55 protein-coding genes (2 of these 55 only partly in view) are annotated in these 55279 nt (G+C 64.9%); 25 read left to right on the plus strand and 30 right to left on the minus strand.

The window, feature by feature from the left end; translation table 11 throughout:
* Positions 1-526, minus strand: the 5' portion of a protein-coding gene (locus AB4Y40_RS35095; protein ID WP_368691755.1) for an indolepyruvate ferredoxin oxidoreductase family protein. The gene continues 3053 nt to the left of window position 1, outside the view; the window shows 526 of its 3579 coding nt (coding positions 1-526); its start codon is at positions 524-526; its stop codon lies beyond the left edge, outside the window.
* Between the two features lie 345 nt (positions 527-871).
* Here AB4Y40_RS35095 and AB4Y40_RS35100 point away from each other — a divergent pair, with 345 nt between their 5' ends.
* From AB4Y40_RS35100 to AB4Y40_RS35115, 4 genes are all read left to right on the plus strand, one after another.
* Entirely contained in the window at positions 872-1390 is a 519-nt protein-coding gene (locus tag AB4Y40_RS35100) for a hypothetical protein (RefSeq protein ID WP_368691756.1), read from the plus strand.
* 277 nt (positions 1391-1667) lie between these two features.
* Positions 1668-2825 (plus strand): HPP family protein, encoded by a 1158-nt coding sequence (locus AB4Y40_RS35105; protein WP_368691757.1) that lies wholly within the window; start codon positions 1668-1670, stop codon positions 2823-2825.
* Positions 2826-2934: 109 nt separating this feature from the next.
* Positions 2935-3348: a MarR family transcriptional regulator gene (locus AB4Y40_RS35110; RefSeq protein WP_324157888.1), complete on the plus strand. Its 414-nt coding sequence runs from the start codon at positions 2935-2937 to the stop codon at positions 3346-3348.
* A 3-nt stretch (positions 3349-3351) separates the two neighbouring features.
* Positions 3352-5154, plus strand: a complete 1803-nt coding sequence (locus AB4Y40_RS35115) for a chloride channel protein (RefSeq protein WP_368691758.1) — start codon at positions 3352-3354, stop codon at positions 5152-5154.
* A gap of 16 nt (positions 5155-5170) precedes the next feature.
* Here AB4Y40_RS35115 and AB4Y40_RS35120 read toward each other — a convergent pair whose 3' ends face one another.
* From AB4Y40_RS35120 to AB4Y40_RS35135, 4 genes are all read right to left on the minus strand, one after another.
* Positions 5171-5578, minus strand: a complete 408-nt coding sequence (locus tag AB4Y40_RS35120; RefSeq protein WP_028202441.1) for a DUF2000 domain-containing protein — start codon at positions 5576-5578, stop codon at positions 5171-5173.
* A gap of 108 nt (positions 5579-5686) precedes the next feature.
* On the minus strand, positions 5687-6544 hold the full coding sequence (locus AB4Y40_RS35125) for a sigma-70 family RNA polymerase sigma factor (protein ID WP_368691759.1): 858 nt from the start codon (positions 6542-6544) through the stop codon (positions 5687-5689).
* A complete protein-coding gene (locus tag AB4Y40_RS35130) occupies positions 6541-7017 on the minus strand; it encodes a carboxymuconolactone decarboxylase family protein (protein ID WP_368691760.1) in 477 nt (158 codons plus the stop codon). Before AB4Y40_RS35130 ends, AB4Y40_RS35125 begins: the two co-directional genes overlap by 4 nt.
* Positions 7018-7159: 142 nt before the next feature.
* Positions 7160-7930 carry an alpha/beta hydrolase gene (locus tag AB4Y40_RS35135; RefSeq protein ID WP_368691761.1) on the minus strand — a complete coding sequence of 257 codons (771 nt, stop codon included), beginning with the start codon at positions 7928-7930 and terminating at the stop codon, positions 7160-7162.
* A gap of 181 nt (positions 7931-8111) precedes the next feature.
* On the opposite strand from AB4Y40_RS35135, the gene AB4Y40_RS35140 reads away from it, so the two are divergent.
* Positions 8112-8732, plus strand: coding sequence for a TetR/AcrR family transcriptional regulator (locus AB4Y40_RS35140; protein ID WP_368691762.1), 621 nt, complete (start codon positions 8112-8114; stop codon positions 8730-8732).
* On the opposite strand, the gene AB4Y40_RS35145 is transcribed toward AB4Y40_RS35140, so the two are convergent.
* Entirely contained in the window at positions 8717-9493 is a 777-nt protein-coding gene (locus tag AB4Y40_RS35145; RefSeq protein ID WP_368691763.1) for an SDR family NAD(P)-dependent oxidoreductase, read from the minus strand. The two genes, AB4Y40_RS35140 and AB4Y40_RS35145, sit on opposite strands and share 16 nt — an antisense overlap.
* 189 nt (positions 9494-9682) lie before the next feature.
* On the opposite strand from AB4Y40_RS35145, the gene AB4Y40_RS35150 reads away from it, so the two are divergent.
* Positions 9683-10582 carry a LysR family transcriptional regulator gene (locus AB4Y40_RS35150; RefSeq protein ID WP_368691764.1) on the plus strand — a complete coding sequence of 300 codons (900 nt, stop codon included), beginning with the start codon at positions 9683-9685 and terminating at the stop codon, positions 10580-10582.
* A gap of 68 nt (positions 10583-10650) precedes the next feature.
* Here the strand turns inward: AB4Y40_RS35150 and AB4Y40_RS35155 are convergent, their stop codons facing one another.
* The 4 genes from AB4Y40_RS35155 to AB4Y40_RS35170 form a co-directional block, all read right to left on the minus strand.
* On the minus strand, positions 10651-11283 hold the full coding sequence (locus tag AB4Y40_RS35155) for a LysE family translocator (protein ID WP_368691765.1): 633 nt from the start codon (positions 11281-11283) through the stop codon (positions 10651-10653).
* A 28-nt stretch (positions 11284-11311) separates the two neighbouring features.
* Positions 11312-12280, minus strand: coding sequence for an MBL fold metallo-hydrolase (locus AB4Y40_RS35160; RefSeq protein ID WP_368691766.1), 969 nt, complete (start codon positions 12278-12280; stop codon positions 11312-11314).
* Between the two features lie 21 nt (positions 12281-12301).
* Complete coding sequence (gstA, locus tag AB4Y40_RS35165; protein WP_368691767.1) at positions 12302-12913, minus strand: glutathione transferase GstA; 612 nt, start codon at positions 12911-12913, stop codon at positions 12302-12304.
* Between the two features lie 67 nt (positions 12914-12980).
* Positions 12981-13382 (minus strand): hypothetical protein, encoded by a 402-nt coding sequence (locus AB4Y40_RS35170; RefSeq protein WP_368691768.1) that lies wholly within the window; start codon positions 13380-13382, stop codon positions 12981-12983.
* A 108-nt stretch (positions 13383-13490) separates the two neighbouring features.
* On the opposite strand from AB4Y40_RS35170, the gene AB4Y40_RS35175 reads away from it, so the two are divergent.
* Together AB4Y40_RS35175 and AB4Y40_RS35180 are read left to right on the plus strand one after the other, a co-directional pair.
* Positions 13491-14438 carry a LysR family transcriptional regulator gene (locus tag AB4Y40_RS35175; RefSeq protein WP_368691769.1) on the plus strand — a complete coding sequence of 316 codons (948 nt, stop codon included), beginning with the start codon at positions 13491-13493 and terminating at the stop codon, positions 14436-14438.
* A gap of 117 nt (positions 14439-14555) precedes the next feature.
* Positions 14556-15575 carry an alcohol dehydrogenase gene (locus AB4Y40_RS35180; protein WP_368691770.1) on the plus strand — a complete coding sequence of 340 codons (1020 nt, stop codon included), beginning with the start codon at positions 14556-14558 and terminating at the stop codon, positions 15573-15575.
* A gap of 59 nt (positions 15576-15634) precedes the next feature.
* Here the strand turns inward: AB4Y40_RS35180 and AB4Y40_RS35185 are convergent, their stop codons facing one another.
* Positions 15635-17401 carry a SulP family inorganic anion transporter gene (locus tag AB4Y40_RS35185; protein WP_368691771.1) on the minus strand — a complete coding sequence of 589 codons (1767 nt, stop codon included), beginning with the start codon at positions 17399-17401 and terminating at the stop codon, positions 15635-15637.
* Between the two features lie 412 nt (positions 17402-17813).
* Here AB4Y40_RS35185 and AB4Y40_RS35190 point away from each other — a divergent pair, with 412 nt between their 5' ends.
* The gene (locus AB4Y40_RS35190; RefSeq protein WP_368691772.1) at positions 17814-18398 is read left to right on the plus strand and encodes an ANTAR domain-containing response regulator; all 585 of its coding nucleotides are present in this window, start codon (positions 17814-17816) and stop codon (positions 18396-18398) included.
* Between the two features lie 20 nt (positions 18399-18418).
* Positions 18419-19540 carry a CmpA/NrtA family ABC transporter substrate-binding protein gene (locus tag AB4Y40_RS35195; RefSeq protein ID WP_368691773.1) on the plus strand — a complete coding sequence of 374 codons (1122 nt, stop codon included), beginning with the start codon at positions 18419-18421 and terminating at the stop codon, positions 19538-19540.
* Between the two features lie 24 nt (positions 19541-19564).
* On the opposite strand, the gene AB4Y40_RS35200 is transcribed toward AB4Y40_RS35195, so the two are convergent.
* The 5 genes from AB4Y40_RS35200 to AB4Y40_RS35220 all read right to left on the minus strand — a co-directional run bounded on the left by AB4Y40_RS35200 (position 19565) and on the right by AB4Y40_RS35220 (position 23700).
* Positions 19565-19858: an antibiotic biosynthesis monooxygenase gene (locus AB4Y40_RS35200; RefSeq protein WP_368691774.1), complete on the minus strand. Its 294-nt coding sequence runs from the start codon at positions 19856-19858 to the stop codon at positions 19565-19567.
* 50 nt (positions 19859-19908) lie between these two features.
* Positions 19909-21024, minus strand: coding sequence for an NAD(P)/FAD-dependent oxidoreductase (locus AB4Y40_RS35205; RefSeq protein WP_368691775.1), 1116 nt, complete (start codon positions 21022-21024; stop codon positions 19909-19911).
* Positions 21025-21188: 164 nt separating this feature from the next.
* A complete protein-coding gene (locus tag AB4Y40_RS35210; RefSeq protein ID WP_368691817.1) occupies positions 21189-22277 on the minus strand; it encodes a porin in 1089 nt (362 codons plus the stop codon).
* 221 nt (positions 22278-22498) lie between these two features.
* Positions 22499-22858, minus strand: coding sequence for a protocatechuate 3,4-dioxygenase (locus tag AB4Y40_RS35215; protein ID WP_324157852.1), 360 nt, complete (start codon positions 22856-22858; stop codon positions 22499-22501).
* Complete coding sequence (locus AB4Y40_RS35220; RefSeq protein ID WP_368691776.1) at positions 22855-23700, minus strand: gallate dioxygenase; 846 nt, start codon at positions 23698-23700, stop codon at positions 22855-22857. The genes AB4Y40_RS35215 and AB4Y40_RS35220 overlap by 4 nt, the downstream gene beginning before the upstream one ends.
* Positions 23701-24072: 372 nt before the next feature.
* Here AB4Y40_RS35220 and AB4Y40_RS35225 point away from each other — a divergent pair, with 372 nt between their 5' ends.
* Together AB4Y40_RS35225 and AB4Y40_RS35230 are read left to right on the plus strand one after the other, a co-directional pair.
* The gene (locus AB4Y40_RS35225; RefSeq protein WP_368691777.1) at positions 24073-24810 is read left to right on the plus strand and encodes a GntR family transcriptional regulator; all 738 of its coding nucleotides are present in this window, start codon (positions 24073-24075) and stop codon (positions 24808-24810) included.
* A gap of 40 nt (positions 24811-24850) precedes the next feature.
* On the plus strand, positions 24851-26110 hold the full coding sequence (locus AB4Y40_RS35230) for a LysR family transcriptional regulator (protein ID WP_324157845.1): 1260 nt from the start codon (positions 24851-24853) through the stop codon (positions 26108-26110).
* A gap of 68 nt (positions 26111-26178) precedes the next feature.
* Here the strand turns inward: AB4Y40_RS35230 and AB4Y40_RS35235 are convergent, their stop codons facing one another.
* From AB4Y40_RS35235 to AB4Y40_RS35245, 3 genes are all read right to left on the minus strand, one after another.
* The gene (locus tag AB4Y40_RS35235; protein ID WP_368691778.1) at positions 26179-27063 is read right to left on the minus strand and encodes a GNAT family N-acetyltransferase; all 885 of its coding nucleotides are present in this window, start codon (positions 27061-27063) and stop codon (positions 26179-26181) included.
* A 319-nt stretch (positions 27064-27382) separates the two neighbouring features.
* Positions 27383-28000, minus strand: a complete 618-nt coding sequence (locus AB4Y40_RS35240) for a LysE family transporter (protein WP_342923049.1) — start codon at positions 27998-28000, stop codon at positions 27383-27385.
* Positions 28001-28253: 253 nt separating this feature from the next.
* Positions 28254-28889, minus strand: coding sequence for a glutathione S-transferase family protein (locus AB4Y40_RS35245; RefSeq protein ID WP_368691779.1), 636 nt, complete (start codon positions 28887-28889; stop codon positions 28254-28256).
* A 396-nt stretch (positions 28890-29285) separates the two neighbouring features.
* Here AB4Y40_RS35245 and AB4Y40_RS35250 point away from each other — a divergent pair, with 396 nt between their 5' ends.
* Both AB4Y40_RS35250 and AB4Y40_RS35255 read left to right on the plus strand, forming a co-directional pair.
* The gene (locus AB4Y40_RS35250) at positions 29286-29591 is read left to right on the plus strand and encodes a glutathione binding-like protein (RefSeq protein ID WP_368691780.1); all 306 of its coding nucleotides are present in this window, start codon (positions 29286-29288) and stop codon (positions 29589-29591) included.
* A 105-nt stretch (positions 29592-29696) separates the two neighbouring features.
* Complete coding sequence (locus AB4Y40_RS35255; RefSeq protein WP_368691781.1) at positions 29697-30245, plus strand: hypothetical protein; 549 nt, start codon at positions 29697-29699, stop codon at positions 30243-30245.
* A gap of 103 nt (positions 30246-30348) precedes the next feature.
* Here AB4Y40_RS35255 and AB4Y40_RS35260 read toward each other — a convergent pair whose 3' ends face one another.
* Both AB4Y40_RS35260 and AB4Y40_RS35265 read right to left on the minus strand, forming a co-directional pair.
* A complete protein-coding gene (locus AB4Y40_RS35260) occupies positions 30349-30942 on the minus strand; it encodes an NADPH-dependent F420 reductase (protein ID WP_368691782.1) in 594 nt (197 codons plus the stop codon).
* A 65-nt stretch (positions 30943-31007) separates the two neighbouring features.
* Complete coding sequence (locus tag AB4Y40_RS35265; protein WP_368691818.1) at positions 31008-31748, minus strand: SDR family NAD(P)-dependent oxidoreductase; 741 nt, start codon at positions 31746-31748, stop codon at positions 31008-31010.
* Between the two features lie 122 nt (positions 31749-31870).
* Between AB4Y40_RS35265 and AB4Y40_RS35270 the strand changes: the two genes are divergently transcribed.
* Positions 31871-32761: a LysR family transcriptional regulator gene (locus AB4Y40_RS35270; RefSeq protein ID WP_368691783.1), complete on the plus strand. Its 891-nt coding sequence runs from the start codon at positions 31871-31873 to the stop codon at positions 32759-32761.
* Positions 32762-32788: 27 nt separating this feature from the next.
* On the opposite strand, the gene AB4Y40_RS35275 is transcribed toward AB4Y40_RS35270, so the two are convergent.
* On the minus strand, positions 32789-33679 hold the full coding sequence (locus AB4Y40_RS35275) for a LysR substrate-binding domain-containing protein (RefSeq protein WP_368691784.1): 891 nt from the start codon (positions 33677-33679) through the stop codon (positions 32789-32791).
* 101 nt (positions 33680-33780) lie between these two features.
* Between AB4Y40_RS35275 and AB4Y40_RS35280 the strand changes: the two genes are divergently transcribed.
* Both AB4Y40_RS35280 and AB4Y40_RS35285 read left to right on the plus strand, forming a co-directional pair.
* The gene (locus AB4Y40_RS35280; protein ID WP_368691785.1) at positions 33781-34371 is read left to right on the plus strand and encodes a LysE family translocator; all 591 of its coding nucleotides are present in this window, start codon (positions 33781-33783) and stop codon (positions 34369-34371) included.
* Positions 34372-34373: 2 nt separating this feature from the next.
* Positions 34374-34766, plus strand: coding sequence for a cupin domain-containing protein (locus AB4Y40_RS35285; protein WP_368691786.1), 393 nt, complete (start codon positions 34374-34376; stop codon positions 34764-34766).
* 34 nt (positions 34767-34800) lie between these two features.
* Here AB4Y40_RS35285 and AB4Y40_RS35290 read toward each other — a convergent pair whose 3' ends face one another.
* Entirely contained in the window at positions 34801-35889 is a 1089-nt protein-coding gene (locus AB4Y40_RS35290; RefSeq protein WP_368691819.1) for an NADH:flavin oxidoreductase/NADH oxidase, read from the minus strand.
* Between the two features lie 236 nt (positions 35890-36125).
* Here AB4Y40_RS35290 and AB4Y40_RS35295 point away from each other — a divergent pair, with 236 nt between their 5' ends.
* Positions 36126-36548 (plus strand): hypothetical protein, encoded by a 423-nt coding sequence (locus AB4Y40_RS35295; protein WP_368691787.1) that lies wholly within the window; start codon positions 36126-36128, stop codon positions 36546-36548.
* 20 nt (positions 36549-36568) lie between these two features.
* On the opposite strand, the gene AB4Y40_RS35300 is transcribed toward AB4Y40_RS35295, so the two are convergent.
* The 4 genes from AB4Y40_RS35300 to AB4Y40_RS35315 all read right to left on the minus strand — a co-directional run bounded on the left by AB4Y40_RS35300 (position 36569) and on the right by AB4Y40_RS35315 (position 41764).
* Positions 36569-37639 carry a porin gene (locus AB4Y40_RS35300; protein ID WP_368691788.1) on the minus strand — a complete coding sequence of 357 codons (1071 nt, stop codon included), beginning with the start codon at positions 37637-37639 and terminating at the stop codon, positions 36569-36571.
* Positions 37640-37735: 96 nt separating this feature from the next.
* Positions 37736-38803, minus strand: coding sequence for an ABC transporter ATP-binding protein (locus AB4Y40_RS35305; protein ID WP_368691789.1), 1068 nt, complete (start codon positions 38801-38803; stop codon positions 37736-37738).
* A complete protein-coding gene (locus AB4Y40_RS35310; protein WP_368691820.1) occupies positions 38796-40532 on the minus strand; it encodes an ABC transporter permease in 1737 nt (578 codons plus the stop codon). Before AB4Y40_RS35310 ends, AB4Y40_RS35305 begins: the two co-directional genes overlap by 8 nt.
* 137 nt (positions 40533-40669) lie before the next feature.
* The gene (locus tag AB4Y40_RS35315) at positions 40670-41764 is read right to left on the minus strand and encodes an ABC transporter substrate-binding protein (RefSeq protein WP_368691790.1); all 1095 of its coding nucleotides are present in this window, start codon (positions 41762-41764) and stop codon (positions 40670-40672) included.
* Positions 41765-41903: 139 nt separating this feature from the next.
* On the opposite strand from AB4Y40_RS35315, the gene AB4Y40_RS35320 reads away from it, so the two are divergent.
* The 3 genes from AB4Y40_RS35320 (at position 41904) to AB4Y40_RS35330 (ending at position 45324) form a co-directional block, all read left to right on the plus strand.
* Positions 41904-42587 (plus strand): response regulator, encoded by a 684-nt coding sequence (locus AB4Y40_RS35320; RefSeq protein ID WP_368691791.1) that lies wholly within the window; start codon positions 41904-41906, stop codon positions 42585-42587.
* Positions 42584-44083, plus strand: coding sequence for a sensor histidine kinase N-terminal domain-containing protein (locus tag AB4Y40_RS35325; RefSeq protein WP_368691821.1), 1500 nt, complete (start codon positions 42584-42586; stop codon positions 44081-44083). Before AB4Y40_RS35320 ends, AB4Y40_RS35325 begins: the two co-directional genes overlap by 4 nt.
* A 113-nt stretch (positions 44084-44196) precedes the next feature.
* A complete protein-coding gene (locus AB4Y40_RS35330; RefSeq protein WP_368691792.1) occupies positions 44197-45324 on the plus strand; it encodes an aminotransferase class V-fold PLP-dependent enzyme in 1128 nt (375 codons plus the stop codon).
* 127 nt (positions 45325-45451) lie between these two features.
* On the opposite strand, the gene AB4Y40_RS35335 is transcribed toward AB4Y40_RS35330, so the two are convergent.
* Together AB4Y40_RS35335 and AB4Y40_RS35340 are read right to left on the minus strand one after the other, a co-directional pair.
* A complete protein-coding gene (locus AB4Y40_RS35335; protein WP_368691793.1) occupies positions 45452-46147 on the minus strand; it encodes a 4-carboxy-4-hydroxy-2-oxoadipate aldolase/oxaloacetate decarboxylase in 696 nt (231 codons plus the stop codon).
* Positions 46144-46875: a PIG-L deacetylase family protein gene (locus AB4Y40_RS35340; protein WP_342923025.1), complete on the minus strand. Its 732-nt coding sequence runs from the start codon at positions 46873-46875 to the stop codon at positions 46144-46146. Before AB4Y40_RS35340 ends, AB4Y40_RS35335 begins: the two co-directional genes overlap by 4 nt.
* Before the next feature lie 511 nt (positions 46876-47386).
* Here AB4Y40_RS35340 and AB4Y40_RS35345 point away from each other — a divergent pair.
* A complete protein-coding gene (locus AB4Y40_RS35345) occupies positions 47387-49618 on the plus strand; it encodes a TonB-dependent receptor (RefSeq protein WP_368691794.1) in 2232 nt (743 codons plus the stop codon).
* Positions 49619-49725: 107 nt separating this feature from the next.
* Here AB4Y40_RS35345 and AB4Y40_RS35350 read toward each other — a convergent pair whose 3' ends face one another.
* Positions 49726-50394, minus strand: a complete 669-nt coding sequence (locus AB4Y40_RS35350; protein WP_368691795.1) for an O-methyltransferase — start codon at positions 50392-50394, stop codon at positions 49726-49728.
* Positions 50395-50863: 469 nt separating this feature from the next.
* Between AB4Y40_RS35350 and bcsB the strand changes: the two genes are divergently transcribed.
* The 3 genes from bcsB to AB4Y40_RS35365 all read left to right on the plus strand — a co-directional run.
* Complete coding sequence (bcsB, locus tag AB4Y40_RS35355; protein ID WP_368691796.1) at positions 50864-53281, plus strand: cellulose biosynthesis cyclic di-GMP-binding regulatory protein BcsB; 2418 nt, start codon at positions 50864-50866, stop codon at positions 53279-53281.
* 2 nt (positions 53282-53283) lie between these two features.
* Positions 53284-54615, plus strand: a complete 1332-nt coding sequence (bcsZ, locus tag AB4Y40_RS35360; RefSeq protein ID WP_368691797.1) for a cellulose synthase complex periplasmic endoglucanase BcsZ — start codon at positions 53284-53286, stop codon at positions 54613-54615.
* Between the two features lie 101 nt (positions 54616-54716).
* Positions 54717-55279, plus strand: the start of a protein-coding gene (locus AB4Y40_RS35365; RefSeq protein WP_368691798.1) for a cellulose synthase subunit BcsC-related outer membrane protein. Its footprint extends 3451 nt past the window's final position; only the first 563 of its 4014 coding nucleotides appear in the window; its start codon is at positions 54717-54719; its stop codon lies beyond the right edge, outside the window.

The raw sequence follows: 55279 nt of genomic DNA on the forward strand, positions 1-55279 counted from the left end.
TGAGCGCGTGCTCGGACTGGTGCGCGACCGACGACGACTTCGCCGCGTGGTCGTCGCCCGCGAGCACGAGCACGCCGCCGCGCGCGTCGCTGCCCGCGGAGTTGGCGTGCTTGAACACGTCGCCGGTGCGGTCGACGCCGGGGCCCTTGCCGTACCACATGCCGAACACGCCGTCGCGCTGCGCGCCCGGCCAGAGATTGATCTGCTGCGTGCCCCACACCGCGGTGGCGGCGAGGTCTTCGTTCACGCCGGGCTGGAACACGACGTCGTGGGCCTGGAGATGTTTTTTCGCCTTCCAGAGCGACTGGTCGAGCGCGCCGAGCGGCGAGCCGCGATAGCCGGAGACGAAGCCCGCGGTATTCAGGCCGGCCTTGCGGTCGCGCGCCTTTTGCAGCATGGGCAGGCGCACCAGCGCCTGGGTGCCGCTGATGTACACGCGGCCCTTCTCCAGCGTGTATTTGTCGTCGAGCGAAACGGATGCGGCTAGCGATGCGGCGTCTACGGCGGCACGGTCTGGGGCGTTCATGGCGGGGCTGTCTCCGGAATCGGTACTTCATCGGTACGTTTTCCGGGCGAGTATAGGAAGCCGATATGCCATCGTAAAATCACAAATTGGGAACACTGGTATGCGAAAAACGGATGGCTATGCGCGTAGAAAACCGTGGATTGGGGGGCGCTTGCTCAAGCGCTTCGGGCATTTGCCGTTAACACACGGGACCAGCAACCACTCATTCCGGAGTCCCGCTTGCACGCGAAACCACGCGCTCTGCCATCTGCATCTGTCCTGTTCGGAACCCTGGCCGCAACCCTGCTGATCAGCGGCTGCGTCTCCAGCCCCCGCGTCGCCACGGCACCCGCGCGCCCCACGACAGTGGTTGTCGCTGCCCCGCCGCCGCCCCCGCCTGTCGTCGTCGCGCAGCCCGTTTATGTGCCGCAGCCGTACGACGCCTATGTTTCGGTCGTGCTCGACCGCGACGTGGTCTACGCCGGCGGCAGCACCTATATCTGGATCGTGGGGCCGGACGGCCACCGCCAGCGCCGCTACTACGGCCGCGGCGACCTGCGCGGCGAAGTCCTGCACCGCCGCGCGGAACTGCGCGTGGTGATGGCGCACAACGAAGGCCATCTGCCGATGCAACGTGCGCGCATGCCCGAGCCCCAGCGCGTGCGCGTGACGATGCAGCCGCACGGGACGCCGCCGCATGGCTACCGGCCGCAGCCGGGTGGGCACTCGCCGGCGCACACCGCCCAGCATCGCCCGCCGCCTGCGCCGAACCGCAACGCGAACGCCAGCGCGAATGCCAATGCCGGCCATCACCGCCACCCCGATGGCCATCCCAACGCCGCGCCTGCGCCGCGTTTCGCGGGTCAGCCGCCGCATGCCGGTTAATGCCAACTAAGGCCTGAAGTTCGAACCGTCCGCCAGCGTTCGCTGGCCGGCCTCGAAGGCGTCGCCGCCCGCCTGCGGCGGCGCTTCCTCCCTTGCCTCACCTGCCGCCACTCGCTGCGCGGCTACGGTTGCGTCCCCAAAATTCCCGCCTGAAGCCCGTCCTCGGTCCAACACCGCCGCGACTAAGTGTCGCGATATATATCACATCGCGATATAATCCCTTTTCTTTGGGCGGCGCCGAGCCGTCTGCGCTCCTCACCCGTTTCCGTTCCGAATCGTGTCACGCTTCAAGGTCCTTCGCTGGCTCACCCGCTTCAGCCCCTCCAGGGTCACCATCACATGGCGCGAGCGCCTGCGCTCGGGCGGCGGCGCGCTGGTCGGCATCGCGCTGACGGGCGCGCTCGCGCACCGGCTGCTCGGCGGCGATCCCAGCATCCCGTACCTGATCGCCCCGATGGGCGCCTCCGCCGTGCTGCTGTTCGGCGTGCCCGCCAGCCCGCTCGCGCAGCCCTGGTCGATCATCGGCGGCAACCTCGTGTCCGCCACCGTGGGCGTGACCGCGGCGATCTGGATCCATGACCCCGTACCGGCCGCCGCCGTGGCCATCGCCGTGGCCATCGTCGCGATGTTTACGCTGCGCTGCGTGCATCCGCCTTCGGGCGCGGTCGCGCTGACCGCGGTGCTGGGCGGCCCGGCCGTGCATGCGCTCGGCTATGAATTCGTGTTCGTGCCCGTCGCGCTGCAGTCGTTCCTGCTGCTCGGCGGCGCGCTCGTCTATCACGCCGCCACGGGGCATCGCTACCCGCACGCCGCGCGACGCCCGCGGGTGGCCGGCCCCGTCCCCGCGCAAGCCGGTTTCACGCGCGCCGACCTCGAAGCGGTGCTGCGCGAGCGCGACGAGATGCTCGACATCGACACCGACGACCTCGAAGCCGTGCTGCAGGACGCCGAGATCCGCGCCTACGCGCGCAGCTTCGGCGAACTGACCTGCGCCGATGTCATGTCGGCCAATGTGGTGAGCATCACGCCCGCGACGACCGTGGGCGAAGCGCGCTCGCTGCTCAAGCGCCACGACGTGAAGGCGCTGCCCGTGGTGGACGCGCATCGCCAGGTGAAGGGCATCGTCACGCGCGCGGACCTCGCCGACGACGGGCGCGAGCGGCATCCGCTGCGCCTCATGCTCTATGCGATCGCGCGCCTGTTCCGGCCGCACGCCGAGGCCGGCCAGAACGTCGGTACGCTGATGACCACGCATGTGCTGACCGTCGCGAACACGACGCCGATCGTCGAACTCGTGCGTATTTTTGCGGGCCGCGGGCACCATCATGTGCCGGTGGTCGATCACGAACACCGGCTCGCGGGCATCATCACGCAGGCCGACTTGATCTCGGGGCTCTATCACCAGGCGAAGACGCCGCAGCAGGCGCCGGCCTGAGCCGGTTCGCGGTCATACACCTGGCCGCGATGCTAATGTGACGGGCGTTTTCGGGACGAAATATCACATCGTGATATATTAGGAGACTACACCGTTCCAGGGACTCCCGATGAAGAAAAACGCGCGCGACCTCGACAAGGTCGACTTTGAGCAGCTGTCCGAATTTCGCTACCAGATGCGCCGCTTCGAGCGCTTCTCGGAGCAGGCCGCGCAGGCCGAGGGCATCACGCCGCTGCAATACCTGCTGCTGCTGCATGTGAAAGGCTACCCGGGCCGCACGTGGGCGACCATCGGCGAGCTGGCCGAGCGTTTGCAGGCGCAGCATCACGGCGTGGTGGCGCTCGTCTCGCGCTGCGAGGCGATCGAGCTCGTCGAGCGCCGCGTGAGCGAGCGCGACCGCCGCCAGGTGGAAGTGCATCTGCTCGCCGCCGGCGAAAAGCTGCTCGCGCGCCTGGCCGAACTGCATCGCGCCGAGTTGAGATCGCTCGACGGCGCATTCACCATACCGCATATCGATCTTTAAACCATGCATTCCGACGATTCCCACAAGCGCGACTTTTCGGCGAACGCACGCCTGCCCGGCATCAGCGTGCTGGCCGCCGTGATCGGCGTACTGGCCACGCTCGCGGCGTTCGTGCTGCTGAGCCTGATCCACTGGTTCACGAACCTGTTTTTCTTCGGCCAGTTCTCGTTCGCCGACCGCTCGCCCGCGCTCAACACGCTGGGGCCGTGGGTCATCGTCGTGCCTGTGATTGGCGGCCTGATCGTCGGGATGATGGCGCGCTTCGGCTCCGAGAAAATTCGCGGCCACGGCATTCCCGAAGCCATCGAAGCCATTCTGTTCGGCAAGAGCAAGATGTCGCCGAAGGTGGCCGTGCTCAAGCCGCTTTCGTCGGGCATCGTGATCGGCAGCGGCGGCCCGTTCGGCGCGGAAGGCCCGATCATCATGACGGGCGGCGCGCTCGGCTCGCTGCTCGCGCAGTGCGTGCGGGTCACTTCCGCCGAGCGCAAGACGCTGCTCGTGGCGGGCGCGGCCGCGGGCATGACCGCCGTGTTCGGCACGCCGGTCGCGGCCGTGCTGCTCGCCGTCGAATTGCTGCTGTTCGAATGGCGCCCGCGCAGTTTCCTGCCCGTGGCGCTCGCGTGCGCGGTGGCCGGCTTCGCGCGCTCCGTGTTCTTCGGCACGGCGCCGCTGTTCCCCATGCAGACCCTGCCGCCGCACGCCGTGGCGCTCTTCTCGTGCATCATCGCCGGGCTGCTGGCTGGCGCGCTCGCGTCGGGGCTGTCGGCGGCGCTCTACAAGGTCGAGGACCTGTTCGGCCATCTGCCGCTGCACTGGTCGTGGTGGCCGGCCATCGGCGGGCTCGTGGTGGGCATCGGCGGCTTCATCGAGCCGCGCGCGCTCGGCGTGGGCTACGACGTGATCGGCGATCTGCTGCATCAGCACATCGTTCTTCAGGTCGCCATCGCGGTTCTGGTGGTGAAAGCCGTGATCTGGGTCGTGGCGCTCGGCTCCGGCACCTCGGGTGGCGTGCTCGCCCCGCTGCTCATGCTCGGCGCGGGGCTCGGCTCGGTACTGAGCCACGTGCTGCCCGGCAGCGACCCGGCGCTGTGGCCGCTCGTGTGCATGGCGGCGACGCTCGGCGCCACGCTCGGCGCGCCGCTCACGGCCATCGTGTTCGCGTTCGGCCTCACGCACGACACCAATGCGCTGCTGCCGCTGCTCACGGCCACGCTGGTGGCGCACGGCTTCGCGACGGTCGTCATGAAGCGCTCGATCATGACCGAAAAGATCGCGCGCCGCGGCTATCACATCTATCGCGAGTACGGCGTCGATCCGCTCGAACGCCATTACGTCGATGAAGTGATGACGCGCACCGTCGATACGATCGACGCGAACGTCACCGTGCGCGAAGCCCTCGATCGCTATTTCGGATCGACCCAGCAGCGCCGCGCCTTCCCGGTGCTGCGCGACGGCGCGGTGCTCGGCGTGGTGGATCGCGCGATGCTCGACGCCGTGCGCGCGAGCGCCGCGACCGAAGCCCTCGATACGCCGCTCGGCTCGTTGCTCGCGCAACGTTCCCCCGACATGGCGCTGCCCGCGGAGACCTGCCGGCAGGTTGCCACGCGCCTCGCGATTCACGGGCTCGAGCGCCTGCCCGTGGTGGCCGACCGCGAATCGCGGCAGCTCGTGGGCATCGTCTCGCGCAGCGACCTCGTCAAGCTCTCGCTCTCGCACTTCGAGGAAGAGCACAAGAAGGAGCGCTTCCGCCGCATTTCCGTGGGCAACAGCAAGCGGCGCTTTCCGCCGGTGCGCAAGGCCGGGTGATGAAAATGGCGCGCGACTACTGATGCAGCGCCAACCCCTTCACGGCCTTGTCGACCGCGTTTTTCGGGCCGTATAGCGCGATTCCCACCAGATCGGGATTCTCCGGGTCCTCGGCGCGAAAGACCTCGCGGTTCGCCGCGTCGTGGCCCGTCGAAAACATCGCGTGCACATACGGCACGATCGTGAGTTCGCGCGACACGCCGCGCCGCAGCGCCGCCTGCAGACCTTCGACATCGGCGCCATAGATCATCATCGGCTGGCCCAGCATCCTGCCGTAGCGTTGCCCGCGCGCGTCTTCGTAGGGCTCGCCAAGCGCTTCGGGCACCGCCGCCGCAATGCCCGTGGCGAGAAACGCGGTCACATTGAGCTTTTGCCAGACCGCGAGGTTTTCCCGCACGACCAGCGCGACTTTCGTATCGAACATGCTGCCTCCTTTTTCGAGGCAGTCATGATCCGCGAGACGCGGCTGCAAGTCTGGAACGTTTGTGCACGGCAGCTTGGGGCAGCCTGGGTCGCCCGGAAGCCGCGCATCTCAGTGCAGATGCCGCAGCTTGTCCGGATTGCGCACCACATAAATGGCCGTGACCTTGCCGCCTTCGATCTCGAGCGCGGTGGTCTGCAACTCGCCATCGGCCTCGCGCGTGACGAAGCCGGGCAGGCCGTTGATGAAACCTGCGCGCACGAGCGTCGAGCCATTCTTGCGGAACAGGCCGGCTAGCTTCGCGTGGAACGTCATCACACTCTCGAAGCCGAACACCGGGTGGCCGAGCGCCGGGCGCTTGCCGCCGCCGTCCGCGTGCAGGCTCACGTCGTCGGCGAGCATGGCGCCCAGCGCGCTCATGTCGCCGCTGCGCGACGCCGCGAAGAACGCCTGCGCCAGTTCGAGGCCGCGCCCTTTCTCCACATGAAAACGCGGGCGCGCTTCTCTCACGTGAGCGCGGGCGCGCGCCGCGAGCTGGCGGCAGGCGGCGCCCTCGCGCCCGATCGTGGCCGCGACTTCGTCGAACTCGAGACCGAACACGTCGTGCAGCAGGAACGCCGCGCGCTCCAGTGGCGAAAGACGTTCGAGCGCGAGCATGAGCGGCAGCGTGACGTCCTCCTGCTCGTCCTCTTCGACGACCGGGTCCGGCAGCCACGGACCGATATAGGTTTCGCGCTGATGCCGCGCCGACTTGAGCTGGTCGAGGCACATGCGCATCACCATGCGGCGCAGGAAGGCCTCGGGCACGCGCACGTCGTCGCGCTCCACGTCCGCCCAGCGGATGAACGCGTCCTGCACGATGTCCTCGGCGTCGGCGACCGAACCGAGCATGCGGTACGCCACGCGGATCAGCTTGCGCCGCAGCGGGTCGAAACTCGCTGCGGCGTCCCTCAGGCCCGGGTCCGTCATGCGGCGACCATCTGTTTGGCCATGGCCTTCGCCGCCGCCGGATCGACCCACAAGCCGAAGCCGACCGCAAGGCGGTTCCAGCCGTTGATCACATTGATCATCAGCGTGAGCTTCACCTGCTCCTCCTCGGTAAAGTGGCCGGCGAGCGCCGCGCGCGCTTCTTCCAGCGCATGACCTTCGCACAGGCGCGTGAGGGCCTCGGTCCAGCCGAGCGCCGCGCGTTCGCGGTCGGTGTAGCAAGGCGCTTCTTTCCACGCGGAAAGCAGGTAGAGACGCTGTTCGGTCTCGCCTTCCTCGCGTGCGTGGGCGGTATGCATGTTAAGACAATTCGCGCAGCCGTTGATTTGCGACGCGCGCACCTCCACCAGCGCAATGAGGCTCGGCTCGAGGCTCCCGGACACGGCGAGCGAAGTGCCCATCCAGGACTTCATCAGGGTCGGGGCGGCGGCGAACAGGTCGAGCTTGACAGTCATGGTTACATCTCCTTTCGGTTGGGTTGCCATGACATGACGAGACAGCCTGGGCCGCGTGTGACATTGGGGCAAAAAAAGTTTGGCGGCGACAACTGAGCCGCCTCGGCCGGTAGCGCAGCCGGAGGCGGTTCGTCACGCAGCATCACTCTTTGCCCGACTGCGCTGCGGCTTGCTCGATGACCTTCGCCACTTCCGCCGGATGCGACATGTAGACCACGTGGCTCGAATTGATCTCGACCGTCTTGCTCCCTGCACGCTGGGTCATGAAGCGTTCCAGATCGGGATTGATCGCGCGGTCCGCCGTCGCCACGACGGCCCAGCTCGGCTTCGTTCTCCAGGCGGCGTGCGTGATCGGAACGCCGAACGATTGCGCGGCGGGCGTCACCTGCGAGATGGCCATGAAACGGGCCTCGGCGGCGGGCAGGTCGGCGGCGAAATCCTCGTGGAAATTGGCCGGGTCGATATAGAGGTGGCCGTCGGCGGTGGCCTTGATCGCCTGGGTGGCCGGCGGCGTCTTCTTCGTCAGTTCGAGCGGCGATTCTCCCGTGTCCAGCTGGAACGCGGCCACATAGACGAGACCCGCGACCTTGTCGTCGTTGCCGGCCTCGGTCACGACCGCGCCGCCGTAGCTATGGCCGACGAGGATGCTCGGGCCGTCCTGGGCATCGACGACACGGGTCGTCGCCTTCACGTCGTCGTCGAACGACGTTTCCGGCTCCTGCACCACGGACACCTTGTAGCCATCGCGCGTGAGGATCTTCGACACGGCCTGCCAGCCCGAACCGTCGGCGAAGTAGCCGTGCACGAGCACGATGTTCTTGACCGGCGCGGCCGTGGCGGCCTGCGAGCCGAGCGCGGCGGCGGAAAGGGCAACGGCGGCGGCGATGCGGGTTACGTATGAGGAAATCTTCATTTTCATGCTCCAGGGCGTGAGGTGATTTGAGAAATCGACAGGACATCGCCTGTTCGATGAAGCCATCCTACTAGTAGGATGGCTGAGAAGCAAGAAAAATTTTGGAGGTGGCTCGGGGGTGGAAATTGGTCCCCGCTCCGCGTAAGCTATCGGTAATTCAACCGACTAGATGGTAGGCAAAATGACAGTAAGCGGCGAACTGACGGCCGACAGGATCATGGCGGCGGGACGGCAGCTCATCATGCGGCGCGGCTACAACGGGTTCAGCTATGCCGACATCGCGGATGCAATCGAGATTCGCAAGGCGAGCATTCACCACCACTTCCCCGCCAAGACCGATCTCGTCGTTGCCGTGCTCAACGCGTGGCAGGAAGCGCTCGACGCCGATGTGGCGGCGCTGGAGGCGAGCGGCGCGGACGCCATCGCACAGTTGCGCGCCTACATCGGCCATTGGGAGCGCTGCATTGCCGACGACACGGCGCCGTTCTGTGTCGCAGGCATGCTGGGCGCCGAGCTCCCTTCGCTGCCTGAAGAAGTGGCTCAAGGGGTGAAGACGTTCTTCGATCATCTGACTGCGTGGCTTGAACGGGTGCTCGAAGCCGGCGTGAAGGGCGATCTCCTCAAACTGGATTCGTCGGTTCACGCCGAAGCGGCCACGCTCGTCTCGCTGGTCTACGGCGCCATGCTCGCTGCGCGCGCGTATGCGAACGTCGAGCTGTTCAAGCAGGTGACCGGGGGTGCGGTCGAAAGACTGGTGAAGCCGCGCAAACGCGCACGCTCCACCGGTCAGGCGACCGAGTAGCCGCCGTCGGCCACCAGAGCGTGGCCCGATACGTAGCTCGAGTCGTCGGAGGCGAGGAACGCCACGATCGTCGCCATCTCCTGGGCGGTGCCCCAGCGGCCGGCGGGCGTGCCGGCGGCGAACTGCTGCTGCACTTCGGCCGATGGCCAGATGCCGCGATGATGGAACGGCGTCTCGATCAACCCCGGGCACAGTGCGTTCACGCGTATGCCTTGGCGGAACCATTCGATCGACGCCGATTTGGTCATGCCGACTACCGCGTGCTTGCTGGCGATATACACCGACGCGTTCGCGAAGCCGATCAGGCCGCCCATCGAGGCGTTGTTGATGATGCTGCCCGAGCCTTGCCCGAGCATGACTTCCGCTTCGTATTTCATCGAGTTCAACACGCCGCGCACGTTCAGCTCGAAGACCATGTCGAATCTTTCGGAATCCTGTTCGATGAGCGGCGCGAAGACGCCCTCGGTTCCCGCGTTGTTGAAGGCGATGTCGAGCCGCCCATAGGTCTGCACCGTGTAGTCGACGAGTCGCTTGATGTCGGCTTCTTTCGAAACGTCCGCCACGAAGGCCGACGCTTCGCCACCCTCGGCCGAAATTTGCTGCACGAGCTGGTCGAGTTCGTCCTTGCGGCGGGCCGCCACGACGACCTTTGCGCCGCGGCGGGCGAGTTCGACGGCCGAAGCGCGGCCGATGCCGGAGCTGGCGCCGGTCACGAGTGCAATCTTGCCTTCGAGCTGCCGTTGTGTGCTGATCGTGTTCATGATGTCGTCCTTTGTTCCAGTGGATATTGCGCAGAGTCTGGCGCGCTTTTCACGGCTACCTTGCCTCACGCCTGGAACGAAGTATGGATATCGAGCGCTCGAAGGTGAATGGAATAATTGCGCATTCACAATTCCTGCTTTGGGAATTTTCCACGACAATGACGCATCGTTCCCAGCGCAGGAATCATCATGCTCAATCGCCTTGATCTCCTGAGGATCTTCCTCGCCGCCTCATCGTGTACGAGCTTTCGCGAAGCCGCCGCGCGACTCGGCGTTTCGCCGCAAGTCGTCACGCGCGCGGTGCGTGAACTCGAGGAGCAACTGAGGGAAACCCTGTTCCACCGGAATACGCGGCGCGTGCAGATCACGACGTTCGGCCAGTCGTTCGTCGCACGCGCTCAGGCTGCGTTAGACGGCGTCGACGGTCTGTTCGGCGAGGCAAGCATGAGCGACGACGCCATGGGCATAGTGCGCATTACTGCGCCGTCGGCCCTGGGTCGCTACTACGTACAGCCGATCCTGATGGAATTGATGGCCCGCCATCCCGGTCTGATTGCCGACCTCAGACTTGCGGACGCCCCCTCGGCCGTCGTGGACGAGCAGATCGACGTAGGCGTGCGCGTGGGCGCCATTGGCGACAACCGGTTTGTCGCGCGCGCGATCGGTCCGCTACCGGTATGGACCGTCGCCTCACCTGCATTGATCGAACGGGTGGGAGAACCGAAAAACCTGAAGGACCTCGAAGCACTACCAGTGACGTGCCTGATCGACCCCGCAAGCGGTCGACCGTGGCCATGGATGTTCCGCGGAGAACGTCACTTCCAGCCCGCTGCGCCCGCATTCGTAACCAACGACACTTCCGTGGAGATCGAAGCGGCTTGCGCGGGCATTGGCTTCAGCCAATGCACCGAATACCTGATTCGGCCTTATGTTCAGCGAGGTCAACTCGTCCGGCTTCTACCCCGCCTCGATCCCGAACCCTGGAAGCTATACGTCTACCGTCCCCAACGCGGCCCGGTATCGAGGCGAGTGCGTGTCGTATTCGACGAGCTGGTCGCCAGACTTCCGCTGGCGACGTTGCGTGGGTAGGGAGCGCGCGCCGCGAAGAACGCACGTCGGTTCAACGCGAAAGCGAATGGCCCGAGCGACACTGGAAGCTAGATCCGCGTCGAGAGAAGCTTGATTCCGGCGATCCCGAATACCACGGCCAGGCATCCTTCCAGCGCGCGACGGGTCCGCACGTACAGCCTGCGAGCCGAAGCCGTCGAAAACAGGACGGCATAACCGCCGAACACCAGGCATCCGATGGCCGCACAACCTGCGATGACCGCACTATGGGCAGACCCCGTGCCGTTCGACGACAGCGCGACAATGGAAACCCACACGAGGATCGCTTTGGGATTGGTGAGATGGAGCGTCACGCCGCGGAGGTAGACGCTCGTCAGTGTCGGTGCGCGTTCCACCTCCACTGCCGAGGTGGCGGCGCTCGAAAGCGCATTGCGTCCGGATTTGAAGGCGAGCCACAGGAGATAGAGACCACCGAAGATCTTGATTGCAACGATGAATTGAGACCAGGCAATCAAGACAGCCGACACGCCCAGCGCGGCCACCGTCGCCCAGAACATCGATCCCGAGATGACACCGAGCGCGAACGTCATCGCCGCTTTACGGCCGTGACTGGCCGCGATGGACAAGATTGCAAGGTTGCTCGGCCCGGGACTCGCCGTGCCGACGAAATACGCGGTGTAGGCAAGCAGCAGGTTGGTCGAGATGAAGGCGTGTCCAGTCATGAGTGGAAGAGGAAGAATAGATCGTTAGTCAAAGAACGAAGCGCTTGCCTACCGCCGACGGGACGACCCGATCCTTGAACCGTGTTGCCAGTGCGCCGATTGCCCGCCAGCCAGTGCAATGCGCGGGGGCGATCAAAGCAGGATTGAACGGTTCCAGCGCTTCGACAGTGTCCGGAATGATGCTTTCCGTTGCGCCTGACAAATGGAAGCCGCCCAGCACCCCGTAGATCGGCACATCAGGAAAGCGATTGCCCGCGTGAGTCAAAACGTTGATGAGACCTGCGTGTGAACAGGCTGTAAACACGAACAAACCCTTGTTAGCGATATGCACGGCAACATATCGTTCATCCATGAGCACTTCGTCCAGTTCCCATGCACCGTCGGGGCCACGCCTGTGCTGGCCGGGCATGCCGCGCTCGAAGCTCGTCACTCGCGGGATTTCTCCGCTGACGTAGAACGACTTCGACAGAACCGCCTGTTCGACTCTCGTGATCACGAGTTCCGCCCCGTTACCGGCAAGCACCTGCTGGTCTGGAATATCCTCCATTGGCATCATGCGGCCTTGCGCATTCCTGACCGCTCGCGACGCGAACATCTCCGGGTGCAGGTAGGTCGGGACAGGCTTTCCACCGTTGGCCAGCGTGATCATCTGCAATGCCCGTGGCATTGCCGCGGCGTGATCCCAATGTCCATGTGAAAGCACCATCGCGCCGACCGTGCCGAGGTCGAGGCCGAGCCTGCCGACGTTACGTTCGAATACCCACTCGTCCGGCCCCGTGTCGAACAGCACTGAGCGCGACGTGTGGCCCGTTCGGGCAGTAATCAGACAGGACAAGCCGTGAGCGGCGCAACAGAGACATCCTCCACCCAGCGATTTCATCCCGCGCCGCCAGGCTCCGGCAAGCTCTGTTTCCACGTACGCCGGATTCGATGAAAGGATGTCGGTCACGTTATCGACGATGACCGTAATCTCCAGGCTGTCGATTGGCTCAATCATCTCTACGCTCCCTGGTATCGATCAGTCCCGCAGCAAACCTTCCGCCAGCAGCGCTGCCCTGACCTGCGGGCGACCCGCCGCGCGTTGCTGAAATGCGCTGATCGCGGGCAGCCGCGATAAATCCATGCCAACGTGCCTTGCCCAGTTTGTGACGGTGAAAAGATAGGCGTCGGCAACCGAGAATTGCTCTCCCAGCAACCATGGCTGGTGCGTCAGGGATCGCTCTACCACCGCATAATATTTGAAGAGCGCTTCGCGCTTTTCGCTGCGGATCCGGCCGGGCATCGCGGGATTGAAGAGCGGCGCGTAGCTCGTGTGCAAATCGGAATTAATGAAGCCAAGCCATTCCTGCAGACGGTACCGCGCCATCGTCCCGTTAAGGGGAACGAGATCGCGTTCCGGCTTCAGGTCCGCGAGAAACTGCATGATGGCGGGACCTTCCGTAAGCCATGCTCCGTCGTCCAGCTCGAGCACCGGCACGTTTCCCTTTGGATTGATGGTGAGAAAGTCGATTCCGCCTTGCGTGCGCTTCGACGCCATGTCCACCTTCTCGAGTTCAATTGCGATCCCCGCTTCGCGTGCGACGATATGCGACGCAAGCGAGCATGCTCCCGGCGAGTAATAAAGCTTCATGTTCGATCCCGACAACGAGTTCAATCATTAACCAACGGCGCTGCAGCCCCGCACGCTCCAGCGCTTGCTACTGGGGCGAAGGCGGATTCAAGAGCTTGCTCAACGGCTTGAGCGGGCCAATCGGAAAGAGCGAGAACGTCATCAAATGCGCTTTCCCCAAGGGCAGTGCCTCGAGCATGTCATGCGCTTGATCGACGTCCGTTACGTTCAGGATGAACGCCACCCCGGCCCGGTCTTGCAGTGAATACCACTGGTCAATCTTGCCCTCGAGGTAGAGCTGCGCCGTCTCGCGCACTTCGGTCGGAAGCGTGTGCTGGACAAGTTGCATGTCCGTGCCCGGCGGAAAAGTGCCAATCGCCAGAATCTTCGTGGTTGGCGTGGCGGGCATAGGCGTAGTTTGCGACATGGAAACTCCAGCAGAAGCGACCAGCACAGAGGCTATGGTCAAATTGAGAAGAAGGCGTTTCATTCAGCGTCCAGTGACTGTGGTGTGAGCCGCTGATGCTCCGGCCCAACGGCTGGTGCCAAGGTATCATCGCTATTCGCAAGCGCCTATTCATCACATTGTTGACGGGCCATGAAGCAGAACTTCACAGTCAGGCAGGGCGCGCTGGACGGCGTGGAGGTGTTCCTGCGCGTTGCCGAGCATCGCAGTTTTCGCAAGGCAGCCGCGGAACTCGGTGTGACGCCCTCGGCGATCAGCCAGACGGTGCGTGTCCTCGAAGCGCGCATTGGCGCAGCGCTCTTCATCCGCAACTCGCGCAGTGTCGGCTTGACCGAAGCCGGCGAACAGTTTTTCGCGCGCGCCAAGCCCGCCTTCGAGGAACTGGTCGCCGCCAGTGAGGCGGCGCGTGGACTCGGCCAGCGACCGGCCGGATTGCTGCGTCTCTCCGCGCCGCGCGCGGTGATCCCCACGCTGCTTGAGTTGGTCACATCGTTCTGCAAGGCTTATCCCGAGATCGAGGTGGAGCTTGCTGCGAGCAAGGAGGTGACCGACCTGGCCGCCGAAGGCTTCGACGCCGCTATCCGGCAAGGGCATCTCGTTGCTCCCGATATGGTCGCGGTGCCGATGACGCCGCCATTCCGTCTCATCGTCGTCGGCAGCCCTGCCTACCTCGCCGGGTCAAGCCCACCCGCTCACCCGAACGACCTGCGCCAGCATGCCTGCTTGCGATGGCGGCGCTCCAACGGCGCGCTCGCCCTATGGTCGTTCAACGACGCAGACCAGCCGATCGAGATTGCCGTATCCGGCCCCCTCATCGCCAGTGACTTTCCCACCGTGCTGGGCGCTGCGTTAGAAGGACTGGGCCTCGCCCAGGTACCCGAGCCGCTGGCCGCTGTCGGGTTGAGAGCGGGTGAACTGATCGAGGTGCTGGAGGCCTACGCGCCGGTGAGGCCCGGGGTGTTTCTCTGCTATTCGGGCCGCCGACAGGTCATGCCGAAACTGCGCGCGTTCATCGAACATATGAAGAGCCGCACGGCGGGCGATGGAAAAGTCCGCGTAAAAGCGGGCGCCAAACGCTAACAAACATCCACCACGCCGCGCAGCGCGAAGCGCCCGCACCATCGTCCTACAATGTCGCAGTAGCCACACGTCGCCACGACATCATCGGCGGAAACCTCACTTTCCCAGGAGCAGACGATGCCAAAGATGCACGTAGTGCAGGTAGCAAAACCGGGGGCCCCTCTCGAACTGGTCGAGCGCGATATTCCCGAGCCGCCCGAGGGACACGTCCTCGTCAAGGTGCAGGCCTGCGGGATCTGCCACAGCGATTCGCTCACGAAGGAAGGCCAGTGGCCCGGGCTGCAGTTTCCTCGCGTGCCCGGCCACGAGATTGCAGGCGTGATCGAAAAGCTCGGCGCGCGCGTCGACGAATGGAAGGTCGGGCAGCGCATCGGCGTGGGCTGGCACGGCGGCCACTGCGGCCATTGCGAGCACTGCCGCCACGGCGACTTCGTGCTCTGCAAGAACGGCCAGATTCCCGGCATCAGCTACGACGGCGGCTATGCCGACTACATGGTGGCGCCGCAGGAGGCGCTCGCACGCATGCCCGACGACCTCTCCGACGTCGACGCCGCGCCGCTCCTGTGCGCCGGCATCACCACCTTCAACGCGCTGCGCCACAGCGGCGCACGCGCGGGCGATGTCGTGGCGATTCTCGGCATTGGCGGCCTCGGCCATCTCGGCGTGCAGTACGCCCGCAGAATGGGCTTCGTCACCGTGGCCATCGCGCGCGGCCAGGACAAGGCGCCGCTCGCGAAACAGCTCGGCGCGCATCACTACATCGACAGTTCCTCGCAGGACGTCGCGCAAGCGTTGCTCGCGCTGGGCGGCGCGCGCGTGATCCTCGCCACGGCCACGAGCGGCAAAGCCATGAGCGCTGCGCTGGGCGGGCTTGGCCTGAACGGCAAGCTGATCATGATCGGCGTGTCGGAGGAGCCCGTGGAAGTGCCGATCACGCAGTTCATCATGGGCCGCCACTCGGTGCAGGGCTGGCCCTCGGGCACCGCCGCCGATTCTCAGGATACCCTGGCATTCAGCGCGCTCTCGGGCGTGAAGCCGATGATCGAGGAATATCCGCTGTCGCGCGCGGCAGAAGCCTATGAGCGGATGATGAGCGGCAAGGCGCGCTTTCGCGTGGTGCTCAAGCCCGGCGCCTGACGGGCATCGAGGCGAAGTGCGGTGCGGCGCTACGAGGCCGGCACCGCATCGGCTTTTCACTACCGTCCTGCTTGGGGCCCGGCTTCGTCCTTCGCGAGGCCGGTCTCGTCGACATAGCGATCGACAGCACTGCTCACGGTCGGATCGAAGCGGTCCGGGCCGATGTCTTCGAGCAAATCGAAGCGCTTGAGCTTGTCGCGCACCGGGTCCTTCATCTCCGCGAAATGCAGCACGATGCCGCGCTCGCGCAGCGCATGGGTCAGTTCGCGCAGCATGTCGGCGGACGTGACGTCCACACTCGTCACGGGCTCCGCCGCCACCACGACCCGGCGCACGGGCGTGGGCGACGCTTCCACCGCTTCCATCAGGCGCTGCTGGAACAACTCGGCATTCGCGAAGAACAACGGCGCGTCCCAGCGAAACAGCACGAGCCCCGGCGTGCGCACGGCTTCGGGATAGCGCTCGATGTCGTGATAGCCGCGCAACCCTTCCACGCGGCCGAGCACCGCGAAATGAGGCCGCCAGCCGTCCCAGAGGAATTCGATCACGGCGATCAGGACAGCGAGGCCAATGCCGGGAATCGCCCCGAAAACCGCGACCGCCACGAAGCAACCGATCGACAGCCAGAACTCCCACTGCTGAATCCGGTAGATGCGTTTGAGATCCGCGATTTCGAACAGCCCGAGTGCGGCGGCGATCACCACGGCGGCGAGCGCGCTATTGGGCAAATAGCGCAACAGGTTGGGCGCGACCATGAGCAGCGCCGCCACGGCGAGCGCGCCGACTACGCCGGTTAGCTGTGTGCGGGCGCCCGCGGCTTCGGCAACCGGCGTGCGCGAGGCGCTGCTGCTGATCGGAAAGCCCTGGAACAAGCCGGCTGCGAAGTTCGCCACGCCGAGGCCCACCATCTCCTGGTTCGGGTCGACGCGCGCATGAAAGCGCGCCGCATAGGTGCGCGAAAGCACGCTCGTATCGGCGAAAGCGATCAATGCGACGGCTGCGCCGCCCAGCACGATCTTGACCAGGTCCACGTTGGCGACCCACGGCAGCGAGAGTCCAGGCAAGCCCTGGGGAATCGTGCCCAGCACTTTCACACCTAGGGTGTCGAGATGAAGGAGACTGACCGAGAGCGTGGCCACGATCACGGCGATCAGGATGCCGGGCACCTTGTCGAAGCGCTTGAGCACGAGGATCAGCACGAGGCTTCCCGCACCCACGGCGAAGCTGTACCAGTTCGCCTCGCCGCGCGCGAGCGCCTGAGCGAGGCTGAGCAGGTCTCTCATCGGGCCCTGCTCGTCGATGGAGACGGCGAAGAGCTTCGGCAACTGGCTAATGAGCACGGCTAGCGCGATGCCGTTCATGTAGCCGTATCGAATGGGCTTGGACAGCAGCTCCGTAATGAAGCCGAGACGCAACAGCCCCATGACGACACAGACGAGCCCGGACACGATCGCCATCATGCTCGCCACACCGATGGCGCGTGCGGGGTCGCCGCCCGCGACCTGCACCACCACGGCGAGTATCGGCGCGGCAAGCGCGGAGTCGGGGCCGAGCACAAGAATGCGGCTGGGCCCGAAAATGGCGTAGGCCAGCAACGGAATGATCGTGGCATAGAGGCCATAGACACCGGGCACGCCGGACGCCGCCGCGTAGGCAATGCCGACCGGCACGAGCATGGTGGTCAGCACCAGTCCCGCAGCGAGATCGTTGAGCAGCCAGGCGCGTTGATAAGTCTTGAGCAACGTGACGCCGGGCAGCCAGCGCAGCCAGGGCTGGCTTGCGGTTGCACTGGCAGGCTGTGCGTTGGGAGAGGCAGGTCTTTCCATTTCCATTGGCCGGTTAATTGTCGTGAGAATGCTGGCGCTGGGAATCGTGGAGCCGACGGCGTGCGCTAAAAAGAATAGGTGAAATATGCGTGTCACAAAAGAAGCCGCGTGCGCCTGTCCCGACTCTGGAATCCTGACCACGAATTCACACCGCCCTCCCGCACTTTTTCGGGCATCGCCTGCCACCACTGCGCCAACTGGGTGCTACGTATCGCCTCCCCGCACTGCTGCGGTGCACAACGCGTTGCGCGCCGCGTTTCCGCGCGCCGCGCCCAAAACCCCGCCCGGCACGGCTTTGCGGCCAACGGACAAACTGGCACGCACCTTGCTGAACTGTCATGCGCGCCCAGCGATGGCGCGCAATGCACCGATTAACCGTCGAAGACTTCATGCCGACGATCACCGAATCCCCATGCTGCGCGTACTGCTCGTAACCGACACCGACAAGCCAATCGGCGACCTGCGCGACGCGCTCGCCAGGCTCGGCTACGACATGCTCGCCGAGCCCGCGACGCCGCAGGCGCTGCATCGCGTCGTCGAACGCGAGCGGCCCGACGTCATCATCATCGACACCGAATCGCCCTCGCGCGACACGCTCGAACAGCTCGCGGTGATGAACGCCACCGCGCCGCGCCCGGTACTGATGTTCAGCCACGACGCCAACCAGCACCTGATCCGCTCGGCCGTGAACGCGGGGGTGACCGCCTATCTCGTGGAAGGGCTCGCGAGCGAGCGCCTTGCGCCGATCCTCGAAGTCGCGCTCGCGCGCTTCGCCCAGGAAGCGCAGTTGCGCGAGCGTCTCACGCAGGCCGAAAACGAGCTGGCCGAGCGCAAGCTGATCGACCGCGCGAAGCGCATCCTGATGGAGCAACAGAAGCTGACCGAGCCCGCCGCCTACGCGGCGCTGCGCAAGCGCGCGATGAACCAGAGCGTGAAGCTCGCCGAGGTCGCCCGCCAGATCGTCGCGCTCGCGCAGGCCCAGGAACGACCCGATTGAGCAGGAACGAAGCGCCGCCCATGAACGCCACCCCTACCCTCGCCGCGCCCGAGAAAACCCATCTGAAGATCGGCTTCGTGCCGCTCGCCGACGCCGCGCCGCTCGTCGCTGCGAAGCTGCTGGAGTTCGGCCACGCGCACGGCCTCACGCTCGAACTCTCGCGCCAGCCCTCGTGGGCCGCGCTGCGCGACAAGCTGCTGTCCGGCGAACTCGACGCCGCGCATTCGCTCTACGGGCTCGTGTATGGCGTGCAGCTTGGACTAGGCGGCCCGCAGACCGACATGGCCGTGCTGATGGTGCTCAACCGCAACGGCCAGGCCATTACGCTCTCGAACCGCCTCGCGGATGCGCTCGCCGAACACGGCTCGCTGCCGCGTGCGCTCGCCACGCTGGCGCGCAAGCCCGTGTTCGCGCAGACCTTCCCCACCGGCACGCACGCGATGTGGCTGTACTACTGGCTCGCTTCGCAGGGCGTGCATCCGCTGCGCGACATCGAGAGCGTGGTGATACCGCCGCCGCAGATGGTGGCCGCGCTCGCCGAAGATCGCCTCGACGGCCTGTGCGTGGGCGAGCCGTGGCCTGGGCTCGCGCAGCAGCGCGGCGTGGGGCGCACGATCATCGCGAGCGGGGCGATCTGGCCGGATCATCCCGAGAAGGTGCTCGCCTGCCGGCGCGATTTCGTGGCGCGCCATCCGAACACGGCGCGCGCGCTCGTGCAGACGATGCTCGAAGCGTGCCGCTGGCTGGACGGCGAAGGCAATCGGCGCGAGATCGCGCAGTGGCTCGCGCGCCCGGAGATGCTGGGTGTGGACGCCGCGCTGATCGCGGCGCGGCTCGAAGCGGATACGGCATCGCGCACGCCGGGCATGAAGTTCTTCGCGGAAGGCCGCGTGAATTATCCGCACGACTCCGAAGGCGTGTGGTTTCTGACGCAGTTCGAACGATGGGGCATGCTCGCGCGCCGAAGCGACTATCGCGAGATCGCGCGCGGCTTGAACCAGACGGCGCTGTACGGGCAAGCGGCGGCGGCGATGGGCATCGCGCTGCCGGCCGGGACGGCCACCGCGCCGTTCGTCGATGGACGCGTCTGGGACGGAGACGATGCGGTGGGGTATGTGGAGGGGTTCGGCATCAAGGCGTAAGCGCGGCGGGCCGCGCCCAGCCGCTTACTTCACGACGACCTGCGTATGCCCCACGACAGGCGGCTTCTCGAAGTACGGGCCGACGAGGCGGCGCCATTCCTGAAAGTCCTCCGACTCGCGAAAGTGCACCATGTGATCCTCGACGGTGTCCCACTGCACGACGAGCACATACTGGTTCGGCTCTTCCACGCCGCGTTGCAGTTCCACGCTGCGGCAGCCGCGTGCGCGGTGAAAGAGCGGCAGCGCCTGCGCCACGGCTGCCTCGAATTCGGCGTTCTTGCCTGCGCTCACCGTGATGTGCGCCATCTCGTAGACCATCCTGTTCTCCTTGTGATTCGCGTTGATTCGCGTTTGATCCGCCACTGCAGTCAGTGTGTGTTCATGTTCAGCCGTTCGATCACTTCGTCCGCAATCGCGAGCGAAGCCGTCAGCCCCGGCGACTCGATGCCGTAGAGGTTCACGAGCCCGCTCACGCCGTGCTCGCGCGCGTCCTGGATCACGAAGTCGCCGCCATGCTTGCCCTCGGCCAGCTTCGGGCGAATGCCAGCATAACCCGGTTGCAGCGCGTCGTCAGGCAGCGCGGGCCAGTAGGTGCGAATCGCCTCGTAGAATTTCGCCGCGCGGCCCGGGTCCACGGTGTAGTCGATCGTGTCGATCCACTCCACGTCGGGACCGAAGCGCGCCTGGCCGCCAAGGTCGATCGTCAGGTGCACGCCCAGGCCCCCTTCCTCCGGCACCGGATAGATGAGCCGCGAAAACGGCGCCGCGCCCGCCAGCGCGTAGTAATTGCCCTTCGCGTAGCGCCCCGGCGGGATCGATTGCGGCGGCACGCCTTCGATGCACGCCGCGACCTGCTGCGCGTAAAGGCCCGCGCTGTTCACGACGCGCGTGGCGAGCAGTTCCATCGGCTCGTCGCCGCTTACCTTCAGGAGCGTCGGCTGGCCCGGCCGCGCGAGGCCCCCCGTGACCGGCGAGCAAAACGCGAGCATGCCGCCCGCCGCTTCGAAGTCGCCCTGCAGCGCGAGCATCAAGCCGTGGCTGTCGACGATGCCCGTGGAGGGCGATTCGAGCGCCGCCACGCACGCGAGCGCGGGTTCCCGTTCACGCGCCTCGCCGCGATCGAGCCAGCGCAGGTCGTCCACGCCGTTGGCGGCGGCCGCCGCGCGAATCGCGCGCAGCGCGTCGAGCTGCCCTTCGTGCGTCGCGACGATGAACTTGCCGCAACGGCTGAACTCCACGCCCTTCTCTTCGCAATACGCATAGAGCTGGTGCTTGCCTTGCACGCACAGCCGCGCCTTGAGCGAGCCTTGCGGGTAGTAAATGCCCGCGTGTATCACTTCGCTGTTGCGCGAGCTGGTGCCCGTGCCGATGGCGTTTTCCGCCTCGACGAGGACGGTTTCCCAGCCCTGCTGGGCGCACGCGCGCGCAACCGCGAGCCCGACCACACCCGCGCCGATTACGACGCAATCCACGGTATCCGTCATGAGACTTCCTTCCTCGTCACGCGAGTGCTGTTGCGACTGGCGCTATTTTGCCCAATTCGCGGGCCTTTCGTGAAAGGATGCGCACCATGAAAAAAAAAACGCCGCCCGATAGGTCGATCGGGCGGCGTCAAACAACTGCCGGAGATGATGAAGCTAGCGGTGCATCAGAAGTGCGTATGCAGGCCCACGCGCGCAACCGCCTGGGTCTGACCGCTCGACGCGCCATCCGAGGAGTTCATGCCGTTGATCTGCGCAAGGCCGCCCGAGCTGGCGCGCTGGTACACGCCCAGCACGTACACGCTGGTGCGCTTGGAGAGCGCATAATCGACGATCGCCGCGACCTCGTGCGCGTGATTGTTGTCGACCACCTCGTTGCCCTTCATGTACATGTACGACGCGCCGGCGCTGAGTGCCGGCGTGAAGTTGTAGTGCGCGCCCACCGAGCCCTGATACACCGAGCCGCCGTTGGCCGAGTTGTGCACGGTGGTGAAGAGCGCGTTCGTGATCCAGCCGCCGAAACGGTAGTGCGCGCCGATACCCCAGTTGCGCACGCTCACGTCGCCTTCGCCCGTCACGACCGTCTTGAGGTTCGTATAGGCCGCGTTCACGCCGAACTCATGCGCCGAGTAGTTCAGCGCGAAGCTCGTGCCGTTGGCCGTGCCGATCGAACCCGCCACGCCGCCGAAGCTGTACATCGCGCCCGCGCTGAAGCCGCCGAACGTCGGCGACAGATACTTCACCGAGTTGTTGACGGTCTCGCCGGCCATGCGGTCCCAGTCGAACGAACCGGTCGGGTTGTTCGGCAGCGCGAGCTTCTGGAACGGACCCGCGCGGAAATCGTAGAAGTGGCCCGAGAGTTCCGCCGGATCGTTGCCGGCGAAATACAGCGAGTCCGTCATGAAGTCGTACTGGTTACCGAGCGTGAGCTTGCCCAGCTTGTCGTTGCTCAGACCCAGAATCGACGTACGGCTGAAGAGACTCTTGTTCGGCATGAAGGCGCCGTTGTCCACCTGGAACTGGTTGACGAGCTGGAAGAAGGCCTTCGTGCCGCCACCCAGGTCTTCCGTGCCGGTCATGCCCCAGAGGTTCGGGCCATTCACGCCGTCGTCCATCTTGACGTTGTGCTTGCCGCCCTGGTTGCTCACGTAGGTAATGCCCGTGTCCATCATGCCGTAGAGCGTCACACTGCTTTGTGCGAACGCCGGAGCGGCACACACCATCGCACCGATGGCTCCCGTAATCGCCAATGCCATTTTTTTGTACTGCTTATGATCCTGCATTCTCCAAGTCTCCTGTTTTGAACAAACCTGTTTATTCGAGCATCGAAGGGAAGCGCTCTCGCCGCCCCGAGATCCGGCGAGACGCAAGAGAAGCGCGCGGCATGTGGGGCCGCGCGGGTCAAACGCGTCCGGGTGGGCGAAGCGCCCGCCCGAACGCAAAAGCGATTCAGGAAATCAGGCGGCCAGGCAAACGCTCAGACCGCGTCGGGCACCTTGCGCGTCTTCAGGAACGCCTCGAGGGTTTCGCCGCGCATGCTCGCGTACATGCCGAGATTCGTGATCTTCACCACGCGCGCGAACTTTTCGAGCACGAAGAAGCACACGCCGTATTGAATGAGGCCGAGCCAGTCCGTCGCGTCGACGAGCGCGCGCTCCTCGCTGGTGAGCGCGGCGGCGTCGTAGGCGGCCGTGCGGTCGCGCAGCCACAGGTCGCGCGCCTGCGGCAGGCGCATTTCCCAGAAGAAGCGATTCAGGCGCATGGCCTTCATGCTCTGGCGAATGTCGAAGGGGTAGGTGCCCGTCAGTTCCTCGATGCCAACCAGTTGTGGATTCATTGCCGGCCCTCTTCTTCGTACACCGTGACCGCCATCGCCGTGCTGGTCGCGAGATAGTAGTTGCGATGGACTTCGCGGATCTTGCCGCCCAGCGCTCCGCGCATGGCGAGCCACATGATCGTCTCCACGCTCTCCGCGCCGCCAAGGCGCACGTAGTCCACGTGCTTCATGCGTGCGAGGCGCTCCGGATCGTTCACGATCAGGTCGAGGAACTCCATGTCCCATTCGGTGTTGTTGTAGCCGCTGCGCTCGCCGTGCACCTGGTGCGAAAGCCCGCCCGTGCCGACCACCACCACGTCGAGATCCTGCTCGAACGATTCGATCGCGCGGCGCAGCGCCTGGCCGATCCGGTAGCAGCGGTTGGCCGTGGGCAGCGGATACTGGAGCACGTTCACCTGGATCGGCACCAGCGCCGCGGGCCAGCCGCCTTCGTGCGGCAGCATGAGCGAAAGCGGCGAGTTGCAGCCGTGGTCGAGCGGCTTGTCCTGGAAGATCGTGAGATCGAACTCGTCGTTCACGAGCTGCTCGGCGATATGGATCGCGAGATCGGGGTGGCCCGCGATGTCCGGCAGCGCGCGCTTGCCCGCGCCTTCGTCGGCGAACTCGTGCGTGGCGGAAACGCCCAGCGCGAACGTCGGGTAGCAGTCGAAGAAGAAGCTGTTGGCGTGGTCGTTGTAGAACATCACGAGCGCGTCCGGCTTGCGTTCGGCGAGCCACTGCGCCACCGGTTCATACCCCTGGAAGAGCGGCGCCCACGCGGGTTCGTTCTGCTTGCCCTTGTCGTATGCCATGCCGATTGTCGGCACGTGCGATGTGCCGATGCCGCCCACTATTCTTGCCATGATCTTGCCCTCTGCTGCTGTTCATGCGGCGCACTCGCGCCGCGCTGGACCGGATGCGTCGGCCGACGCCTTCGTTCATCACTTGGGATACGAAATTACAAAAACGCCGCCCAAACCGTAAGCAAGGGTTAACCACGAATTTTTCCCTTTCCCTCATGAATTCAAGGCTTGTGCGCGCTTGCGCACACTCGGCCGATCGCGCAAACCCGCGCGCCGCAAAGGATTTTGGTATCCTGAAACCCGGTTGCGGGAACTGCGGCCGATCCGCCCCGGCAACCCCCTCATAAGCGAAACAGATATCAAAAGAACGAACTCGCAAGGGCCGCGCGCGCCATGCGCCGCGCGCCGCGCCCGCTGCGATTCACACATGACATGAACGGGACGACCCAGCAAACCATCGTGCAGGCGCTGCGCACGCGCATCCTCTCCGGCGAACTCGAGCCCGGCGAGCGGCTCGTCGAGGCGCAGCTCGCCGAGCGCCTCGGCATTTCGCGCACGCCGCTGCGCTATGCGCTGAGTGTGCTCGCCACCGAAGGCCTCGTCGAGCGTTCGGGCGCGCGCGGCTACACCGTGCGGCGCTTTTCGGTGACCGACGTGCTCAACGCCATCGACGTGCGCGGCGTGCTCGAAGGGCTCGCCGCACGCACGGTCGCCGAGCGCGGCGTGGACGCGGCGCTCGCGCACGCGCTCGAAGACTGCCTGCGCGAAGGCGACGCGATTTTCGCGGCCGGCGTGCTCGACAGCGAAGCGGAAACGCGCTACGCCGCGATGAACGGCCGCTTCCACGCACTGATTGTGGAAGCGGCGCACAATCTTGCGGTGAGCGCCGCGCTCGGGCTCAACGACAAGATTCCATTCGTCTCGCCGGGCACGGTGGTGTTCGACAAGGCCGCGCAGCAGCGTCAGTTCATGATGCTCTCGTATGCGCACCGCCAGCATCACGCCATTGTCGGCGCGCTCGTGAACGGCGAAGGCGCGCGCGTCGAGGCGCTGATGAAAGAGCACACGCATATTTCGAAGGAGAGCCTCAATCTCTCGGTCGACCGGCTGCATCTGAGCGCGGTCGGCGACGCCGCCGCAGTTGGCACGGTTGCCACGGTCGCCGCATGAGACACGGCGCGTATCCCACCCAAAACGACATGATCGAGCCGTGAGCCAGCCCGAACTCCTGAACCTCGCGCACCTGCGCGCTTTTCGCCTCGTTGCCGACACCGGCAGCGCCACGCGCGCCGCTTCGGCCCTGTATCGCGCCCAGTCGGCCGTCACACGCTCGGTGCAGGAACTGGAGACTGCGCTGGGCGCGCCGCTCTTCGAGCGCAAGCCTTCGGGCATGCTGCCCACGGCCGTGGGCCGCGTGGTGCTCGAGCGCTGCGCGCGCATTTTCGGCGAACTGGAAGAACTCGCGCAGTGGTGCGCCGCGCGCCAGGCGCGCCGGCGCGCGTTGAGCGAAGGCACGCTGCCCGCGTATCTGCTCAACACGCGGCGGCTGCAGCTATTCGTCGCCCTCGCGCGGCACCGCCATATGCCGAGCACGGCCAATGCATTCGGCATCAGCCAGCCCGCCGTGAGCAGCGCCATGCGCGTGCTCGAAAGCGGCTCGGGTGTCACGCTCTTCCATCGCGGGCCGCGCGGCGTGCTGCTCACGGCCGAGGGCGAGACCTTCCTGCTGCACGTGCGCCGCGCGCTCAACGAACTGCGTCACGTGCCCGACGATATCGCGGCGCTGCACGGCAATATCCAGGGCGCGGTGACGGTAGGCGCGCTGCCTTTGGGCCGCACGCTGATCCTGCCGGCCGCCATCGCGCGCCTTTCCGCGCAGCATCCGGGCGTGCGCGTGGTGACCGACGAAAGCGCCTATGAACTGCTCGTGGCAGGCCTGCGCGCCGGCGACGTGGACTTCGTGCTCGGCGCGCTGCGCGAAAACGATGCGGCGAGCGGCCTCGGCAACGAACGATTGATGTCGGAAGACATGGTCGTGCTCGCGCGGCGCGACCATCCGCTCGCGAAAAAGCACGGCCTCACGCTGAACGATCTGCGTGATGCCCAATGGATACTTTCGCGCACGCATTCGCCCTCGCGCGGTCTGCTCGAAGCGCAGTTCCGCCGCGTGAAACTCAAGCCGCCCCTGCCCACCGTCGAAACCGCCGATCTCGCCGTGATTCGCGGGTTGCTGCTCGGCACGGACATGATCACGGCGCTCTCGGCGCAGCAGTTGCACTACGAAATCGAGTCGGGGCAGCTGGTGATTCTCGACGTGCCGCTGCAGCACACGCGCCGCGATATCGGACTCACGCTGCGCGCACAGGGTTCGCCCTCGCCTGCGGCACGCGCGCTGATCGACGCGATCCGGCTCGCGGTGATGGATGTTGCGCCCGCAACGCGTGTGGTGGAGGGGCGGCGCGCGGGTTGAATCCGCAACCCGCATGAGACGATCGTCAGCGAGAATCGAAAGTCCGTAGTGCAAAGCGTTGCGATTGTTCAGTCCAGGCGCTTTTCAAACCAGTGATGGGCATACGGTTCGGCATTGAAGGCATCGACTTCAACGAATCCGGATTGCCTGTATAGCGATATCGCTTCATGCAGAGTCTGATTAGTCTCCAGGCGAATCACGCGCGCTTTGGCCTGCCGGGCATGTTTCTCCGCCTCGACGATCAACCGGCGCCCAACGCCCGTGCCTCGCGCGGAAGGACTCACCCACATTCTCTTGAGTTCGGCCGGGGACTTCTTGTGGAACTTCAGCGCGACGCAGCCGATCGGGTGTCCATGGAGTCTCGCGATGATTAGCGCGCCAGCCGGCGCCGTCAGTTCGACAGCGTCCGCCGACAGGCTCATGGATGGGTCGAACCCGGCTTCAAAGCGTTGGTCGAGTTCGCTGAAATACTGTTCAAAGCACCACCGCGCGTCATCGCTATCCGGGTCCTCAATCGAAAAATGCACAAGCGATGCCTGCAGCAGATGTTCGACCTCGGACATGGCTTCGATCAGTCGCCGTCGCTGCTTGTCGCCGAGAGGTTCGAGCACGCGTAACGCGACCGCGTCGGAGAGCCGTTCGAGTTCGGCCCTTTCGATGAGACCTGCCTCAGTCAGGCAAGCCCGGCGAACCCGGCGGTCGTTCGGATCAGTGAGGACAGCGACAAGTTTTTGCCGCTCAAGCGACGCCAGGGTACGGCTGACATAACCCGAATCAAGACTTAGCCGCGCGCGAAGCGTACGAATATCCGCGCCTTCGACACCGATCTCCCAGAGCAGGCGCGATTCGCCCATCGGGCGGCCTCGTCCGAGGAAATGATCGTCGATAGCGCCGATGCTTTCGGCGACTATGCGGTTAAAGCGACGAATCTGGGGAATGGAGGACGCACTCATATCTCTGACTTTAGTCAGAGATATCGAATCCGTCAACCTCGAGCCGAAGCGGGCGTGAAAGCGTTGCCGGGCCGCAGAACCAGCAAGGGCGTGGGCGTGGATTCGAAGAGGAGCTGGAAGTCCTCTTCCGACACCGCATTGGGAGTGTCCATGGCGTAGAGACCACAAGGGACAATTCTTTACTTGAGAGGGTCCCTGTCGGACTGCACTTGAGGCGCCTTGTTTCGACAAGGCGGTTTCAGAAAATCCTCTGCAAGACCTGTAATGTTCAAAGCGCGCAAGCCGTGTGCCGCTCAGCCAGGCGCCGCCCGGCGCTTCGTTATCGCAATGCCTGCCGGATTCCCAGCGCAATCATGAGCCCTCCACATGTGAGGTCGATCCATGCCTTCGCGCGACGATACGCCGTCGCAATCGCCGCGTGCGATAGAACGAGCGCGACTGCTCCGTACCAGCACGTCGCTGATACACCGACAGTAGCAAGCATCGCGAAGAACGTCGGCGTGGAAACGTGGCTGGGCACCGCTGAGGAAAACACCGCCGCATAAAAGGCGATGGACTTCGGATTCGCGATATTTGTCGCGATACCTTGCAGGAACGCGGCACGAAACAGAGGCGCCTTCGTTGGGTGACGTGCTTCTGAGGGGGTTGCCCGTGCCGACACAATGAGCCGCAGCCCGAACCAGATCAGATAGGCCGCGCCAGCAAGCCTGATACCGACAGCGAGCCACGGGAAAATAGCGAACACCATGCCGATACCAAGGATGGCGCAAGTCGCCCAGAACAGATTCACCGTCACGATCCCAGCGACAAGCGCGAGCGCATCGGAGCGTCTGCCGGCTACCGCCTTCTGGGTGATTGCGACAAAGTTCGGCCCGGGTATGACGACAGCCGCCGCATAGACAGAAAAGACTGTCGCAATCGCAGACGCATTAACCATTTGTAGCCTCAGTGAATTGTGGTTGTACAAAACGTGGAGCCGCTTCATCCACCGGTATTCTGAAGCAATTCACGACTGACCGCTGCTGGCCGACTCTGGAGGCAGACCAGACGCTCAATCGCTCGACGGGCGATTCGTCAGCTCGCAAGCATGGCGCCATTGAACGCCTACCTTGTTCGCTCCCAACCCCAGGCTCCGCTCGGATCCGACATTTCAAGGCAGACACAGCCGCGGGTGTCACCTCGAGCGCCCGCTAGTCACGCACGATGGCGTGCGGATCGATGGTGTAAGGATGCACGGGATGGTTGGGACCAATCCCGGCAGCGACGCGCGACAGCCAGGCAGCGAGTGCAGGGTAGGCTGCCAGGTCGATACCGACGTCGCCTGCGCGGTGGGTGTATGCGTAGATCGATATGTCGGCAATGGACAGGCCATCACCGACCAGGAAGGTCGCATCCGTCAGGGACCGATCGAGGGCTCGCAGCGCCTTCGCGGCGGTCTCCTGTTTGTCTGGGACCATCGCAGCATTGCGCTTTAAGCGCCCCGTCAATGTCCAGAAACGCAAGGAGCCGATGACCGGTTCGATGTAGTACTGCTCGAAGCTGAGCCATTGAGCAACCTTGGCGCGCCCGAAGCGGTCAGCAGGCAGGAAGTCGGTTCCATCAGCCAGAAACTGAAGGATCGCATTCGACTCGGACAAAGCGCGGCCGTCTTCCAGTTCGAGCGCTGGCACGGCGCCTGTGGGGTTGAGCTTGAGGAAGGCGTCGGTCTGTCCCGCTCCCTCGAAAATGGAGACCTCCTGGGTCTCATAGGGAATGCCGAGAAGGCCAAGCAGAACCCGGATCTTCCAGGCGTTCTGGGAGGGCAGATAATCGTATAAGCGCAGCATGTCGACTCCTGAGTGAGGAAGCCCAACTATGACGGATGTGGCCCGCGCTCAGCACTCCAGATATTGCGCTCAAATTCATCGGGCAACGCAGCCCGCGCGAAGTGAAGCCGGGATTGGGTCTGCGGATGTGCTTTGCCGGCGAAAGCGCCGCGCCTGATGACGCAATTGCCAAATGACATTCAAGGCCCACGCGCCCCGTAAAAATCCGAGGGCGTCAGTCACCTGACATGCAGGCGGCGCGGGCGCCTTGCTTTTCCGGACAGGCAATCCCATCGTCTTGTCTCGTTGTGTTGAGTAACCTGGAAGTTACCGGATTATATCGGCGCACATCGCTCATCGTGCCGCACGAAAGCGCGCTATCGCCTGCAGGAGTGGCTCGGTTTCGTTAATTCAGATTTGCACAAAGGCTACTCCCCGCTTTTCAATTCCACGACGCCCGAGTTGGTCCGCCGAGAAAGACAAGAGGCGCTTTCTAAATATTATGGATTGCTGGAGAAGTTGCTGACGACTCAGCCATGGTTGCTGGGGGAGCGCTTCTCGGCAGCGGACGCCTACCTTTTCACAGTGACAAACTGGGCTCCGCATGTTGGCCTGGATATATCACGGTTGCCCGCCATATCGGCGTTTCAGCAACGCGTGGGTGAGCGTCCGCATGTACGGGGAGCGTTGTTGGCGGAAGGTCTACTGCGGGACCGACTGTAAGAGATCGCGCCGCAGCCGGCACCGGCGTCGACTGGAAAAAGTGATCCGTTGACGCCCACTCGCCGACTCGACCCGTGCCATCCCAGGGTTAACCTCGATAAATATATGCATAACGCACGCCGTAATACTAATTCTTACATCGAGGCTGGCCCGTTGGAGATGAGAACGCTAACGTTTGCGCAGAGACTACGACCAGGCAGGAACCACGAACTCACTTTCCGGAGTCATTGCGCCCGCATCACGCTCGCAGCTTATGTCGCCATCCTCGCGGGATGCGGAAATGCCGTTTCGGATTCGGACATCCAGTTCGTCACGGCCGCCATGCCGGCGCAGTTCGAGGCGTTCCGCATGTACGGCGCGGTCCCCTTTCGCGACGGCTCACCCGGTTTGTCCGCTCATGCGCCAGCCCGGCTCCAGCAGGGCTGCGAGGCGGTCGTACGTGCGGCGAAGGGCAGTTTTCGCGAGTCGGTGGTCCTCGATAGCGAATCGGCCGAGTACTTCGAACTCGATGTTTCGCGTACGCCTGACGGATGGACTGTGACAACCGACAGTCTTTCCGCACCGAGCGGCAACTCCGTGGGGCTTCGCACCCAGTTCACGAACTGCCTGACGGCAATCAAGGACAAGCTTCGGGCCCAGCCGGAACCGCTATAGTGAGTCAAGGGTCCCGCGTGACGAACGGGTAGCGTCCGCCCACCAGCAACGCTGTGCCCGTCATGAAAGCGCTCTCGCCGGAAGCGCGATAGCGCGCGGCCGGTCAATCGAACTTGACCAGATCCTGGAAAACCAGCTGGGCCCACCTGTTGCCGCGTGCCTGGACGAGGAGACCGCCCTCGCCGATCTTCCCGAGTTCGACCGGCGCGAACCCGAGCCGCTCGACGAGACCCGACACCGAAGCGCTAGCCGCATCGTCGTCGCTAGCGACGAACACGACGCGCCGGCCGCCATGCGGTGTCGTTGGCCCCTGTGCCAGTGTGCCTGCGGGCAGGTGGTTGAAGGCCTTCACCAGCTTCGCGCCTGGAAACGCCTTTGCAACGGCCGCGCTAGAAGGCAGACCGTCCAGCTCCCTCACAGGCACGCCGTACGCGTTCATGGCGTCGATCACGATCTTCCCCTGCCAGCTTTCAGCGGCCCGCGCGACGTCCTCGTGAGCGCCGAACGGCACAGCCAGGATGACAACGTCAGCCTCGACCGCGTCCTCGATCCGCTGCGCAACCAGCGACGGCCCGATCTGCGCGGCGAGCGCGTCGACCGGCCGCCGGCCTGCCACGGCGACCTCGATACCCTGATCGGCGAATGCCTGCGCGATGGCCGTGCCGATCTTGCCAAGCCCGATGATTGCGTAGCTCACTGAACTCTCCATTCGTTTTCCTAAGTAACCAAAAAATCACTCTGGCGGACGGTACACCTCAGGTCTCAGACCTGGCCGATGCCGCCGTCATTCATCAAATCCGCGCCCGTCATATAGGAACTCTGTTCGGAGGCGAGAAAGAGCGCCGCGCTGGCCATCTCCTCGGCCCGGGCGAGTCGACCGAGCGGGACCATGCTCCGGTACATGCTCACCAGATCCTCGCGCGTCGCCGACTGGGCGTCGAGGATCGGCGTGTCGGTGACGCCAGGGCTGAGCATGTTGACGCGAATACCGCGATCCTTGAATTCGGCGGCCCAGGTGCGCGCATAGGAACGCAACGCGGCCTTGGTCGCGGCGTAGGCGGTGTGCCCGGGAATGCCCATGACGTGCATGGCCGAAGAAACCAGGATGATCGATCCACCGCCCGTCATCATCGGCAGCAGCTTCTGCACCAGAAAGACGGGGCCGCGCGCCATCAGGTTGAATGCCTTGTCGAAATGCGCTGGCGTGATGGTGTCGATGGAAGCCTGCTCGGTAAAGCCCGCGTTCGACACGATGATGTCGACGACACCCTTTTCTTCCCTGACTGCCGCGGCGACGCGGTCGAGGTCATCGAGATTCGCGGCGTCGGCCTGGATCGCAGTCACGTTGCGTCCGATCAGTTTGGCGGCCTCGTCGAGCTGGCCTTGCCGACGGCCGAAGATAAAGACGTGCGCGCCTTCGGCGACGAACCGCTGGGCGATCGCCAAGCCGATACCCGTCGTCGCGCCGCTGATGACGGCAACCTTGCCTGTGAGAGTGGACATGGGAAATTTCTGCCTCGTGGTGAATGGTAGAGACATCGTAATTGCCGCCCCGACGAATGATAATCAGCGGAGTTATCATGAGATCTATTCTTCGAGGGAATGGGTCTCACGAGAGACATGCAATGGACCGGTTTCACGAATTGAACGCCTTCATCGCCGTTGTCGAAGCGGGCGGCTTTTCCGCCGCCGCGCGTAGAACCGGCGACTCACAGTCCGCCATCAGCAAGGCGATCGGTGCGCTGGAAAAGCGCCTCGGCGTGCAGCTATTGAACCGCAGCACACGCAGCGTGACCCTCACGGATCAGGGGCAGAAATACTACGAGCGCACCAAGCCGCTGCTCGACGAGTTCGAAATAGCCGACAACGAACTGAGCAGCAGCACGCTCGATGTCTCGGGCCTTGTCCGCATCGCCGCCGCCTCGACGTTCGGCCGCCTGCACGTCCTCCCGCTCATTCCCGACCTGCTGTCGCGCCATCCTGGGCTTCGGGTCGATCTCGTGTTGTCGGATTTCGTCCGCGATATGGTGGAGGATCGAATCGACCTCGCGATTCGCGTGGGCACCGTCAACGATCCCGATTCGGTCGTGCGGAAAATCGCCAGCACCCCGCTGGTCTGCGTGGGATCGCGCCGCTATTTCGAGCAGCACGGCATGCCAAAGGATCCTGCGGATCTCGCGAGGCACAATTGCCTCGTCTACGGCGGTCTGATGGAATCGGCGAACTGGCCGTTTCATGGGCCGCAAGGCCGGTTCAGCGTGCCGGTGCGAGGCAACCTGTCGTCGAACAGCGTCGAGACGATACGGTCGGCCGTGCTCGCGGGCGTGGGAATCGGCCTCTTCGCGAAGCTCTCGCTCACCGACGAACTCGAGCATCCCGACATCGTCACCGTGCTGGACGACTTCATTGGGGACGCCCGTGATGTCAGTATCGTGTGGCCGAGGCGCCGTTTCGTGCCTGCGCGCGTGCGCCGGATCACCGACTTTTTTGCGGCTGCGCTGCCGCAGCGCCTGTAGAAGCGCGACGGCCTCACACGCAAGACGTCACGCAACGCTCGCAAGCTGCGCGCGTCGAGCGCCTGCGTCGTTCGACATCGATTCGCGCACGTGGCGCGCGAATTCCTGCGCCGCGGGCTGAACCGTCGCGGGCAGTCGCAGGCAGATCGCAAACGGCGGCAGCGCGGGCAAGCCGGTTGCTTGAGGCGCGAGCGTCTCGAGGTCGACCGGCACCGTGGAGGCGAGCCAGGTCGTGATCGCGAGGCCCGCACGCACCGTTGCGGCGGTCGCCTCGATGTTGCCGCTCTCGAACACCGTGCGCCACGCAATGCCCGCGTCCGCGAGCGCACCGAGCACGACCGGCCGGAAGGCACATCGCTCGTCCACCATCGACAGCGGCAGCGGCCGCTTCTGCCAGGCATCGCTGCCGCGCCCCTTGACCCACACCAGCGGCTCGATGCGGACCACTTCGCCTTCGGCTTCGCTCGCGACATATTCGACCAGCGATAGATCCACGCGGCCGCTATGCACCGCTTCGCTCAACTCCGGCGACGCCGCACACACGAGCGAAATCTCCACTTGCTGATGCGCATCGGCGAACGCCTTCATCGCGGGCGCGAGCGGTGTCACGAGATCGTATGGCACGCCCACACGCAGGCTGCCGCGCAGGGATCGACCGGTCATGTCGGCCCAGATTTCGTCGTTGAGCTGCAGCAGCTGGCGTGCCTTCACGAGAAATTGCTCGCCATGGCGCGACAGCTCCAGCCTGCGCGTCTTGCGCACGAACAGCAGGCAATCCAGCACGTCTTCGAGACGCTTCACCTGCTGGCTCACGGCGCCTTGCGTCATGTGCAGCAGATTCGCGGCGACCGTCATGCTGCCGCTATCGGCGACGGCAACAAAGGTGCGGATCAGGTCGAGGTCGAGGTTTCGGCTCATTGACGCATTATGCCGCGTAATGGATCGCATCAGAATTATTGCCTTTGATGATGCGTCGGCGATCCGTACAGTGCAAGTTTTCTTCGCCCGGATTTACACCGATGACCTCGATCCTGCCGCTTCTCCTGTTTGTCGTCATTGCGACCGTGACGCCCGGCGGCGCCACCACGCTCGCCACCGCTTCGGGCGCGCGCTTCGGCTTCGCGCGTTCGATTCCGCTGATGCTCGGCATCGCGATCGGCCTGGCTGTGCTCGCCGCCGTTGCCGGATTCGGGCTGGGCGGTCTGCTGCTCGCGTTGCCGTCGCTGCAAACGGCCGTCAAGGCAGTCGGCTCCGTATATTTGCTGTGGCTCGCGTGGCGCATCGCGCGCAGCGGGCCGCCGAACGCAGGTAACGGCCCCGCGCACCCCATCACGCTCGTCAACGGTTTCCTGCTGCTCTGGCTCAACCCGAAAAGCTGGGCGATGACGGTCGGCGCGGCGGCGTCGTTCGCGCTGCTTGCAAGCAGTCCGAACCGACTCGCGCTGCTGCTCGGTGCCTCGTTCGGCGTGGCCGCGTGCGTCTCGCTCGCATTGTGGTGCGCGCTCGGCGTGCTGCTCGCGCGCCTCTTTCGCACGCCGCGCCACTGGCGCATCCTTAATCTTGCGATGGGCGTCCTGCTCGCCGCATCCGTCATTCCAGCATGGAGATAACGATGCCTGGTCATCCGTTTGCCGAATCGTTCGATCTTGAAGCCGCGTTCGCCGATGTGTCCGATTACTGGTCGCCGAAAGTCGTCGCCCAGGTCAACGATCAGTACGTCAAGGTCGCCAAAGTGCGCGGACAGCTCGTGTGGCACGACCACGAGCACGAGGACGAACTGTTCTTCGTCGTGCGCGGCCATCTGAAGATCGAGTATGAAGGCGGGCGTGTCGTCGATCTGCCCGCGGGCTCGATGCACGTCGTGCCGCGCGGCACGCTGCACAATCCCGTCGCAGGGAACGAATGCTGGGTCGTGCTGATCGAGCCCGTGCAGACATTGCATACGGGGCGCGTGGAATCGCCGTTGACGAGGACGATCGAAGAGCAGCTAGGCAAAGCGCGCTAAAACGGCCCAGCGCGCGGACATCGACAAGACGGCTTCAAACGAACACCTTTCGCAGCCGGCTGGGTTGAGCGCGAAGATACTGCTTCGGCGCCCTGACCTGGGCTCCGAAGTGGGCGGCAGCGTGCCAGGGCCAGCGCGGGTCGAAGAGCACGGCCCGGGCCAGCGCGATCAGGTCGGCGTCTCCCGTGCGGAGGATGGATTCGGCTTGTTCGAATTCGGTGATCATGCCGACGGCGATGACAGGCAGCGTCGTCGCCTGCTTCACGGCCCGCGCGAAGGGAACCTGATAGCCGGGCCCGACCGGAATTTGCGCAGCCGGGTTCGAGCCGCCGCTCGAGACATTGACCGCCGCACATCCCCTGGCCTCCAGTGCGTGGACAAAGGCGATCGCGTCGTGCACGGACCACCCGCCGTCCACCCAGTCCGTCGCGGAGATCCGCATCGTCACGGGGCGCTCGTGCGAAAACGCGTCTCGCACAGCTTCGAAAACCTCGAGCGGAAAACGCATGCGGTTTTCCAGCGAGCCGCCGTACTCGTCGTCCCTATGGTTCGAGAGCGGCGAGAGAAATTGATGAAGCAGATAGCCGTGCCCACCGAGGATTTGAACGAAGTTCAAGCCGAGCCGGGAGGCGCGTTGTGCGGCGGCCGCGAAGGCATCGCGAATGGCGGCCAGTCCGCTGCGGTCCAGGGCGGTGGGTGGTGTCTCTCCGGACGCGAAAGCGAGCGGCGATGGGCCGTAGGTGTTCCAGCCATTCTCGCGACCATGGGGAATCTGTGCGCCGCCGTCCCATAACTTCTGCCGCGACCCTTTGCGGCCAGCATGGTTGAGCTGGATGCCAACCGGCGTGTCGGACCAGCGCCGCACGCTCTGCAGCACGCGCGCCATGGCGACTTCGCTCTCGTCGGAATAGAGCCCCACGTCGCCATAACTCGTGCGGCCTTCGGGGGTGACCGCCGTCCCCTCGATGGTGAGCGCCGCCGCACCTGATAGCGCCAGCTGGCCGAGATGAATCAGGTGCCAATCGTTCATCTGCCCGTCTTCGGCCGAGTACTGGGCCATCGGGGCGATCACGATACGGTTGGCCAGGTTCAGGTTGCCGACTTGTATCGGCGTGAACAGCATGGGATGGCTCGAGCCGGTGCCGGTTGTTGCGCCGCTATTGGCGGCGACTTTGCCTGCGAGTGTGGGCATGAAAATCTTCTGTCGGGTGATGAGTGACAGGTAGATCGTAGTGGTCACATGGCGGAGCGATAATTCGCAGATTGTTCATAAGGCCGATTCCCGACGGGAATAATCGTGAACGGCGAGTCTCGGCCGCGCCTGAGCGGCTATGCTGTTCGTCAACGCAGGAGGCATGCATGGCAGAAACGTGGCAATTCCAGGTCCGCATCACCGTCGTGCCCGAGTTGGCCGATGCGCTGCGGGCGAGCAGCCCCTACGAGCGGCGCGATTTACTCGAAGCCGTCTTGCGCGATTACGACGCCTCCCTGACGTGCCAGTTCGACGCGTTCGCCGATTATGTCGAAGAGGCGGAACGCGCCGGGCCGGACCGCTATCCGCTGTATCAATGGACGAAAGAGACGATCGCCAATCCAGGGAAAAAGGCGAAGTACCTGAAGTCGTTTGCGGTGTATGTTCGCGGCGCAGAAGTCTACGACCGGGCAAGCGCCGACGGGCTGTATGCGCGGCTCTCGGCCCTCGCTGGCCAGGTGGGCATCGAAAGCGTGAACCGGTTCGACACGAACCCGGCCAACAATCCGCAGCCCCCCGCGCGCACGTGAGACAGACACCCAGGTAGCACTCAGAACCGATGCTGAACGCCAGCCGTCATGCCTGTTTGCGTGTCGGCCGCACCGATGAGGTCGCGCGACAAGCCCACCTTCTGACCGTGCTGAGCCATCGCATATCCGCCGGAGACATAGAGCAGCGTCCGTTTGGAGAGCGAGTATTGCCCGCGCAGCGAGAACAGCGTCGGATCGGCGTCGCTCGCTCCTTTGATGTTCTGATGATAGATCGCGCCGAGCAGCGTGAAGTACGGGTTGAAATCGTACGAGCCGCCGATCCAGTACATATCGCTTTGCAGCGTTGCCGCCGCAGTCCTGAATGTCTTGCGATAGTTCCGGTAACCGGCCATCGCCTTCGCCGCGCCGAAGTCGTAGGAAAGACCCGCGTGGATGCCCTGAATGTAGCGGGTCTGAACGACGGGCGTGACGCTGTCCGCCGCGCCGTTTTGTCGATCGTAGGTGACCACGGCAGCGAACGGACCGCCGGCGTAGCCGAGCGCGAAGTCGTATTTCGAACTCGTCTTCATGCTCCCCGGCACATTGCCGAACCCATACAGCGCGCCCAGCTTGATGCCGGAGAATTCGCCGTCGTAGCGCACGGCGTTGGCCGAGCGGGTGAACAGACCGTCCTTGCGGCCGCCCGTCGCGCTCGATGATGTCGCCCATGAATAGTTCGGCGCGTAGCCCATCGGATCGAACGGCAGCATGTAGTCGTACGTCACCGTGAAGGTGCGCCCGAGCGTCAACTGCCCGAAACGATTCTTCAGCCCGACCGTCGCGCGCCGGTCGAAGATTGCGCCGGGGCCGTCGTCGAAGGTGCCGTTCGCGATGTTGATGCCGCTTTCGAGCTGGAATACCGCCTTCAGCCCGCCACCCAGGTCCTCGACGCCGCGCAGACCCCAGCGCGACGTATTTTTGCCGCCCGAAACGAGCCGTGCAGAACCACCGTTTGCGCTGGTGTGATTTGCGTATTCGACGCCGGCATCGACGATCCCATAGAGGGTGACCGTCGATTGCGCCTGCGCGACGGCGGCGATGCCCGCGCATGATAGACCCAGCATGATTGTTCTTGTGATATGCGACTTCATTGTCTGCTCCCGGTTTCTGCGATGGATTCCGCTGGCGGCATGCGCCAGCCCACGGTTACTACAACTGCAAATGAACCTGAACGGCACGAGCCCCTGTCAGCCCGCCTGGGCAAAGGCCCAGCAGTTGTTCGCCGGCAGTTCGAGCCAGTGCTCGCCGGCGGCGCGAGGCTGCACGCCGAAGGCACGCAAGCGCAGTTCGCCGCAATGGAACAGGTATTCCCAGCGATCGCCGAGAAACATCGACGTGACGAGTTCGGCGCGCAGGCGGTTCTGCCCGGGACCGTCGACGACCTGAAGACGCTCGAGCCGGATCACCGCTTCGACCGCCTGACCGGGCGTAAGCGCTTCGCGCGCGGACGCCCGCAACGTCCAGCCCGCGCCGCTCAATACAACATGGCCCGGTTCGACAGTGCAGACGTGTCCTTCGAAGCGATTGTTGCTACCCATGAAATCGGCGGCGTACAGCGTCCGGGGCGAATCGTAGAGATCCGCCGGCGAGTCTTCCTGTTCGATGCGACCGTTGCGTAGCAGCAGGATGCGATCGGACATCGCCATGGCTTCGGTTTGGTCGTGGGTCACGCATAGCGCCGAGAGGCCGAGCGTGACGATCAACTCGCGCAGCCATGCGCGCGCTTCCTCACGAAGCTTCGCGTCGAGGTTCGAAAGCGGTTCGTCGAGCAGAATCACCGGCGGGTTGTACACGAGCGCCCTCGCGATGGCGACGCGCTGCTGCTGCCCACCCGACAGCTGGTGCGGATAACGCGCAGCGAGAGCACCGAGGCCGAGTTGATCGAGCGCGGCCTGAACCCGACGCTTGCGCTCCGGGGCCGACACGCGACGCAGCTTGAGCCCATAGCCGACGTTTTCGGCCACGGTGCGGTGCGGCCACAGCGCGTAGGACTGGAACACGAGACCGAGCGAGCGCTGCTCGACGGGCAGATCGATGCCGGCTGCGCGATCGAAGAAGACGCGTTCGTCCAGCTGGATGCGACCTGATGAGGGCTGTTCGAGACCGGCCACCGCACGCAGCAGCGTGGTTTTGCCGCTGCCCGATGCGCCGAGCAGACAGACGACTTCACCCGCCTTCAGTTCGAACGAGACGCCCTCGAGGATCGGATGCGCGCCATAGCTCAGATGGAGGTCGTTGACCGAGAGCCTATCCATGCAATTTCACTCCGAAGCGCAAGGCCACGGCGAGACCGGCGCCGACCATTGCGATGTTGATGACGGAAAGGGCGGCGACTTGATCGACAGACCCGGCTGCCCACAGTGAGACGAGCAAGGCGCCGATGACCTCGGTGCCGGGAGAGAGCAGGTAGACGGCGGTCGAATACTCGCGCTCGAAGATCATGAAAATGAGTAGCCATGCCGCGAGCAGCCCGAAGCGCACGAGCGGCAGCGTGACATCGAGGCTGACGCGCGCACGTGTGCCGCCGACGCTGCGTCCGGCCTCTTCGAGTTCGGGGCCGACCTGCAGCAGCGCGCTCTGGATCAGGCGCATGCCGTAGGCGAGCCACACAACGGTGTAGGCCACCCAGATGCTCCACATCGAGTTCTTGAGCTCCTTGAGGCCGGGGACGAAGAGAAAGACCCACAGGAACGCCAGTCCGGCGAGCAAACCTGGCACGGCGCGCGGCAGCAGCACGATGTAATCGAGCAGGCGGGCGGCCCAGTCATGCTGGCGATGGCCCGCGAAGGCGACCAGCGTGTAGAACCCGACCGCGAGCGCGCCGCCCAGCACGCCGATGCCGAAGGTGTTGAAAATGGCCCGCACCAGATTGCTGTGCTCGAACAGTTCGGAGAAGTTCGCGAGAGTCAACGTCTCGACGAGGTCCACGCCTTCGCCCCAGTGGGTGACGAAGGCCCGCAGCACGATGCCGGAAAGCGGCACGAAGATCGTGAGCAGCAACCAGAACGCGACGACGGCGAGCGCGACCCAACGCCATGTACCGAGTGCCAGCACGGTCTGCCGCGTGGCCTTGCCCTTGAGCGCGACGAAGCGATTGGCGCTCCTGAGCAGATGCCGCTGCAGCAGCACGAGCGGAAAGGTCACGGCGATGATGCACACGGCGACCGCGGCCATCAGGTGATACGAGGGCACGCCGAGCTTGTTGGTGAGCTTGTAAAGATAAGTGGCCAGCACGAGATGCCCTTCGGGGTCGCCGAGGACGAGTGGCAGACCGAACACCTCGAAGCCGAGGAAGAACACCAGTACGCCGGCAAAGAGCAGCGCGGGCATGCTCATGGGGAGGCTCACGTCGAGGGCCACGCGCAGCGGCCGGGCGCCCGATACGCGCGCGGACTCCTCGACGTCGGAGCCAAGGTTGCGCAAGGCCGCCGCGGCATAAAGATAGACATGCGGCACGTGCGTCAACCCGACGATCACGGTGATCGCGAAGACCGAATACACGTTCCAGGGCGCGCTCTCCATGCCGGTCAACTGCTTCCACCAGATCGAGTAGAAGCCGGCCGGGCCTGCAGCGATCACGTAACCGAAGGCGAGCACCATCGGCGAAACGAAGATGGGCGTGAGCAGGACTGGTTCGAGCCAGCGGCGTCCAGCCAGATCGGTGCGCACCATCAGGAAGGCCAGGATGCCGCCGAGCGGAATGGAGATGAACAGCATGCCGCTCGCGATCGTGAAGGAGTTGCCCGCGGCCGACCAGAAATCGGGGTCGGTAAAAATGAAGGCGAAGCCGGCCAGGCCGAAGGTGCGGCTCGCGTCGAAGAAGGGGGCGCTCAACAGACTCTGGAACACGATGAGCGCAACCGGCAGCGCGACAGCGATGGTCAGTACCGCGATGACGAGCCAGCGCAGTAAGCCAGCCAGGGGGCGCAGCGGCCCCTCGGGCAGCGCCGGAATGTCGTCTTTCTCCCTGGCATGGAGCGGCACCGCGGCCGGGATGGGCGCGCGTCGTGAAAGCATGAGGGTCCTCCTGCGGCACGCAGCCGCATATCGAAAAGGGAAACAGGGGAGAGCGCACCGCGAAGCGTCCGGCGCTTCACGGCGTTCGCCGTGTCAGGCGTGCGCTAGCGCTTGATCGACTGTTGCCATTGCTTGAGAAATTCGAGGCGCTTGGCCTGGTCGAGATAGACGAGCAAGCCGGTACCGACCGGAATCGGCTTGAGCGAGTCTCCGAGCTGTTCGGTCAAGCCGGCCATCGAAGTCTCGCCGGTCACGTCGGCGCGGATCGAGAAGAGGTTCGCTTCGTTCGCGATCAACGTTTGACCGCGTTTCGAGAGCAGGTAGTCGACCCACAGACGCGCCGCATTGGGGTGCTGGGCCTTCTTCGAGATGGTGAGCAGGCGGCTGACCACCTGGGTGTAGTCCTTCGGATAGACATAGCCGATGGATGGATCTTTTTTGGCCTTGCTATACGCATAGGATCCCAAAATATTGTAGCCAAGCAAATTTTCGCCGGAGGAGATGCGCTCCATCATGGCGCCGGTACTCGACTGCAGCTTCGGACCGGTCGCGCCGATTGCCCGCACGAGTGCCCACGTGACCTGAGGGTTCACGCGTGCATCCTGGGTCAGATAGTTGAAGCCGGTACCCGATTTCTCGATGTCATACGTGGTGACCTTGCCCTGGTAGCGTGCCGGCTGGGTCTGCAACAGCTTGATCAGGTCGGCGCGCGTTTGCGGTACCTCGCCTGCCGGCATCAGGCGTTTGTTGTAGACGATCGCGAGGGGCTCGAAGGTCGTGCCCCAGGCCTGCTTCTGATATTGCGACCACGCCGGCAGATGCGGGGTCTCGGGCGACTCCCAGGTCGCCATCAGACCGTCGTTGACGAGCTTGATCTGCAGGTCCATCGCCGAGCTCCAGAGCACGTCGGCGCTCGTGCTGCTCGCGGCGTTCTCGCTGATGAAGCGGTTGTAGAGCTCGGTGCTGTTCATGTCGTTGTATTCGATTTTCACGCCATACAGGCTTTCGAAATCCTTGATGAGGGGCTTCGCGATGGCGGCATCCGTCGCGGCGTAGACGATCAGTTTTCCTTCTTTTTTTGCGGCTTCCACCGAGGCTTGATAGTGGCTCGGGTAGCCGGCAGGAACCTGCGCCCAGACCGGGCTGACGGTGAGTGCAAGTGCGAGCGTAGCGGCACGGCGTTTGAACGACATCGGCATGTCTTCCTCCAGGTCAAGACGGGCTTTTATCTTGTGTTGGCGAATGGTAAGGTCTGAATGCTTTCTGGATGCTTTCAGTCATAGCGATAACCGGAAGGAAAACGAATGATTTTTCTCATGGATTTCCCTGGGGGCGGCGATGCGTGTTTTGCTTGTTGAAGACAACCCGATCCTGTCCCGTTCACTGACCGATGCGCTCTCCAGCGCGCATCTGAAGGTCGACTGCATGCATGACGGCGAGTCCGCCGATCACGTGCTGCGCACCCAGGACTACGCGCTCGTGATCCTCGACCTCGGGTTGCCCAGGCTCGACGGTCTGCAAGTGCTGCGCCGGCTGCGCGCGCGCCGCAACACGGTACCGGTGCTGATTCTGACCGCGCACGGATCGGTGGAGGATCGCGTGAGGGGACTCGATTTCGGCGCCGACGACTATCTGGCCAAGCCCTTCGATCTGAGCGAACTGGAGGCACGTACGCGTGCGCTGATACGACGCAGCCTGGGGCAGGACTGTCTGCGCGTGGCCTGCGCAACACTCGTCTACGACGCCGCCGACCGCGGCTTCAGTCTCGAAGGCGAGCCGCTCCCGCTCACGCCGCGAGAGCGCGCGGTGCTCGAAGTGTTGATCCTGCGCAATGGCCGGGCAATCAACAAGGAGACGCTGTCGGAGAAGATCTTCGGCATCGACGAATCGGTGAATGCCGAGGCAATCGAAATCTATGTGCACCGGCTGAGAAAAAAGCTCGAAGGCAGTGCCGTGGCGATCGTGACGCTGCGCGGGCTCGGCTATCTGCTCGAAGCGAGGCAGGCATGCAGGCCCGTCTGAGGGCACCCGATCTGCGGATGCGGATGTCGCTGTGGCTGCTGCTGCCGCTGCTTGGCCTGCTCGCGCTGGATGCGTGGCTCACCTATCAGCGCGCAATCCAGTCGGCCCATGCCGCGTTCGACCGCACGCTCGAGTTTTCGCTGCGTTCGATCCGCGAGGGGGTGCATCTGCGCGAGGGGCGGGTCCATGTCGATCTGCCGTATCTCGCGCTGGAGATGTTCGAATCCAGCAACGACAGCAAGATCTACTACCTGATTCGCGAAGAGGCGGGTCAGGACGGGCGGCCTGTAACCGGCTACGCAGACTTGCCGCAGCCTGCGGTGCGCCGTCTCGATCCTTTCGCGATCCGCTTCTACGACACGATCTATCGGGGCGTGCCCTTGCGCATGGCGTTGCTGCGTTTGCCCATTCACGACGTGCCCGCCGCGCAGACGCGCATGGTCCAGATCATGGTTGGCGAAACCATCGAACCTCGTCAGGCGCTGGCGCAGCAGATCCTGATCGGTTCGCTGCTTCAGGAGGGGCTGCTGGTCGTGCTCGCACTCGGCATCGTCTGGCTCGGCGTCGGGCGCGGCCTGCGTCCGCTCAACCGCCTGTCGGCAAAGGTCGCGACGCGCAGCGAGGACGACAGCGCGCCACTGGCGGCCGCCGGCCTGCCACGCGAGGTCATGCCGCTTGTCGAGGCGATCAATCAGTACATCTCGCGCTCGCGGCGCATGCAGGAATCGCGGCGGCGGTTTTTTGCCGATGCCGCGCATCAGCTGAAGACCCCGTTGGCAGTGATTCAGGCGGAAACGGAACTGGCTCAGCGCGGCAACCTCGACGCCAGCACCGGCCTGCATCTGCGGCGTCTGAACCGGGCGGTGCGCCAGGCGGTGCGGGCGGTGCAGCAGTTGCTTTCGCTCTCGCGGCTCGATGCCGGCTGCGATCAGGCGACGAAGCGGGCACCGCTGCTGCTGCACAAGGTGGCGCGCAGCGTGACGCTCGACTGGTCGCCGGTGGCGCGATCGCGCGGCATCGATCTCGGTTTCGAGCAGCAGGACGCGGTCGAACTGGTGGGTCACGGGGACCTGTTGAAGGAGCTGATCGGCAACCTGATCGACAATGCGATCCGCTATTCGGGAGACGGCGCGGTCATCACGGTGCGCGTGGCGCGGCGCCATACCTGTGCCGTGCTCGAGGTCACCGACAACGGGCCGGGCATCGCCCGGCACGAGCGCGAAGTCGTGTTCGAGCGCTTCTACCGTTGCGAATCGACGCAGAACGTAGAGGGCAACGGGCTGGGTCTCGCGATCGTCGCGGAGATCGCGCGCGTACACGAGGCACGCGTTACACTCGACGAAGCCCCCGGCGGCGGTCTCGCAGTCAGCGTCGCGTTCCCGGCTGACGCTCCAGTTGCAACCGCCACGAACGCGATGGCGGCGCCTGCGCCAGTCGATATTTGCTGCTCCGCAAAAAAGCGTGGGCTCGCCAACATTGCCGCGAACGGGCAATGAGCGTGATCTAATACCCGTGCAACATGGCGAGCCGCCTTGTCGCCGCAATTGCAGACGGCTTTGGTTAGAATCGGTTGTCGATTCGATTATTCATTTTCTTATCGGAGGCGAGCGTGCCAGGTTTACTTCCCAATGTCGACCGCGAGGGACTCCTCGAATATTCAGTGGTTTACACCGACCGCTCGATCAATCACATGTCGCAGCTCTTTCAGGGCGTCATGCGAGATATCTCCCGCTCCCTGAAAAAAGTCTACAACGCGAAGTCGATCGTGGTCGTCCCGGGCAGCGGGACCTTCGGCATGGAAGCCGTTGCCCGGCAGTTCGCCACGAACAAGAAGTGCCTCGTGATTCGCAACGGCTGGTTCAGTTTCCGCTGGTCGCAGATTTTCGACATGGGCAGCATTCCCTCTGAATCGATCGTGTTGAAAGCGCGTCCGGGCGAACAGGGAAGGCAGGCCGCCTATGCGCCGCCCCCGGTCGAAGAAGTCGTCGCGGCGATCAAGGAGAACAAGCCCGATCTCGTCTTTGCGCCGCATGTCGAAACCGCATCCGGAATGATGCTGCCCGATGCGTATCTGCGCGCGGTGGCCGACGCCGTGCATGCCGTAGGCGGCATGTTCGTACTCGACTGCATCGCCTCCGGTACGGTCTGGGTCGACATGGAGAAAAGCGGCGTCGATATCCTGATCAGCGCCCCGCAAAAGGGGTGGAGCGCATCGCCCTGCTGTGCGCTCGTCATGCTCGGGCCGCTCGCCCGCGAGCGCATCGACGCCACAACCAGCACCAGCTTCGCCTGCGATCTGCGCAAGTGGCTGCAGATCATGGAAGCCTACGAGAACGGCGGATTCGCTTACCACGCCACCATGCCCACGGACAGTCTCGCGACGCTGCGCGACGTGATCGAGGAAACCGAGGCATACGGCTTCGACAAGGTGATGGCGGAGCAGCTCGAACTCGGCAAGCGCATTCGCTCGCTGCTGGTTAGCAAGGGTTTCCGAAGCGTGGCCGCCGAAGGTTTCGAGGCGCCCGGCGTCGTGGTCAGCTACTCGGACGACGACGGCATTCGATCCGGCAAGAAGTTCGCCGATGCCGGCCTGCAGATCGCGGCCGGCGTTCCCCTCCAGTGCGACGAGCCTGAAGACTTCAAGACCTTCCGCATTGGCTTGTTCGGCCTCGAAAAACTGCATGACATCGAAGGCACGGTCGCGAGGTTCGCGAAGGCGTTGGACCGCATTCTTTAACGCGCTTTTCCTCGGGGCGCGCCACGCGCTTCCTTAGGTCGTCGCGAAACGAAACGAGCGCCCTTGCGGCGCTCGTTGTCGTTCTTGCTATGGTGCGATTCGTGTGCAGCTATCGAACGCTGCGGACTCAAGCGTCTGCCGGCGTGTCGACGTAGCGCAGACCCTTTTCGGCAAGGCGCTCGCGCATGCCGTAATAGTCGAGGCCGAGCGTGCCGCCCGCGAGCACCGCGCGCGTCTTTTCTTCCTTGGCGAGGCGCGCCTGGGTCGCTTCCACGACCTTCGCGACCGTGGCGAACGGCACCACGACCACGCCGTCGTCGTCGGCCACGATGACGTCGCCCGGATGCACGATCTGCTGCGCGCACACCACCGGCACGTTCACCGAACCGAGCGTTTCCTTCACCGTGCCTTGCGCCGACACGGCCTTCGACCACACCGGGAAGTCCATCGCCTTCAGTGCGCGCACGTCGCGGCAACCGGCGTCGATGATCAGGCCGCGTACGCCGCGCGCCGCGAGCGAGGTGGCAAGCAGCTCGCCGAAATAGCCATCTTCACAGGGCGAAGTGGGCGCGGCCACGACCACGTCGCCTTCGCGACACTGCTCCACGGCCACGTGCAGCATCCAGTTGTCCGAGGGCGGCATGAGCACGGTCACGGCCGGGCCCGCAATCGCGGCGCCCGAATAGATGGGCCGCAGATACGTGGCGAGCAGGCCGAGGCGGCTTTGCGCCTCGTGCACGGTGGCCGTGCCGGCTTCCTTGAGGATTTCGATATGGCGCGCGTCGGCGCGCGGAACCTGGGTGACGACGACACCACGTTTCATGACAGATCTCCCACCACTGCGGGCGTCAGGCGCATATAGCCTTCCGCGTATTGAATGTCGCGCTTCGCCGTAATGCCGATGTTGCGCTTGGCCTGCACGCCGCGCTGTTGCGCGACACGCGTGTAGTACTCCCAAAGGTGCTCCTGGCCCGCCATGCACTCGATGGCGCGGCGCTTCACGTCCCACACTTCGGTGATGTCGAGGAAGGTGTTGGGAATCCACTCGCACTGCTCGGTCTGGTGCGGCTCGAACGCGTAGACCGGCGGCGCGCCGACGATCTTCTGCCCCGGATTGTGGCCTTCGGCCTGGGCGATGATGCGCGCTTCCTGCGCCACGTGCATGGCGAGCGGATGATCGAAGTTGTACGGGTCCTTCTGCGAGTGGCTCAGCACGAACGCAGGCTGCACGTCGCGATAGACGTCGACGAGGCGCAGGAGCGCTTCATCGGAAACGCGCAGCGGGTAATCGCCCAGGTCGAAGAACTCGCATTCCGCGCCAAGAATCCCGGCGGCGGCGAGCGCCTCCTCGCGGCGCGCGGCCTTCACTTTCTCGATGGTCATGTCGGGGCCCTTGCGCCAGAGCTTCGCCGACTCGCCGCGCTCGCCGAACGAGAGGCACACCACCTTCACGCGATAGCCGTTCTTCTTGTGCAGGGCAATCGCACCGCCCGCGCGCCATACGAAATCCGCGCTGTGTGCGCTCACCACGAGCATCGATTTTTCAGTCATTTCCGGTTCACCAGACGTCGATCATCACGAAGCCCCATTGTAGGTTTGGGCGCACTGCGCGAACCAACGAAAGGACTGCCAAAAGGCATCGAATCTGCTTATCGGCGCCGCAGGGAACGCGCCTCGAAAACGGGCCATGCCGCGTCTTGCCCATGCAGCGGCAAGCGTCGCGCGGTGCATTGGTTGAGCGCGCAACGACGCTGGACGAAGCCGCGCGCCCGCGTGGCGCACCCAACTCTTGCGACCCCGAATTTTTCCAACCTTTCGTTGCGCCCACATCGAATGCCTCGTACTGAAATTGTTGCGTAAACGCTGAATACACCTATTGACCGCAATATTTAAATAACAAGCATTCTCATTTGCAATACAATCCGCATACTTTTCCGGGCCGCTCATGGGGCCAGCTCCGCGAGCCCTGTCTGACCGGCAAAGCATAACCATTCGCCCGGAGCCTGCGCGCAGCGCCAAGGCATCACGGAGCGCCAGCGCTACCTTCGCTACGACCCTTTTTATGTCCGCATCCCGTCTGCACACGCCCTTCAACTTGCCTTCGCGCCTCCCCGCTTCCCGCGTCACGATCCTCGCCGCGATTGCCGTCGCGTTCAGCCTGCCCGCCGCGGCGTTCGCGCAAACCGCCGAGGCGCCCGCCGCCGCGAGCGGCGCCGCCGCAACTGGTAACGCGAGCAACGCCACGCTGCCCACCGTGAAAGTGCAGGCGTCCCAGGAAACGCTGCCGGGCGACCTGCAGCCGACCTTTGGCGGCGGCCACGTGGCGCGCGGCGGCGACTTCGGCGTGCTCGGTTCGCAGAAGAACATCGACGTGCCGTTTAGCATGACCACCTACACCGCGAAGCTGATCGAGGACCAGCAGGCTCGTACCATCGCGGACGTGCTGTCGAACGATCCGGCCGTGCGCACCGCCTACGGTTACGGCAACTTCCAGGAGGTATACGTCATTCGCGGCTTCACGCTCGACAGCGACGATATCTCGCTTAACGGCCTGTACGGCATCACGCCGCGCCAGCTCGTCGAGACGGCTGCGCTCGAGCGCGTGGACATCTTCAAGGGTGCGAGCGCATTCCTGAACGGCGCGGCGCCCAATGGCACCTCGATCGGCGGCAGCGTGAACCTGCAACTGAAGCGCGCCGACGACAAGCCGCTCACGCGCGTGACGCTCGAAGGCAGCGCCTCGGGCGAGTTCGGTACGCATATCGACGTGGGCCGCCGCTTCGGCGACAACGACCAGTTCGGCATTCGCGTGAACCAGTACAACCGCGACGGCGAAACGAGCATCGACAGCGAAATGCGCCGCGCCAACCAGACGGCCGTGGCGCTCGACTGGCGCGGCGAAAAGCTGCGTCTGGAAGGCGACTTCATGTATCAGCGTCAGCACGTTTCCGACGGCCGCCCCGTCGTCTACGTGCTCGGCGACGAGATTCCCGGTGTGCCCTCCGCCACGCACAACTACGCGCAGACCTGGTCGTACAGCGACGCGGAAGACACCGTCGGCATCCTGCGCGCCGAATACGACTTCCTGCCCGGCTGGACCGCGTATGTGACGGGCGGCGTGCGCCACACGAACGAGCACGGCGAATACTTCTCGCCCTACTACACCGATCCCACGACCACCACCGGCTCGCGCCTCGGCGTCGTGCGCAAGGAAGGCGCGACCTCGGCGGAAGCGGGCGTGCGCGGCCACTTCAACACCGGCCCGGTGAGCCATTTCGTGACCGCGGGCGCCTCGATCGTGCGCGTGGAAACGCAGTCGGGCTGGACGCTTTCCGATTCGTTCCCGACCAGCCTCTACAGCGGCGTGCAGGTGCCGTATCCGGCGACGGCCTATCAGGCCGGCATGGACGGCAACCCGCCGATCACGGCGCTGAACCTGATGCGCAGCGTCTCGGCATCGGATACGCTCGGCTTCTTCCATGACCGCGTGCTGTTCACCGTGGGCATGCGTCACCAGGAGATTCTGTCGAACGGCTACTCGTCGTCGACGCTGCTGCAGACCTCGAACTACAACGACTCGATCACCACGCCGCTGTTCGGCCTCGTCGTCAAGCCGTGGGAGAACGTGTCGATCTACGCGAACCGCAGCGAGTCGCTTTCGGCGGGCGGCATTGCGCCTCAGGGCACGACGAACTACGGCGACCAGCTCGCACCGGAGCGCACGAAGCAGTATGAAGTGGGCGCGAAGTACGACAACGGCAAATACGGCGTGCAGCTCGCGCTGTTCCAGCTCGAAAAGCCGCAGACCTACACCAACAGCGCGGGCGCCTATGTGGCCAACGGCAACGAACGCCATCGCGGCGTGGAAGCGTCGGTGTTCGGCGAGGTGTACAAGGGCGTGCGTCTGATCGCGGGTGCAACCTTGATCAACGCCGTGCAGCTCGACACCGAAGGGGGTTCGACCGACGGCAAGACGCCGGTGGGCGTGCCGAGCTTCCTGCTCAACCTGGGCGCCGAATACGACGTGCCCGGGGTGCAGGGCCTCACGCTTTCGGCACGCTGGACGCATACGGGTCCGCAGTACTTCGATGCGGCCAACACCATGTCGATCAAGGCGTGGGACACCGTGGACATCGGCGCGCGCTATGCGACGAACGTGTTCGGCCGTCCGACTACGTTCCGCGCCAACGTTTATAACCTGGCCAACAAGGCGTACTGGTCGTCGACCAACGGTGGTTATCTGACGATGGGCGCGCCGCGTACCGTGCTGTTCTCGATGACGACGGACTTCTGACCGGCAAGCGTCAGCGCGTAGCTAGACGGACGAAGGGCCCGGCAGTTCATCTGCCAGGCCCTTTTTGCCTTTGGCGCATGTGTATGTGTATGGGCGCTCGACGTTGGTTACCCGCCCACCACCGTGATCGCAAACCCGTCCCAGCCTTTGCTGCCCACCGTCTGCACAGCCGTGGTCGCGAGCCGTTTGTCGTTTCCAAGCATGTCGAAGTAGCGACGCAAGCCGACCACGTCGTCCTCGTGATGCGCGGGGTCGGCCACGCGCCCCTCGCGCACCACGTTATCGGCCACGATCACCGTGCCAGGACGCGAAAGCTTCAGCACGCGTTCGAGGTAGTTCGGGTTGTTGCTCTTGTCCGCGTCGATAAACACGAAGTCGAACGGCGGTACACCTTGCGCGATGAGCGCATCGAGCGATTCGAGCGCGAGGCCCGTCATGACCGTCACCTTCGCATCGAGCCCGGCCCGCGCGATGTTCGCGCGCGCAACGGCCGCGTTTTCCGGGCTGAATTCGAGCGACACCATCGCGCCGTCGTCGGGCAGCGCGCGACCGAGCCAGATCGCGCTATAGCCGCCCAGCGTGCCGATTTCGAGTATGCGCCGCGCGCCCTGAATGCGCGCGAGCAGATGCAGAAACTTGCCCTGATTCGGCGCCACGTTGATCGCGCGGAGGCCCGCCTTGGCGCTCGCCGCGAGCGCGCCGTCGAGCGCATCGTCGGGACCGATCAGCCGGTCGCAGAACCAGTCGTCCACTGCCTGCCACGTTTGCTCGTTCATCACCCTGCTCCGTTTCTGGATCGAGCCGCCAAGATTACCTCACCCGCTCGCGACACGGCACAAGCGCGCGGTCGTTGCGCGCCTCTTCGATTCGATATCCTGAGTAATTACATGAACCGGAAGGCTGGCTTTCGGCGCATGATCCCCGACGCCCGCGTTGCGCGCTCGCAACGCCGCCGCCTTTCGTTGCGCGCGCAGGAATTGTCAGGCGCTCCGACCCGCCGGCCCAACCCGTGCGCCCAACTGTCAAACCGGTCGCGAGGCCGCGCCAGCCCGTCATCTGCGCGCTTTACGCAACGGGCATAAACACGTGCATTCATAGGGCGCGATCCACGGCTCTCCGTTAAACTCCACCACACATTGACGCCGTTTCGAGATAACGCCTGGCGGCACCACGCCGCCAATATCCATGGCCGCTGTCTTTGCGAGATAAAGACAGCCACTGCGAAGAAAACAAAGGGCTGTTGCGATGCGACTCTCCGTTCAAGTTGGGCTGGGCGCGCTCGTCGCCGGATTGCTGCTGGGGGCGAGCCTTTTCGCGGTGGACCAATCGGCAGTCGCGGCTACGCAGACGACCAGGGCGGCCGCGCCGGGCGCAAGCGACGTTCCCGCCTCCGCTCCCGCCGCGGCGCCAGTTGCGGCCTCTGCTCCGGCCGCTGCGTCCAACGCCGTCACGGGGCCCGTTGTCATCCAGACGGCCCCGGGCGCCGTCATTCCCGAGCCTGCCGCGTCGACGCCGCTCGGGCAGCCGCGCACGCGCACGTTCACGTTGCGACAGATGGGTGCGTACGGGCCGATCCCGCTGCGCGGCCTCGATCCCACCGGCGGCATGAACGTCGACGTGCGCACCGACGAAGTCGTGACCCACGCGAAGCTCAAGCTCGTCTACACCTACTCGCCCTCGCTGATCTGGTCGCTTTCGCATCTCAGAGTGTTTGTGAACGGTGAAGTCGTCGCGACGATTCCGCTCGTGAAGGACACGGCCGGGCAGCTCGTCACGAGCGAGATCGATCTCGACCCGCGCCTTTTCACCGACTACAACCGCATCAACGTGCAGATGATCGCGCACTACACGCTCGATCATTGCGAGGATCCCTATCATTCGAGCCTCTGGGCCGACATTAGTCCCGACACGTCGCTCACGCTCAACACGGCGGGCATCGTGCTGCCCGACAACCTCGGGCTTCTGCCTGTGCCGTTCTTCGACCGCCACGACAACCGCCTCGTGCGCGTGCCGTTCGTGCTCGCCGCCAACGCGGGCGTGCCCGTGCTGCACGCGGCGGGCGTCGTCTCGTCGTGGCTTGGCGCGCTCGCGAGCTATCGCGGCTCGCGCTTCCCGGTCTCGCGCACCGTGCCGCCCGACGCCAACGCCATCGCGCTCGTGCTGCCGGGCCAGGTGCCCGAGGGGCTGAACCTGCCGGAGATCAAGGGCCCCACGGTCTCGGTCATGGCGAACCCGGCCGCCGATCCGCAGTCGGGCCGCAAGCTGCTCGTGCTCGCGGGGCGCACGCCGGAGGAACTGATGAACGCCGCCTACGCGGTCGCGCTCGGCCAGGCCGGCATGGCGGGCAACAGCGTAATGGTGAAATCGATCGATCTCGGTCCGGCGCGCAAGCCCTACGACGCGCCGAACTGGGTGCCCACCGACCGCCCCGTACTGTTCCGCGAGCTGGTGACGGACCCGCAGCAGCTGCAGGTGTCGGGCTACAACCCGCCCGCGATCCGCGTGAATCTGCGCGTGCCCGCCGACCTCTATGCGTGGGCGCGGGGCAACGTGCCGCTCGACATCCGCTATCGCTACACGGCGCCTTCCGCGTGGAACGACTCGGTGCTCAACGTGAGCATCAGCGATCAGCTCGTGCGCTCGCAACGGCTGCGGCCCGTCACGCGCGCCTCCGACGAAGCGCGCATCAACGTGCCGCTGCTTTCGGGCTCGGACACGCGCGCCGCCACTAACCTCGAGATCCCCGCATTCCGCGTGGGCAGCGACAACCAGTTCCAGTTCCAGTTTCATATCGATTCGCAGAAGACGGGGCTGTGCACCTCCACTGCCAACGATGTCGCGCGCGCGGCCGTCGATCCCGACTCGGTCATCGACTTCAGCGGCTTCGCGCACTACACGGCGCTGCCCAACCTCGCCTACTTCGCGAACAGCGGCTATCCGTTCACGCGTATGGCCGACCTCTCCGACACGGCCCTCGTGATTCCGGACCAGCCCGACACGAAGGATCAGGAAGCCGTGCTCACGCTGCTCGGCCACATGGGCCAGTGGACCGGCCTGCCCTCGCTGCGCCTGACGATCGTGCCCGCCAGCCAGGTGGACAGCGTGCGCGACAGCAACCTGCTCGTGATCGGTTCGGGCTCGGGCGCGCAACTGCTCGAGAAGTGGGGCAATGACCTGCCGCTTCTCATCGAGCGCGGCAAGACCGAGGTGACCACGCGCGACCAGCGCAGCGGCTGGCCCGGCTGGCTTGGCGGCACCGAGGACGAGGACCCGACGCCGTCGGGCCGCTCGATCGTCACGCTCGGCGGACCGATGGCGGCACTGATCGGCTTCGAGTCGCCGCTCAGGTCGGGCAGGAGCGTGGTGGCGCTCGCCGCTACCTCGTCGGCGCAGCTCGGCGACGTGCTCGACGCGCTCCAGGACGGCGGCAAGATCTCGCAGATGCACGGCGATCTCACGCTCGTCCGCGAAGGCCAGGTGGAGGGCCTGCGCGTGGGCAACCGCTATTTCGTCGGCGATCTGCCGTGGTATGCGCGCGCCTGGGTGTTTATCTCGCGCTACCCGGCGCTGATGGCGCTCGCGGGCATTCTGGCCGGTCTGATCGTTGCGCTCACCGTGTTCTGGGCGCTCGGCCGCATGGCCTCCCGCCGCTCCGGGACCTGACGATGCGCCCGGGTTTGGCTACGCTCGCGCCCGCTCTGGCGCCACGGCTTGCGCCCCGGCTCATGCGCTGGCTCGCGGCGGGCGCGCTCGCCTGTGCGCCGCTCGCACCGCTCGCAACACTGGCGCTGCTGATGCCGGCGGCGACGGCGCACGCGGCCGCGCCGGCCGCCAACGCGAGCGCCAGCGCCAGCGCTGCAAAATCCGCCAGCCCCGCGGCCTGCGCCTGGCCCGCGTGGAACGCGTTTCGCAGCACGCTGCTGAGCGCCGATGGCCGCGTGATCGATGCGAGCACGCCGCGCCAGGTGACCGTTTCCGAAGGCCAGTCCTACGCGCTCTTTTTCGCGCTGGTCGCGAACGACCGCGCGAGCTTCGACAAGGTCCTCACGTGGACCGAAAACAATCTCGCCCAGGGCGACCTCGCCACGCATCTGCCCGCATGGATCTGGGGGAGGCGCGACATCGGCGAGGACGGCAAGCCGGTTGCGGCGTCCACAGCCGCGGGCGCAGCGCCGCAGTGGGGTGTGATCGACAGCAACCCCGCCAGCGACGCCGACCTCTGGATCGCCTACACGCTGCTCGAAGCCGGTCGCCTCTGGAACGAGCGCCGCTACACCGCGCTCGGCACGGTGATGGCCCGCAACATCGTGCGCGAGGAAACCGCCGTGCTGCCGGGTCTTGGCCGTACGGTGCTGCCGGGACCCGTGGGCTTTACGATCGGCACGGACGGCTGGCGCCTGAACCCGAGCTACGTGCCGCTCCAGGTCATGCGGCGCTTCATGCTCGCGCTGCCCGAGGCGGGCGAATGGAAGGCGCTGCTCGCTTCGTCGGCGAGACTCGTCAACGAGACCGCGCCCAAGGGCTACTCGCCCGACTGGGTCGAATATCACGCGAAAGGCGGCTTCGCCCCCGACGCGCAAACGCACGCCGAAAGCGCCTACAACGCGATCCGCGTGTACCTGTGGGCCGGCATGCTCGCGGGCGACGACCCACTGCGCGCCAGCACGCTCGCCACCTTCAAGCCGCTCGCGGACTTCGTCGGCGCGCATGGTTTTCCGCCCGAGCGCGTCGACACGACCACGGGCACACCGGGGCCCAACGAGGGCAACGGCGGGTTTTCCGCCGCGGTCGCGCCGTATCTGGCTGCGCTCGGCCGCAGCGATCTCGCGAACGCCCAGGTCGAGCGCAGCCGCACGCTCGCGCAGAAGTCGCCGCCTGGCTACTACAGCAGCGTGCTGATGTTGTTCGCGCTCGGCTACCTCGACGGGCTCTACCGATTCGACGCGCAAGGCCGCGTTGCCCCCGCATGGACGAGCGCATGCCCCACGCCGCGCTGAACGCCCTGGCATCTGCCCGCCGCGCCGCCCGTGTGCGCAGCGCGCGCCGTGAGGCGCGGCGCGCGGCTGCGCACGCATCGCGAGGCGAGGCGGTTTCACGCATGCCGCAGCAACGCTTGTTGCCGAACATCGCACCGCCTTTCGTGCCAAAACTGGTACCAAAATTCGCACCCAGACTCGCGCCGATCGTCGCGCTGCTGTTCGCGGCCTCGCCGTACCTCGCCTCGGCGCAGGCTGGCCCGCAGCCGGCGGCCAATGCCGCCACGCCGGCAGCGCAGGCCGCGCAGCTGCTCTCGGCCGCGCGCATGTGGGAAGGCAAGAATCGTCCGGATATCGCGCGCGGGCTCGTGCAAAAAGCGCTGCTGTTCGACCCGCAGCAGCCCGAGGCGCTCGCGTTGCTCGGCGAAATCGAGCTGCGTTCGAATCGCCCGGCCGAAGCCGCGAAAATCCTCGCGCAGCTCAAGAAAATCGCGCCCAGTGCGAGCGCAACGAAAGAGCTCGACGACGCCTACCGCGTCGCCACGAGCGGCAAGATGGAGATGGCGCAGATCCGCCTGCTCTCGGCCGCCGGCAAGAGCGAGGAAGCTTCGGCGCGCCTGCTCAAGCTCTTTCCGAACGGCGCGCCCGCGGGCGATCTCGCGGGCGACTACTACCGCATCCTGGC

Source organism: Paraburkholderia sp. EG287B (assembly GCF_040965595.1).
Lineage (GTDB): Bacteria > Pseudomonadota > Gammaproteobacteria > Burkholderiales > Burkholderiaceae > Paraburkholderia.

What these genes read in the sequence shown, in the direction of transcription:
- AB4Y40_RS35215 (WP_324157852.1), bottom strand. Translation starts at nt 22,858, where the DNA reads ATGAATCCACAACTGGTTGGCATCGAGGAACTGACGGGCACCTACCCC.
- AB4Y40_RS35145 (WP_368691763.1), bottom strand. Translation starts at nt 9,493, where the DNA reads ATGAACACGATCAGCACACAACGGCAGCTCGAAGGCAAGATTGCACTC.
- AB4Y40_RS35130 (WP_368691760.1), bottom strand. Translation starts at nt 7,017, where the DNA reads ATGACTGTCAAGCTCGACCTGTTCGCCGCCGCCCCGACCCTGATGAAG.
- AB4Y40_RS35315 (WP_368691790.1), bottom strand. Translation starts at nt 41,764, where the DNA reads ATGCCGATGTCGTTCAAACGCCGTGCCGCTACGCTCGCACTTGCACTC.
- AB4Y40_RS35235 (WP_368691778.1), bottom strand. Translation starts at nt 27,063, where the DNA reads ATGAGTGCGTCCTCCATTCCCCAGATTCGTCGCTTTAACCGCATAGTC.
- AB4Y40_RS35255 (WP_368691781.1), top strand. Translation starts at nt 29,697, where the DNA reads ATGCATAACGCACGCCGTAATACTAATTCTTACATCGAGGCTGGCCCG.
- AB4Y40_RS35110 (WP_324157888.1), top strand. Translation starts at nt 2,935, where the DNA reads ATGAAGAAAAACGCGCGCGACCTCGACAAGGTCGACTTTGAGCAGCTG.
- AB4Y40_RS35225 (WP_368691777.1), top strand. Translation starts at nt 24,073, where the DNA reads ATGAACGGGACGACCCAGCAAACCATCGTGCAGGCGCTGCGCACGCGC.
- AB4Y40_RS35120 (WP_028202441.1), bottom strand. Translation starts at nt 5,578, where the DNA reads ATGTTCGATACGAAAGTCGCGCTGGTCGTGCGGGAAAACCTCGCGGTC.
- bcsB (WP_368691796.1), top strand. Translation starts at nt 50,864, where the DNA reads ATGCGACTCTCCGTTCAAGTTGGGCTGGGCGCGCTCGTCGCCGGATTG.
- AB4Y40_RS35155 (WP_368691765.1), bottom strand. Translation starts at nt 11,283, where the DNA reads ATGACTGGACACGCCTTCATCTCGACCAACCTGCTGCTTGCCTACACC.
- AB4Y40_RS35305 (WP_368691789.1), bottom strand. Translation starts at nt 38,803, where the DNA reads ATGGATAGGCTCTCGGTCAACGACCTCCATCTGAGCTATGGCGCGCAT.
- AB4Y40_RS35185 (WP_368691771.1), bottom strand. Translation starts at nt 17,401, where the DNA reads ATGGAAAGACCTGCCTCTCCCAACGCACAGCCTGCCAGTGCAACCGCA.
- bcsZ (WP_368691797.1), top strand. Translation starts at nt 53,284, where the DNA reads ATGCGCCCGGGTTTGGCTACGCTCGCGCCCGCTCTGGCGCCACGGCTT.
- AB4Y40_RS35205 (WP_368691775.1), bottom strand. Translation starts at nt 21,024, where the DNA reads ATGACGGATACCGTGGATTGCGTCGTAATCGGCGCGGGTGTGGTCGGG.
- AB4Y40_RS35295 (WP_368691787.1), top strand. Translation starts at nt 36,126, where the DNA reads ATGGCAGAAACGTGGCAATTCCAGGTCCGCATCACCGTCGTGCCCGAG.
- AB4Y40_RS35125 (WP_368691759.1), bottom strand. Translation starts at nt 6,544, where the DNA reads ATGACGGACCCGGGCCTGAGGGACGCCGCAGCGAGTTTCGACCCGCTG.
- AB4Y40_RS35335 (WP_368691793.1), bottom strand. Translation starts at nt 46,147, where the DNA reads ATGAAACGTGGTGTCGTCGTCACCCAGGTTCCGCGCGCCGACGCGCGC.
- AB4Y40_RS35175 (WP_368691769.1), top strand. Translation starts at nt 13,491, where the DNA reads ATGAAGCAGAACTTCACAGTCAGGCAGGGCGCGCTGGACGGCGTGGAG.
- AB4Y40_RS35180 (WP_368691770.1), top strand. Translation starts at nt 14,556, where the DNA reads ATGCCAAAGATGCACGTAGTGCAGGTAGCAAAACCGGGGGCCCCTCTC.
- AB4Y40_RS35300 (WP_368691788.1), bottom strand. Translation starts at nt 37,639, where the DNA reads ATGAAGTCGCATATCACAAGAACAATCATGCTGGGTCTATCATGCGCG.
- AB4Y40_RS35150 (WP_368691764.1), top strand. Translation starts at nt 9,683, where the DNA reads ATGCTCAATCGCCTTGATCTCCTGAGGATCTTCCTCGCCGCCTCATCG.
- AB4Y40_RS35280 (WP_368691785.1), top strand. Translation starts at nt 33,781, where the DNA reads ATGACCTCGATCCTGCCGCTTCTCCTGTTTGTCGTCATTGCGACCGTG.
- AB4Y40_RS35340 (WP_342923025.1), bottom strand. Translation starts at nt 46,875, where the DNA reads ATGACTGAAAAATCGATGCTCGTGGTGAGCGCACACAGCGCGGATTTC.
- AB4Y40_RS35210 (WP_368691817.1), bottom strand. Translation starts at nt 22,277, where the DNA reads ATGGCATTGGCGATTACGGGAGCCATCGGTGCGATGGTGTGTGCCGCT.
- AB4Y40_RS35350 (WP_368691795.1), bottom strand. Translation starts at nt 50,394, where the DNA reads ATGAACGAGCAAACGTGGCAGGCAGTGGACGACTGGTTCTGCGACCGG.
- AB4Y40_RS35290 (WP_368691819.1), bottom strand. Translation starts at nt 35,889, where the DNA reads ATGCTGTTCACGCCGATACAAGTCGGCAACCTGAACCTGGCCAACCGT.
- AB4Y40_RS35220 (WP_368691776.1), bottom strand. Translation starts at nt 23,700, where the DNA reads ATGGCAAGAATAGTGGGCGGCATCGGCACATCGCACGTGCCGACAATC.
- AB4Y40_RS35320 (WP_368691791.1), top strand. Translation starts at nt 41,904, where the DNA reads ATGCGTGTTTTGCTTGTTGAAGACAACCCGATCCTGTCCCGTTCACTG.
- AB4Y40_RS35240 (WP_342923049.1), bottom strand. Translation starts at nt 28,000, where the DNA reads ATGGTTAATGCGTCTGCGATTGCGACAGTCTTTTCTGTCTATGCGGCG.
- AB4Y40_RS35115 (WP_368691758.1), top strand. Translation starts at nt 3,352, where the DNA reads ATGCATTCCGACGATTCCCACAAGCGCGACTTTTCGGCGAACGCACGC.
- AB4Y40_RS35200 (WP_368691774.1), bottom strand. Translation starts at nt 19,858, where the DNA reads ATGGTCTACGAGATGGCGCACATCACGGTGAGCGCAGGCAAGAACGCC.
- AB4Y40_RS35190 (WP_368691772.1), top strand. Translation starts at nt 17,814, where the DNA reads ATGCTGCGCGTACTGCTCGTAACCGACACCGACAAGCCAATCGGCGAC.
- AB4Y40_RS35285 (WP_368691786.1), top strand. Translation starts at nt 34,374, where the DNA reads ATGCCTGGTCATCCGTTTGCCGAATCGTTCGATCTTGAAGCCGCGTTC.
- AB4Y40_RS35195 (WP_368691773.1), top strand. Translation starts at nt 18,419, where the DNA reads ATGAACGCCACCCCTACCCTCGCCGCGCCCGAGAAAACCCATCTGAAG.
- gstA (WP_368691767.1), bottom strand. Translation starts at nt 12,913, where the DNA reads ATGAAGCTTTATTACTCGCCGGGAGCATGCTCGCTTGCGTCGCATATC.
- AB4Y40_RS35140 (WP_368691762.1), top strand. Translation starts at nt 8,112, where the DNA reads ATGACAGTAAGCGGCGAACTGACGGCCGACAGGATCATGGCGGCGGGA.
- AB4Y40_RS35135 (WP_368691761.1), bottom strand. Translation starts at nt 7,930, where the DNA reads ATGAAGATTTCCTCATACGTAACCCGCATCGCCGCCGCCGTTGCCCTT.
- AB4Y40_RS35275 (WP_368691784.1), bottom strand. Translation starts at nt 33,679, where the DNA reads ATGAGCCGAAACCTCGACCTCGACCTGATCCGCACCTTTGTTGCCGTC.
- AB4Y40_RS35160 (WP_368691766.1), bottom strand. Translation starts at nt 12,280, where the DNA reads ATGATTGAGCCAATCGACAGCCTGGAGATTACGGTCATCGTCGATAAC.
- AB4Y40_RS35345 (WP_368691794.1), top strand. Translation starts at nt 47,387, where the DNA reads ATGTCCGCATCCCGTCTGCACACGCCCTTCAACTTGCCTTCGCGCCTC.
- AB4Y40_RS35245 (WP_368691779.1), bottom strand. Translation starts at nt 28,889, where the DNA reads ATGCTGCGCTTATACGATTATCTGCCCTCCCAGAACGCCTGGAAGATC.
- AB4Y40_RS35170 (WP_368691768.1), bottom strand. Translation starts at nt 13,382, where the DNA reads ATGAAACGCCTTCTTCTCAATTTGACCATAGCCTCTGTGCTGGTCGCT.
- AB4Y40_RS35265 (WP_368691818.1), bottom strand. Translation starts at nt 31,748, where the DNA reads ATGTCCACTCTCACAGGCAAGGTTGCCGTCATCAGCGGCGCGACGACG.
- AB4Y40_RS35270 (WP_368691783.1), top strand. Translation starts at nt 31,871, where the DNA reads ATGGACCGGTTTCACGAATTGAACGCCTTCATCGCCGTTGTCGAAGCG.